Raw genomic sequence first — 57,671 nt, 5'->3', positions numbered from 1 at the left:
GCGCGTCCCGATCGGGGACAAGTCCCCAAGGACATGGGGCCGTTGACCGGTGGGGCGGCACCCGCGCGGGCTCGGGCCCGGCCGCTTTGCGCCGCTCCCTCGACTTGGCCCGCCCCGTGCACCAGTTGATCGGTCGGGGCCCGATCCGAAACCGTCACCTGGCGGCAGGGCGCAACCCTCGACCACAGGAACATCTCGCTCCGCGTGTATCAAACGCGTCTGTATTCACACGCGGCCGCTGCCGGGCGGAGAGACCGGTGCGAGCTATGAAGGCGGCCAGATGGTCGACCGCACACTCGACGTACCGATCCGCACGGGGGCCCCTCGCGCCCCGGTTGGCTCTGCCTAGACGCCGACCCGCTCGTGGGCCGGTGCCCGGCGCGCGCGGTGGCGGCCCGCCGCGTGCCGGTGGGCCTGGGCCTCGGGGCGGCCGGAGGGCCAGGCGGCGACCGGGTTGCCCAACCAGTGCGTGCCGCCCGGGAGTTCTTCGCCGCGCATCACCAGGGAGTGGGCGCCGACCGCGGCGGCTGGACCGAGCAGGGAGCCGGGCAGCGCGATCGAGTGCGGTCCGAGGGTGGCGCCTTCCTGCAAATGGACGGTGTCCAGCCGCATCACGCGGTCGTGGAAGAGATGGGTCTGCAGCACCGTGCCCCGGTTCACGCTCACGCCGTCCTCCAGCGTGATCAGGTCGGTCTCCGGCAGCCAGTGCGTTTCGCACCACACACCTCGGCCGATCTTCGCGCCCAGGCTGCGCAGCCAGATGTTCAGGAACGGAGTGCCGATCAGTGTGCTGCCGAGCCAGGGCATGGCGACTTCCTCGACGAAGACGTCGTACAGCTCGTTGCGCCACACGAAGCTGGACCACAGCGGGTGCTCGGCCGCCTTGAAGCGGCCGACCAGCAGCCACTTGGCCAGCGTCGTCATCGCACAGGCGACCACGCCGAGGCCGAGCAGGATCAGCCCGCCGCCGGCCACCCCGGCCGCCAGCCCGAAACGGTCCACCAGGTCCTGCAGCGCACCGAAGGCGATGTCGCCGAGCAGCGCGGTGCAGACGATCGGCAGGAAGCGGCACAGCTCGACCACCGCGCGGGCCAGCATCAGCCGGCGCAGCGGGTCGTAGGTGCGGCTCGGGTCGCCGCCCTCGGCGGTGCGCGGGAGCGCGATGGCGGGGCGGCCGAGCCAGGACGAGCCGGGCTCGGACCGTTCGGGGGCGTCCGCGAGCACACCGACCAGGGCGTTGTCGGGCAGTTTCCGGCCCGGGCCGACGATGCCGGAGTTACCGACGAAGGACCGGCGACCGACTCGTGAGGCGCCGATCCGCAGCCAGCCGCCCCGCACCTCGTACGGTGCGATCAGGGTGTCGTCGGCGAGGAAGGCACCGTCGTCCACCCGCATCAGCTTGGGGATGGTCAGCACGGTGGACGCTTCCACCCTGCGGCCGACCTTCGCGCCCAGCAGGCGCAGCCAGACCGGGGTGAACAGGCTGGCGTAGTACGGGAAGAGGGCGCCGCGTGCGCTGTTCATCAGGCTGGAGACGATCCAGGTGCACCAGGCGACCCTGCCGTGCGCCGGGTGGTAGCCGGGCCTGATGGGAATGCTGAACAGCCGGATGATCAGGATCAGCAGGAGGGAGTAGGTGGCCAGCGAGACCAGTACCAGCAGCGGCGTGACCACGATCATCTGGAGGACCGCCGGGACAAGCGTCCTGTCGGTGTCGATCAGCGGGTAGAGCAGCAGGAGCGATGGCGCGGCGGCGATCAGCGGCAGCAGGCCGAAGCCGAGCAGCGCGAGGCCGTACATGACGTCCCAGCGGCGGGAGCGTCGGTGATCCGGCGCGGGCCAGCCGTTCGCGAGGCGGCCCGACGGGCGGGCGGGGGAGCCGTGCCAGTACTCGCCGTCGGCGACCGGGCCGAGCACCGCACTGCCCGGGGCGACCTCGGCCCGGGCGCCCACCGTGGCGCCCGGCAGGAGCGTGGAGCGGGTGCCGACCCGGGAGTCCGGGCCGACCTCCAGCGTGCCGAGGTGGAGGATGTCGCCGTCCAGCCAGTAGCCGGTGATGTCGACCTCCGGCTCGATCGAGCAGCCTTCGCCGAGCTTGACCAGGCCGGTCACCGAGGGCATGGAATGCAGGTTGACGTTCTTGCCGACCCGGCAGCCGAGCAGTCGGGCGTAGCGTCCGGCCCAGGGAGTTCCCATCAGGGAGGCGACGTTGAACATCGTGACCACCCGCTCGGCGGTCCAGATCCGCAGGTGGACCGAGCCGCCACGCGGGTGGCTGCCCGCCTTGATGCCTGCGGTCAGCATCCGGGCCGCGCCGGCGCCGATCACCAGGCGGGCGGGCGCGCTGGACATGAGGAACCAGCCGGCCAGGATCACCCACCAGGAGGTGTGCGGCGCCCATTTCAGGGTGCCGAAGGTCAGGTTGTCCAGGGCTGCCAGGCCGATCACCCAGCGCAGGCTGCTGATCGTGTAGAGGACGGCGAGGACCAGGAACTGGATCACGCCCACCCGGCGGGGGGTCGGGCGCACCTTCCTGGCCTGGCGGGCCGGGCCGCTGAGCTCGTCCAGCTTGGCGGCGAGGCCAAGCAGCCCGGGATGGGCGTAGACGTCGGCGACGGAGATGCCGGGGCAGCGGGTGCGCAGCACCGAGACCAGCTTCGCGGCGGCCAGGCTGGTGCCGCCGAGCGCGAAGAAGTCACCGTCGGCGCCGACCGGCATGCCGAGCAGGGCCTCCCACTGCTCGGCCAGCCAGCGGGCCGTGCCCGTCGGGAAGGAGGCCGCGGCGGAGAGGCCGGGGCCGGAGGTGGCCAGCGGCCAGGGCAGCGCGTTGCGGTCGACCTTGCCGGAGGTCTTGGTCGGCAGTCCGTCCACGGTGGCCAGCACCGGGACCAAGGCCTGCGGCAGCCGCTCCAGCAGCAGGGCGCGGGCGGCGGCGGGGTCGTACGGCGCGCCCGGGTGCAGCACCAAATAGCCGACCAGGAGTTCGCCGCCGGCCGGGGTCTTGCGCACGGCCGCTGCGGCGGCGCGCACGCCCGGCAGGGCCTGGAGCGCCGCGTCCACCTCGCCGAGTTCGATCCGGCGGCCGGACAGCTTGACCTGCTCGTCGGCGCGGCCGACGAAGATCAGTCCGTCGGGCTCGGCGCGGACCAGGTCGCCGCTGCGATAGACACGCGGGCTGTACAGGTAGGGGCTGCTGCCGTATTTTTCGGCGTCCTTGGCCGGGTCGAGGTAGCGGGCGGTGCCGACGCCGCCGATCACCAGCTCGCCGGTGCCTCCCCAGGGCACGGGGTGTCCCTGCTCGTCCAGAACGGCGATCTCCCAGCCGTCCAGCGGAGCACCGATCCGGACCGGCTGGCCCGGGAACATCTGGGCGGCGGTGGCGACGACGGTGGTCTCGGTCGGGCCGTAGGTGTTCCAGAACTCGCGGTGCGGCGAGGCGACGCGTTCCACCAGTTCGGGCGGGCAGGCCTCGCCGCCGACGATGACCAGGCGGACCCGCTCCAGACACTCCACCGGCCACAGCGCGAGCAGCGTGGGCACGGTGGAGATCACGGTGATCCCGCGTTCGACCAGCCAGGGGCCGAGGTCGGTGCCGGTCTTGACCAGCGCGCGGGGCGCGGGCACCAGGCAGGCGGCGTGCCGCCAGGCCAGCCACATCTCCTCGCAGGAGGCGTCGAAGGCGACGGACAGGCCGGCCAGCACCCGGTCGCCCGGGCCGAGCGGGGCGCCCCGCAGGAAGATCCGGGCCTCGGCGTCCGCGAAGGCCGCGGCGCTGCGGTGGCTGACCGCCACGCCCTTGGGCCGCCCGGTGGTTCCGGAGGTGAAGATGATCCAGCAGTCGTCGGCCGGGGTCGGCCAGGAAGGCCGTCCGCCGGGGCGCACGGTCGGGCTGGGCGTGATGCTCCGGCCGGCGCCGAGCACCACGCAGACCTGGGCGTCCTCCCAGATCATCGCGGCCCGCTCGTCGGGATCGTCGGCGTCCACCGGCACGTAGGCGGCACCGACCCGCAGCACGGCCAGGATGGCGACGTACAGGTCCGAGGTGCCCGAGGGCACCCGGACTCCGACCCGGTCGCCGTTGCCGACCCCGTACGCCGCGAGCTGTCCGGCGAACTCGTCCACCTCGTGCATCAGCGTCCGGTAGTCGAGCACGGTGCCGCCCGCGTCCAGGGCGGGGGCGTGCGGGTACGCCTCGGCGGAGGCCACCAGGATGTCGAGCAGGGTCCGGGCGGGAGCGGCGGGAGCGGCGGGCCAGATCGCGGCAGAGGTGCCACGGTTCTCGATGACGTCCATCAACCTTTTCTTGCTGGTCTGCGGAGGCGGCCTGGCACGCGTGGTGCCACGGCTGGGAAGGGAGGACGCGCATCGAAGGGTTGACCGCTTCAGCGTCGATCCCTGGGCGAGGCTAACGGACTCCCGTAGCGGGATTACGCCGAGTAAGGGCTCTTCATGGAACTTTCATATGAAGGTTTTCTGTGTGTTGGGCGTTGGTTTAGTGGGCTCCGTGGAGAAAGGGACCACTGCTCCTACGGTCAGAAGCCCGAGAGTCGCTGTGTCGGGCCCGGCGATCCGCCGGGCCCGACCGGCCGCGCTGGCCCCCGCCTGTCGGCCCGGCGAGGCGGCGAGGGCTCTCGGCACGGTGCGCCCCGCCGGGTCCGTCGACGATGGTGCAGCGGGGTGGTCCTCAGCCCAAGTCCGCCAGGAGGGTGCTCAGTTCGCTCTCCTGCTGCGCCGGGGGCATCGGCGGGTTCGCGTGGTCGATGCCGAAGGTCTTGAGCACTTTGTCCATCTGGGCGTCCAGGGAGGTCCAGCCGGTGTCGTCCAGCGGCTGGAGCGAGTCCTGGTCGGCGTCCCACAGGTCACGCAGCGACTGGGCGGCCGCGTGGGCCCCGGCCGCGTTCCCCGAGCGTGCGTCCGTGAGGGAGGTGGATGCGAGGGCTCGCAGAGCGCCGACCTTCGCGGGCGGGAAGTTCTTCACCGCCTGGCCGGGCGCCAGCTGGACGGCGGAGGTGGTGTCGGTCTCCGGCGCGGGGCCGACGTGCGGCTGACTGTGGGCCCAGCTCAGCAGGGCCGCGGTGGCGACGGCCAGTACTCCGAAGCCGGCCAGCGCGATGTGCTCCCTGCGCGGGTTGCCAGTGGCGTGTGCGGCGTGGGTCGCCTCGCGGGTCTCGGTGACGTCTGTGCGGGTCACCGTGAGGTAGACCACTGTCGCCAGGATCAGCCCGAGGAAGATCAGGCTGGTGGTGAACGTGCCCAGCGCGAGCCCGGTGGGATCGCCCGGGTTCTGGGCGACCTTGGGGGAGGCGAGCCAGTCGCCGATGTTGGCGCCCAGAGGGCGGGTCAGGACGTACGCGAGCCAGAAGGAGAGCACCGGGTTCGCGCCGTACCTCCGCAGCAGCGCGATCGCCGCGATGAGGCCGAGCGGCAGGAGCACCGAGACGCCCGGGCTCCATCCGGTCAGCTCCAGAGTCCAGTCGCCGGTCGCGGTGCCGAGCGCGAAGGTGACCAGGACGGTCAGCCAGTAGAACGACTCCCGAGGGAGCGTGGTGACCGCGTGGATGGACAGGGTGCGTTCCCGCAGCCACCACACGCCGAAGACCACCGCGAGCAGCACCGAGAAGACGGTGGAGCTGATCCACAGCGGCACGTTCAGCTGGTCGGTCAGGATGTCGGTGTACAGGGTGCCCGTAACGCTGACAACGACCACGGTCAGCCAGTAGGGGAAGGGGACGTACCGCTTCAGCCGCAGTTGGACGGCCAGAACCACCACGAAAACCGCGGTGAAGATCCAGGCCGTGTTCACCAGGCCGACGCCCAGCTGGGTGTTGATCCAATCGGCGAAGCTCTCGCCGACGGTCGTGCAGAGGACCTTGATCACCCAGAACCAGAGGGTGACCTCCGGAACCTTGTTGAGCATGAGCCGTCCGCTGTGCGTGCGTGCTTCGGTTGTCGTCGTCATGCGGGGAGGTTGACGCGGGGAACCTGCACGCAACCTGACTACGTGGCCGTCTGCGCGACGGGGAGTGTCATCTCGATGTGGCCGCGGCCGTCCGCGATCGCGCGGACCCCGACCCCGGCGGAGACCGCGAGGCGCCGGACCACCGACAGCCCCAGGCCGCACCCGTCGCCGCCGGTCACGCCCGCCTCGAAGACCCGGTCGATCTCGGAGGGATCGAAACCGGGACCGTCGTCCAAGACATCGACCACCATGGCCGCGCCCTGCGGCCGCGCGGTGATCCACACCCGCGACCGCGCATGGCGCAGGCCGTTCTCCAGCAGGGGCGCCAGCAGTGACACGGCGACCTCGGCCGCCACGGCGACTTCCGCCTCCGCGGGAAGGGCGACCTCGACCGCGCGGCCGGCGATCGCCTTCCGCACGGCGGACCGCAGGTCGCAGCGCGTGCCGGAATCGGTGCGTGCGCGCGCGGCGCGCAGCAGCGTCGTGATCGCCGCATTGAGGCGGTCGACCTCGGTCAGTACCGCCTTCGGCGCCACCGGCTCGCCGGACAGCTGCGCCAGCTGTGCCTCGCCCCGCAGAACCGTGAGCGGTGTCCGCAGCTCGTGGGCGATCTCGTCGGTGAGCCGGCGCTCGTCCGCCAGCGCGTGGTCGACGCGCTCCAGGAGGCTGTCCAGGGTCTGCCCCAGTTCCCCGAACTCGTCGCGTGGGACGCCGAGGTCGAAGCGGCGCCCGGGTTCGTGATGGCTCCAGTCGTCGGCCAGGGAGGCCATCTCGTGCACCACCCGCAGCGCGCGGCGCACCACGAGGTGCGCGACACCGCCGGCGAGGAGGATGGCGAGGCCGCCCAGGATCAGCGACAAGGTCAGGCTGCGCTGCTCGGACGTCTCGTACGGCGTGAGGTCCACCCGGACGATCACCATGACGTGGTGGCCGTCGACAGGAATCTCCTGCGCGTACAGGAGATAGTGCGCGACGGTTGAGGTCTGCGAGCGCCCGGAGCCCGCCAGCGCCTCGACGCGCTCCACCATGCTGCCCGGTACGTTCCCGTCGATCAGGCGACCGTCGGCGTAGACCCAGGCGACCTCGTCCAGGGCCTCGCTGCTGTTCTCCGTCAGCACGACCCGCCCGTCCACCTCGCTGACGTTCGCCGCGACCGCCTCGGCGCGGGTACGCGCCAGATCGTGCGCATCGGCGTCCGTCACCCGGCTCAACAACACGTGGGAGACCACGACCAGGATCGCGACCACGGCGGTGGCGATGAGCACAGTGAGCGCGACGACCCTCCTGCGGAAGCGGGTCACTGCCATCGATAGCCCACGCCACGGACGGTCGCCAGGCGCTCGGCCACCCCCAGCGGACCGAGCTTGGTCCGCAGCCGGCGCACGAAGGAGTCCAGGGTGTTGTCGCTCACCTGGGCTCCATGAGGCCACCCGGCCGCGAGCAGCGCGTGACGGCGCACCACCTCGCCCTGGGAGGCGATCAGGCGGCCCAGCAGCCGGAACTCCGTCGGGGTCAGGTCCTCGCTCACCGAGCCGTGGGTCACCATGTGTTTGGCCGGGTCGAGGACGACCTCGCGTGGTGCGGGTGCCGCGGTGGCCCGGCGCAGCAGCGCACGGACACGGACCAGCAGTTCCGGGATGTCGAAGGGTTTGGTCATGTAGTCGTCGGCGCCGGCCTCGAACCCGCCCACCTTGTGATGCAGGCCGTCCAGGGCGGTCAGTATCAGCACCGGCACGTCGACGCCGCGCGCCCGCAGGGCCAGGCACACATCGCGTCCGTCGGCGTCCGGCAGCCCCAGATCCAGCACCACCAGCTGAGGTGCTGGTGCGAGCTGCCGCAGCAGACTCTCCGCCGTGGCGGCGACGCGGACACGGTGGCCGTCGTGCTCCAGGGCGCGCTTGAGAAGACCACGGACCGCCGCGTCGTCTTCGCACACCAGGATGCAGGCCACGCGCCGACCCTAATACGTCCAGTTCTCTCTTCGGCCAGCCCACCTCGACCACCGGCTTGTCCGGGGGAACCCCCAGCAGGCGAAGGGCGCCGAGGATGTCGACGGCGCAGCCGGACCCCCATGGGCCGCCGGTCCCCGTCAAGAGTTCGCCAAGTAGTTGCGTGATCGCGCAAGGAGGGGGCTATGCTTCTGGAGGTTTGAAGAAGGCACCTCGTTCGGTGAGGCGTCTGGACGGACACAGGCCACTGACCCGACGACGTCGAGAGACGCCCAGGTTCAGGACAGGTCTCCCCGGCTCAAGGGGTGACCCCAAGTGGCTTCCCCAACCGGGGGATCACGCCGTTCAGTGCCAAAGCTCTGACGAGTTGGGGTGAACCGGGATGGGCCCGGTCCGCTCCTTGCCGTGTCGTCCAGCGCCCGCGGGCGCTCCGGCCGGAGGGAGGCGAGGAAACATGAACTGTAGTTGCAGTAGTCCGGGCCACAGTCGGCCCCGCATCCGATCGACCTCGCCCGTCCTCGGCACGCGATAACGACACGCTTGCGCACACTCCTTCCCCTCCCACCCGAACGGTCATCGGCCGTTCCGGGCGGCCGGGCTGCCCGGGTGTGCCGCAGGGGAGTGCCGCGTGCCCCCATCTCCGCCCCTTGCCGGGGGAATTGGGAGGCTCATCATGACCACCGCACCCGCCAGGCCCATCATCCCCGCCCCCCGCACCGCTGTGCTGGACGACGCCCACGTCGGCGACATCCGTGGTGCGCTCGGCACCATCCGACAGGACGACCACGGCGAGCGCCGGGGCCTGTCCGCGAAGCTCAAGACGCTGCTGGCGATAGTCGGGCCGGGCCTGATCGTGATGGTCGGCGACAACGACGCGGGCGCGTTCGCCACGTACGGCCAGGCCGGACAGAACTACGGCACCAGCCTGCTGTGGACCCTGCTCCTGCTGATCCCCGTGCTCTATGTGAACCAGGAGATGGTGCTGCGCCTGGGCGCGGTCACCGGCGTCGGGCACGCCCGCCTGATCCTGGAGCGGTTCGGCAAGTTCTGGGGCGCGTTCAGCGTCATCGACCTGTTCCTGCTCAACGCGCTGACCCTGGTCACCGAGTTCATCGGGATCACGCTGGCCGCCGGGTATCTGGGGCTGCCCAAGGTGGCGTCGGTGGTGCTGGCCGCGGGGGTCATCATCGCCTCCGCGTTCACCGGATCCTTCCGGCGTTTCGAGCGCATCGCCATCTTCCTGTGCGCGGGTTCCCTGCTGCTGGTTCCGCTGTACTTCATGATTCACCCGGCCTCCTCGCAGATGGCGCACGACTTCGTGGTGCCCACGATGCCGGGCGGCTCGGGCGAGCTGGCGACGGTGATGCTGCTGATCATCGGAATCGTCGGTACCACGGTCGCGCCCTGGCAGCTGTTCTTCCAGCAGTCGTACGTCATCGACAAGCGGATCACGCCGCGCTTCATGAAGTACGAGAAGGCCGACCTGTGGATCGGCATCGCCATCGTCGTCATAGGTGCCGCCGCGATCATGGGCATGGCCGCCGCAGCGTTCGCCGGGACGCACGGCTTCGGCAACTTCGACGACACCGCCGGTGTGGCGGCCGGCATCAAGGCCCACGCGGGCAGGGTCGCCGGGGTGCTGTTCGCCGTGGCCCTGCTGGACGCCTCGATCATCGGCGCCTTCGCGGTCTCCCTCTCCACCGCCTACGCGATCGGCGACGTGTTCGGCATGAACCACTCGCTGCACCGCGGGCTCAAGGGCGCCAAGGGCTTCTACGCCGTCTACGCCGCTCTGGTGGCCGTGGCCGCCACCATCGTGCTGATCCCCGGCTCGCCGCTCGGTCTGCTCACCCAGGGCGTGCAGACCCTCGCCGGGGTCCTGCTGCCTTCCGCGTCCGTCTTCCTGCTGCTGCTCTGCAACGACAAGGCCGTTCTGGGGCCCTGGGTCAACGGTCCCAAGACCAATGCCTTCACCGCCGTGGTCGTCGGCGTCCTGGTCATGCTTTCCGTCATCCTGACCGCCTCCGTCCTGTTTCCCGACATCACCGCCGTAGCGATCCTCGACATCATGGCCGCCTGCGGTGTCGCCGGAGTCCTGGCGGCCGGGTACGCCTTCACCCGTCGCCAAGTGGGGACCAAGGAAGACCCCATCGACCGCACCGGCCGCCAGGCCTGGCGGATGCCGCCGCTGGACACCCTTACCAAGCCGGTCATGTCCACCACCCGCAAGATCGGCATGGGAGCCCTGCGCACCTACCTCCTGATCGCGATGATCCTCGTCGTCATCAAGATCGTCCAGGTCGCCCTCGGCCAGTGAGCCCCGCGGGCAGTAGTGGCCCGCCCGTCGTCAACTCCCCCTTGAACACGGGAGGACTCCATGCCCTTTCTTCAGTACCTCGCGAAACTGACCTCGCCCTCAGTCCGTCGTGCCGCACCGGCCGGATGCGCCTGCCCGTCGCTGCCACTGACCCTGTTCGACGGCATTCCGCGCACCTACCTCCTGGACGATCCGGTCGCCTGCCCCGGCCCCCATGCCCGGCATGCCGCCTACCACCCCCGCGTCCATCTCGCCTACCTGCTCGCCCAGCAGGGCCGCGATAGCTGCTGGCTGGCTCAGTTCACCGATCTGCCGCCGGCGGCCGCGCACCGCATCAGCCGAGCCGCCACCGGCTCCCCGGCCAACCACCCCGCCTCTCCCGGACCCGTCCTGCACCCTGCACGGAGGTGAGCCACCCATGTCCGCCCTGCCCACCCTGCGCTTCCTCGTCCGCAAGGCCACGCCCACCGGGCACGGTCGCCTCCGCGAACGGATCGGCGGCGTTGTGCTCCGGCTCGCCGACGGCCCGCCGGGCAGCACCGTCCACGACGCGACGTCCGGTCCTGCGGCGGTCTCAATAACCGTCCCACACGTACCCGTCCGCGGCCGCACGGCGCCGCACGCCCACTGGCATACCGTTACCGGCCCCGAGGGGCGGCGCCGCCTCGAAGCGACCTGGCACTGACCAGCCCCCAGTAGCCGACGGCCCCGGGGGCGCCTGTGGCTCCCTTCGCCCGCGGTGACCGCGGCCAGCCTGCTCGCGGCACCGCACCGAGGGGGCCCGCCCGTTTCCCGGCCCCGCACCGTGGCCCTGCGCTGAGCAACAGGAGGACCCATGCCCCTGCACTACCGATTCGCTGACCGCATGCGCCGTGAACCGCAGACTGCGCCCGCGCAGACACGATGGCGTCGACAGGTCCCGCCTGCCGTCCAAGCTCCCTCCCGGCCCGAAGCGGCAGAAGGGCCGACGGCACCTGTGCATCGCACGGGCGGCCTCGTCGTGGACTGCGGAACCCGCCGGAGCTCGGTCCACGGCCGCCAGCTCGAGCTCACCTGTATGGAGTTCGAGCTGATCGCCCATCTCGCCGCACACCCGGACCGCGTCTACACCCGCCGCCAGCTCATGGAACTCGTCTGGCAGCAGAGCCCTTCGGGCGACATGCGCACCGTCGATACCCACATCGCCCGCCTGCGCCACAAGCTCGGCCCCGAGCACCGCACGATGATCCGCACCGTACGGCAAGTCGGCTACGCCCTTGCCCCGTCACCCGTCGCAGCGGTACCCGCGACCGAGGGCTGACCCATTCCCTCGCCCACACCCGACGGAATCCGAGCCGATTAGAGCCGCTTGTGCCGACGACACCGTCGCAGCCCCGCGACGACGTCGCCTCCGCCGCGAAGCGCGGACGAGCGCGGTCTGCCTTCGAGGGCCACCGGAAATACTTGCCTAGTTGCGCAAGCGGTGATTAGATCCGGGCAGTTGTCGAACAGGGGCCCGCCGCATGAAGCTCTCACGTCACCGACCCGCCGCAGTCGCTACGGCTGCATCGACCGTCGGTCTCTTCGCAGCGCTCGAAGCGTTGGGCCTCGCGTACGCGCCGCCTGCAGCACGGGCGTTGGTGGTCAGTGCCATGGCCGGGACAGCCGCCGCCCTGACTCTGTTCCTGGCCCGCCGCCACGTCCGGGGAATCAGGGCGTCGGTCGGCTCTGGGCGTGGGCCCGTGGTCGCGTGTGCTGACGCGCGGCATCAGGACCACTTCCCGATGGACGACCTGCGCTCACTCCTGCTCCGGAGCAACCCGCCGAGCCTGAACAGCTGTTACAGGGCATGGGCACTCGCCCTCCAGGGTCACGACGCCCCGGGCATCATGGGCCTGCTGGGTCTCCCCGCTGACGCGGCGTGCCTCCTCGTGGAAAGGGCCGCCACGTGCCGCTCTCCCGGACCGGTGCCACGCACCCACCGGACTCCTCGCTCCAGAATCCGGCAGTTGGAGCGGCGGCGTGAGGTCCGTAAAGCCGCTCAGCGCCTCACCGAGCGGCCACCTCATGTGTCCGCCGACGCCGTTCTCAGCGACCTCGACGCCTGCATCGCCAGCCTTCACCAAGCCGCAGTGGACGCCTGGCGCACCGGTATTCCCCTCCAGGACATCGCACAAGACGCCCAGCTCTCCGTGAACACCGTCCAGCAGTGGATCGCCTCTCACCAGGCTCGCCAGGGCATTCGCGGGGCTCCAGGCAGTGGCGCCGGCACTCTGCCCCCCGACGCCACGCGGTAACGACGGCTGCTCCCGCCCAGATCGCCAGCCCCAGCGTCGCGGTATCGACTCCTCGTAGAGCAGGCCGACCGGGGACGCGGCACGGAGCCCATGCTCTGGGCAGGCGGGGGCCCATGGGCGACCCCGGCGCGCTGAGGCGTTTCACCAAGAGAGGCTGCCGGTCCTGCCGTTCGAGCGACCCGGGCCCATCCGTTGTAGTTCCTGGGAACTGGGGCAGGCGCCTGCCGCCGTGGCCCCTGACTGCCCGGTCCTGACGCTGTCCGCTCCACCCTCCACCCTCCACCCTCCTTAAGGCTGTAGATCTTGACGACACGAACACGGCTGTATCGCAATGGCGTATTGGCGCTGGAAGACTTCCCGGCCGAAGACATATCCGAATACATCACTGAACCGGGAGTGGCGGTCTGGCTCGACCTGAGCGTGCCCAGCCCTGCTGACTTCGCCATGATCAGTGAAGAGTTCGGGCTTCATGAACTGGCGGTCGAGGATGCTCGACACGACCACCAGCGGCCCAAACTCGACCGCTACCGCACGCATGCCTTCCTCAGTACCTACGCCGTGTGCACCGACCCGGACACCGGAGGCCTCTACACGAGCGAGCTGTCGGTCTTCGTGACCGAGAACGCGCTCATCACCGTCCGTCCCGACGAGAACTTCGACATGGCGGAGGTCGTCGAGCGCTGGGACAGTAACGCGGACTTGGCCAAATACGGCGTGGGTTACCTCCTGCACGGACTCCTCGACCACATCGTCGACGGATACTTCGAAGCTGTGCAAGACCTTGACGACCGCATCGAAGCCGTGGAGGACCTGCTCTTCGAGGAAGGCCGCCAACAGATCGACACCGTCCAGCGCAGTTCCTACCAGCTACGCAAAAGCCTCTCCAAGTTGCGGCGCCTGGTCCTGCCCATGCGCGAGGTGGTCAACAGCCTTCTGCGCCGTGACCTGCACATCGTGGCCGAGCCGCTGCTGCCGTACTACCAGGATGTCTACGACCACGTGCTGCGGGCGGGGGAGTGGACCGAATCGCTGCGGGACATGATCGCTTCCATCATGGAGACCAACCTGACGGTTCAGGGCAACCGCATGAACCTCATCATGAAGAAGGTCACCAGCTGGGCTTCCGTCATCGCCGTGCCAACCGCCATCACCGGGTTCTACGGGCAGAACGTCCCCTATCCCGGTTTCAACACCCAGGCCGGGTTCATCGCTTCGACCGCTGCCATCGTCATCCTGTCCGTGGTCCTGTACACCGCCTTCAAACGCAAGGACTGGATCTGACGCACTCCGAGGAAGCATGCCTTGGACATGCCGCGCCCGCCCGCCTCTCGAAGACGGGCGGCGAGGCATCGTGGCCCCGTTCGTGACCGCGCTGAGCCACGCAGGATCCCGCGCCCGGTTCGATGAACTCGGCGCTTACGGCCACCTTCGCGGTCAGGGGCGGGATCAGTCGGTCAAAGCCGCGAGCTCGGCGTTGGCGCGCTCGCTGACCAGGGCGAGGACGCGGCCGGCGGCGGCCAGGTCCGCCGCGCGTCCTCTGGGTGAAGGTGCGCGCCGTTCGCTGCGAGCAGCTGCTTGGCCAGCAGCTCGTCGAGGGCGGCGTGGCGTAGTGGGCAAGGCCCAGGGCGCGAGCGATGGCGGCGGGGGCAGTGGTGGGTGCGGTGGTGGTCATGGTGTGCGCGCCGGCTTCGATACATCGCATCTGTTCCAGCGGGCGACCAAGTCGACGTCGCCAATGCCGGAAGAGGCCGTGCGCATCCGGTTTCGTCGGCAGCAATCCTCGATTGCGGGCACGCTGCGGGCCCGACTTGCTGCCGACAGCCTCGTCGGCAGGGACGCCCCCCAGGGCGCGAGCCGCGTGAGGGGTGTCAGTCCCGTCGGCTGGAGTAGGGAAGAAGGGCCATCTCGCGGGCGTTTTTGATGGCTGTCGCGATCTGCCGCTGCTGCTGAGCGGTGACGTGCGTGACGCGTCGGCTGCGGATCTTTCCCCGGTCGGAGATGAACCTGCGCAGCAGATCGGTGTCCTTGTAGTCGATGTAGGTGATGCCGGCCGCGATGAGCGGGTTGTGGCGGACCTTCGTCGGCCTGCTGGTTTTGGCGTGCCGGGTCATGTGGGCTCCTCAGGTGGCTGGTTGGTCGGTTTCTCCGTGCGCGGGCTGGCCTTTGCGGAGTCGAGCGGACAGGCCGGGCGTCTGTTCAGGCCGCCCGGCCTGGTGGGTGGCGGAGGTTCGTCGATGAGGGCGGCTCGCTGTCCCCCGTGGTCGCCGGGACGGGATCAAGGGGTGCCGTCGTGCCGGTGTTGAGGAAGCCGGCCAGGACGTCGCAGTGCTCAGCGGTCGGGGCGAAGAAGGCCGCGCTCGTATGCCTTGACCAGCCGCTGAGGCACCAGACAGGGCGTGCCGTCCACGGTGATGGGGACGAGGCGGGGCGTGGTGGCCTTCCACTGCGCACGGCGGTGACGCGTGTTGCTGCGGGACGTTTTGCGCTTGGGCACGGCCATGTGGACCTCCTGGGAAGGGTGATCGGACGAGACGAAGCTACCTGAAAATGGATTCCATTTCCAAGTGTCGACGAGGTTGAGGGCTCTCGCACCGGGCGGCTCGAACAGTTCCCCCCCCACAGGCAGAGGACGTGGAGGCCGCATTGAGCCGGGCTCCCTGCGGTCGGGCGGGGCTTCCGCACCCGCCACCGGGCCGCCTCCCAGGCGGCCGGCCGCCCCAGTGGCAATGGCAGATGAAGCTCTTCCCCGGTTATCCCCATGTCCGCCATCAACGCACGTACGGACTCCGATGCTGTGGTAGTTGCCTGGCCGGACAGTTGGGCCAGGCGGGACACGAGGAGATGGGGAGGCGCACGATGTTGAGACAACCAGCGCGATGGGTCGTTGCCGGGATGGCCGCGCTCACGTTACTTGCGGCCGCGCAGGCGGCGGTTCCGGCCTTCGCGGATCCGGCCCCTCAGCTGGACCTGAAGATACTCCTGATCGGTTCCGGCCAAGGAGACCCGACCACGGAGGCGTGGCAGAACGCCCTGGACACCGAAGGGGTCGCGTACAGCCTCGCGACGGCCACCGGCGACGTGGGCAGCGAGACGGTGTCGTTGCCCACGCTGTCCAGTGGTGCGCACGGCTACTACAACGGTGTGGTGTTCGCGGACTCACCGGCCTGGTTCAGTTCAGGACAGCTGACGGCGCTGGACAGTTACGAATCGAGCTTCGGCGTGCGGCAGGTTGACGGATACGTGTATCCCTCGGCCTCGGTGGGACTGACCGCTGCCGGATCGGGCGCGATGAGCGGTACCGCCCAGCTGACGACTTCCGGCCTGGCTGCGCTGCCGGAACTGAAGGGCCCCGTGCCCTTCGAGGCCGGTGCCTACGGATATCCCGCCACCCCTGTGAGCGGCGCCCCCGTCACGCCCTGGATACAGAACGCGGCCGGTCAAACGCTGGCCGCCGTCTACCAGCACCCGGCCACCGACGCGCAGGCCGGCGTCGCCGAGCTGGCGTTGACCTTCAACTACAACCGCACCCAGCTGCCGTGGCTGCTGCTGGCACCCGGCTTGATCAACTGGGTCACGCAGAATACCCATCTGGGCCTGTACCGGAACTACTTCGGGCAGGACGTCGACGACGTGTTCATCGCCGACAACGAGTGGAGCAACAAGTACCAGTGCACCCCGGCGGCGACCAACCCGAACGACGTGCTGTGCCCGTCGGGTGTGGGCGGCAACCCGGCCGACGGCCCACCCGACACCCAGATGAGCGCCGCGGACGTGGACTACGTGGCCAACTGGGAGAAGCAGACAGGTATCAAGCTGGAGTTCGCCTTCAACGCCATCGGCGCGTGCACCGCGCCCACCGCGGGTGCGGCGTCGAGCGCGAACTGCTCGGGCAGCAGCACGGTGAACGGCACGACCTACACCGACCCGGGCCACCAGGCCGACCCCGGCTACCCCAACGACGCGGCCTTCGTGAACGAACTGCTCAAGCAGCAGGCGTCGTTCAACTGGATCACTCACACCTGGTCGCACATGTTCCTGGGCTGCACGGTCGCAGCTCCGCAGCCCGCGAACGCACCGGCCGCTCAGGCGGGCGGGGCGCTCGCCGCAGGCAGCTACAGCTACGAGGTCACCGCCGCGACCGCCTACGGTGAGTCGGAGCCCTCCATCCCGCAGCAGATCACCGTCGCGGCGAACGGGTCGGTCGCGCTGTCCTGGCCCGACGCCCCCAACGGCGGAGGCCCGAGCCTGGCGAAGCTCGAGTCGCAGTACTCCGGCGGCAGCGGCTTCTGGGGCTACAACATCTACCGCGCCCCGGCCGGCTCCAGCACCTTCGGGCTGGTCGGCCAGGTCAAGGAGGACCCGACCGGCGCCGCCACCACCTATACCTTCACCGACACCGGCGCCACCGCCCCGGGCAGCGGCCCCGGCAGCACCGCCACCTACCCGACCGCCACCGACCCCGGCATCGGATGCGCGAACGCCGCCGGCTGGGTACCGGCGACCAGCGCCGGCCCCGACTCCAGCATTGAGCAGGAGATCGGCCTGGACGACGCCTTCGCCGCCAACAACGGCCTGACGAACTTCAGCACCCACTCTCTCGTCACCGGCGAGCACTCCGGCCTGGAGAACCCCAACACTCCGCGGGCCTTCGCCGACACCGGCATCACGGTCTTCGGCGCCGACGCCTCGCGCCAGCCCCAGTCGTACACCATCTCCGGCACCAGCTCCGCGGGCGCGAGCAATGTCGCCGCCTCCGCGCCGCGGTACCCGAGCAACATCTACTACAACGCCGCCAACTGGCCGGACGAACTCAACGAGTACAACACCGCCTACGTCGCCAACGGTTCTTCGATCGGCGACAGCCAGTACCCCGCCGAGACGGGGAAGTGCTCCAACACCCCGTCCACGACCTGCACCACCACTCCGGCCACCGAGGCCACCGTGCTCTCCACCGAGTCCAGGATCATGCTCGGTCATGTGCTGGCGGACGACCCGCGGATGAACTACGCCCACCAGTCCAACCTGATCGGCCCGGCCACCCAGACCGTGGGCGGCACCACCTCCGACTACGGGTATACGCTGCTGAGCCTGCTGAGCAACATGCAGGCGCAGTACGCGAGTTGGTACACGGCGCCGCTGGTCCAGATGACCGACGCCAGCCAGTCGCAGGTACTGGCCGAGTCCGCGGCCTGGGCTGCCGCGAGGAACGCCGGAACGGTCACGGCCTCCGTGCAGAACGGCTCCGTCGTGATCAGCAACTCCGGTGGTTCCGCGGCATCGGTGCCGGTCACCGTCCCGGACGGCAGCACGGTCAACGGCGCGGCCTTCGGCGAGTCCTACGGCGGCACCCGGTCCGCCTGGACCCCGGTGGGAGCCGCAGGCGCGATCACCGTCACCGAGCCCAGGAGCGGCACCGCACCGGTGATCACAGGGCCGGTCACCGCGACCGCCACGGTCGGCGCCGCGTACAGCACCGCCATCACCACCACCGGCACCCCGACCCCGGCACTCACGGAGTCCGGAACCCTGCCACCTGGGCTCACCTTCAAGGACAACGCCGACGGCACCGCCACCCTCGCCGGAACCCCAGCGGCCGGGAGCGGCGGCAGCTACCCGCTGACCATCAACGCCGCCAACGGTGCGGGCAAGGCCACCCATGCCTTGACGCTCACAGTCAGCCAGGCCCCGTCCTTCACGAGCAAGGCCGGCGCGGCGGCCGGAATACTGACCCCGTTCAGCTTCACGGTCACCACTACGGGCAGCCCAGCCGCGAACCTCACGGAGAGCGGCACCCTGCCACCAGGCTTCAAGTTCACCCCCGCGAGCAATGGAACGGCGACGATCACCGGCACCGCCCTCCTGCCAGGGGTCTATCACCTGGCCCTCACCGCCAAGAACACCGCGGGCACCGCCACCCAAGCCTTCACTCTCACCCTGACCCTGTGACGGGCTCTCGGGCCATCGCGACCGTCTGCCTCGTCCGCGCGCCCGGGACGGGTTGGGCCTGCTGGTCGATCCCCGTGTTGTTCCGGCAACCCCTCGGCACCAGGTAGCCGGACGCTCAACAGAACACCTCACTGTCCGGGCGGCGCCGAGGACCGGCAAAGCAACAGCCGGCCCTCGGCGCCGCGTCAGGAGCGCGTGAACTCCGGCGGCATGCCCGCCAACTCAGTAGCGGCTGTGGCGACGATGGGCCCGCTGGTGGGGGACCCGAAGTGCCGCCCGGCGGAAGGTGGGGCGGGAGCGGGGCATCGGGTTGCGCCTGGCGGGCCGTGCCGGGGCGAACGCGAGCAGGAGCAGGGGCACGAGAGCCGTGACGAGGATGAGCACCATAACGAGGGTCATGATTCTGCCTTCCGTCGAGTGCTGACGGCCTGTCACTACAGCTGGTAACCAGATAGCGGTCGCTTAAACACGGTCCGTGTTTGAGCCTCTGGGCCTCCCCTTGATCCGTCACACCCGACGCCAAGCTCGGCAGCTACAGCGACCTGGGGCTCACTGCGGAGGTCGGCGCATGGATGAGATGATGCGGGGCAGGTACCGAAAGATCGTCATGTACGGGGCTGAGGAGGGGAGTGGCTGTGACTGCTGGAGCGATCGGCACGGAGGCTGCTGAGACCGAGGGCAGAGTCGGAGAGCAGGCTCTCCCCGAGATCGCAGTGCCCACTGAGGTGGCTCCCCGTGATGCGCGGGCCCTGTCGCGGCAGTTCTTCGAGCGTCTGGCCGTCTTGGAGGAGGGCACGGCCGAGTATCAGTACACGCGGAACACGCTGATCGAGATGAACATGTCGCTCGTGCGTTTCGCCGCCCGGCGCTTTCGGCACTTGGCCGATGAGATGGAGGACGTGGTTCAGGTCGGGATGATCGGCCTGATCAAGGCGATCGACCGGTTCGAGCTGTCCCGGGAAACCGAGTTCGCCACTCTTGCCATGCCTTACATCGTCGGCGAGATGAAGCGGTTCTTCCGCGACACGACGTGGGCCGTTCACGTGCCGCGGCGTCTTCAGGAGCGCCGCAGTGAACTGTCTCGGGCCCGTGAAGAACTTGAGAGCCGCCTGGACCGTTCCCCCACCGTCAAGGAACTGGCCGCGCACATGGACCTCACGGAAGGCGAGGTCCTCGAGGCGCAGATGGCCGCCAACGGCTACAACTCCGCTTCCCTGGACGCCGCTCTCACTGGTGACGCCGAGGACGGCGAAGCCGCCCTGGCCGACTTCATCGGCACCGAAGACCCTGCCATGGAGCTCGTGGAGGACTGCCACGCCCTCGCCCCGCTGCTGGCGGAACTCTCCGACAGGGAACGGCTGTTGCTGCACCTGCGATTCGGTGAGGAACTCACCCAGAGCCAGATCGGCGAGCGTCTGGGCGTCTCTCAGATGCAGGTCTCCCGTCTGCTGACCCGCACCGTGGCCAGACTTCGCGCCGGCATGTGCACAGAGCCCGGCACGGTTGCCTCCGGCTGACCTGCTCTCCTGGGGCTGACCTGCTCTGAGGTGCCCGCGCTCGCCGACGTGCCGGGCTCCCTCAGAGCGTCCGTGCGACAGGAGCGCGGCCCCTGGTACGCGGCGGTCCTGTCGGGCGCACCACGGCGCCTCGGGCTGTGTTCGTACTGGCTGCACCGGACAGTGAGGGAGTCCGGGGTGAATGGAGCGGGCAGAGGCCGGGCCTTTCCGGCAGGGCGTGAACGCCCGTGCGGACGAACGCTGCCGGCGGCCACAGTTGCCCTGCGCGAACCGGGCGCCGAAGAGGATGAGGAGCGGCTGGCAGACAGGCGCTAATTATTTCCTGAAAGCAAGTGTTGCCTATGAGCAACTATCAGGAATACTCTGGGGCGTCGCACTGTACCTGTCGACCTCTGCGGTGGCCATGCAAGAGCCCTTGCCCCATCGACCCTGGCCGGCGTTCGCTGCCACCTCAAAGGGGCCCTCCGTGGATACCCGTAGCTTTGCTCAGCCTGCGCTCCGCGTCACACGCTCAACCTCCCGCTTCCTGATCCTTGCCCTGTCCGGGGAGGTGGACCTGGAGACGCTCGGCCCGCTGAGGCAGGCCTTGGCCGCCGCTGAACGCGACCCGGCCGAGCTGTTGGTAGTCCTGGATCTGTCGGCGGTCCAGTTCGCCGACGCGGCGCTCGTCAACACGCTCTTGCGCGCTCGCTGCGGTCTCGGGACGCGACTGCGCCTTGCTGCACCGTCCTGGGTGGTCCTGCGCCTGCTGAGGATCCTCGACCTGGAGCGTTGCTTCCCCATGTTCGCCGCCCCCGCTCTCGCCTCCACGGGGCTCGACGGGCCTTGGGCGGACGCGCCGGTCAGTCCTGGTGAGCTCGACCGCTGACGGAGCGGCGGGCGACCGACCTGACCGATGAGCGGCCCATGGCCGGCGAGTGGCGCCTCGCCCTGGCCGGGGTCGCTCACGAAACGAGCCCTACGTCCTTCAGGCAGGACGCGCGATCCGCAGATGCGTCTCCTCCGCTGCCCCGTCCCGGCCGGACTGGCCCGACCCGCCAACGCCACTGTCCACGACCGCGGCAGCCGCCCGCCGAAAAGCGGCCAGTCCCTTGATGAGGTGGTCCACCTCTTCCGGGGACATCGTCGTCAGGACAGGCCGAAGCTCATCAAGCTCCCGAAGCCTGGACTCCTCCAGCAGAGCCCGGCCCTGGCGGCTCAAATACAACTCCAGCTCCCGCCGACTGGTGGGGCTGAGGCGGCGCTCCACCAGACCAGCGGCCTCCAACCGATCACACAGACGGCTCGTCGCCGGCGGGCTTGAGCGCAGCGCCTCTCCCAGAGCCCGCAAGTTGCCGCCCTCCAAGCGGCCGATCGCCAGCAGCGCCCGCATCTGCGATGCGGACACCGGGCTCGCCGGTGCCGCGCCGCGAGCTCGTTCCTGCAAAACGCCGAGCAGCCCCGTCACCTCGGCGGCGACATCTGCAGCTTCCGGCGATCGACTGGCAGGGCTTGGGCGCATTGCCCTACTGTGCCATCCGCGGAGTCACGCTGTCAGTACTGGGTGCGCGGTCAACCAATGCTCTTCTCCCACGCAACGGGCGCACCCCTCGTCAACTCCAGGCCCAATGCCAGCCGAGGGCGCTACGTGGACACGGCTTGCCCTGGCGGATGTCAGCTCTCGAATTACCTTTGCGCCCTTTGTGTAGATTGAGATGACCTTGCCAGGAATGGGAGGTCTGGCGCCGGAGCCGGGCCGGACCGACCCCGGGGCTCCGTGCTCCGCCTCGGGAGGCCTACCGAAGCCCAAGGGCGGGCGGTCTTCGGCTTGGTTCGTCCGTCTTCGGTCGTCGCTCTCCCTTCTCGGGAGATGGGAACCAGCGTGCCCGCGCACCCCCTACTCACCACCCCGGACGCGAGTCCACCGTGGAGACGTCATCGCAGAGCGGTTGTCCGCACGGCGGTCGCGGTGTTTCCCCTTTCCGTCGGGCAGCGTGGGATGCGAGCCTGGATGGTTTTCCCGTCGCCGGGGCCCGGGGTGATGGTTACGTCGCTGGTGAGATGACGGATCAGGTGCCAGCCAAAGCCCCCGCTGCCCCTGTGCAGGTCCGGGGGGGGGCGCGCACCGGGCAGGGAAGAGCTGGGGTCGCTGACAATGACGTGGACCGCTTCCGCGGTCGCGCCGAGTTCCATGGTGTACTGGCCGCCCCCGTGGCGGAGGGCATTGGTGGCCAGCTCGGACACCAACAGGGCGACGTTCTCCGCCATTTCGGCTTCCAGGGCTGGTTCCAGACCGCGTGCGAAGGCGCGGGCGACGTCGCGCGTGCGAGGTACGCCGGCCGGGCTGTGGCCCTCGATGATGAGGGGCGCGGGTGCTTCTACGGCGGCCGATGCAGTGCAGTTCATATGGGATCACCCCAACTATGTCGGTCGTACCGCGGAGAAGTGCTTGTGCCCGACACTTGGGCCCTGGCACTTGGGGTTGGACGATTCCCTCGGCCGGGCACAGTGGGAGTCGACGCACTCCGTCGGGCCGTCGAGGACGTCGGCACGAGAGCCAAGGGGAGCCTCGTTCCGCCCGCGGCCCCGCTGCGTGGCTCGCGTTCCAGCATCCGTTGCTGGGCGGCGGCCCCCGGAGCCTCACGGTCTATTCACAGAAAATAGTGCGAGGTTGGGATACTTTCCGCAGCGAGGGCACATGACTGGTAGCCGTTCGGGCGCGGTGAACGTGAGCGAACACCTCCTGGATGGGGTCGTGTATCTGCATTAACGGGAGTGACGGCCACGTGGACCGCGCGGGATCTTCGGACGATCCCCTGGATTGTTGTGCCCGGCAGGTGGCTGAAGCCGCAGAGGCCTTGGTGACCACGTGGACCGCGGCAGTGCAGAACGTCGTGCCCCGTCTGTCCGTCATGCAGCTCGAAGCCCTGAGGATCGTCTCCCAGGCTCCGGGCCTCAACCTCACGAGCTTTGCTGATCTGGTCGGTGCCACAGCCCCCACGGCCAGCAGGCTTTGTGACCGGCTGGAGGCGGCGGGGCTCCTTCGCCGCGAGCGCGCCCCGGCCAACCGGCGCGAAGTGGGGCTGTCGCTGACTCTTCAGGGCCAAGAGCTGTGGGCGTCCATCTCTGAGCAGCGCTCCCTGGCCATGCGTCGGGTTCTCCAGGGGGTGCCTGCCGCGCAGCGTGAAGCACTGCTGGCGGGACTGGGGGCATTCGCCGCTGCCGTGAAGGACGGCCGGGGGAAGGGCGGTTCCGCCCGGGAGCCCTGAAGCGCCCCCGGCGGGTCGGGGAGATGTGCGTGGGCCCTGGCCAGGCTGACGGCGCGGTGGCCCGCCATGGGGCGGGCCAGGGTCCCCGAACATGGCCGTCCGCAGGCAGGAAGGGTCTCGCAGGCGGAGAGCCGAACCGCTCAGGGGCTGGCTGCCGAGGACCCTCGCCAGTCCAGACATACGACTGCGGCGTCGGTGGGCAGATCTTCCCCGCCGTGGTACTGCATCAGGCCGTCGACGACGGCGCGTGCCGTCTCGTGGGTCGAGGCGCTGCGGGCAGCAGCGATGGTTTCCCGCAGGGCCCGTTCTCCGAAGGAGGCGCGGCCGGGGTTGCGCGTGGCGTGGACGCCGCTGCTGACGATGACCAGGCGGTCGCCGGGGCGAAGGCTGAACTGTTCCGCGTGGTATTCGGTCTCCTCGAACACGCCGAGGGGCAGCTGTGTTTCGAGGGAGACCTTCTCGACCGCGCCGTGGCGCAGCCGGAACAGCTGGGGTGAACCGGCGTCGACCGCCTGGGCTTGACCGGTTGCCAGGTCGATGCGCAGCAGGAGCGTGGGGGCGTAGCGGTGGCCGGCGTGTTCGCCATAGACGGCCTGGTCGGCAAGCCGGGCCTGGTCTTCGAGACAGATGCCTGCGCGGCGGGCGTTGCGCAGGGCGTTGACGGTGAGGTTGGTCAGCAGGGCTGCCGCGATGCCGTGGCCTTGGCCGTCGGTGACGGTGAGGGTGAGCGACTCGTCGTCGACCGTCCAGTCGAAGTTGTCGCCGCCTACCGCGTAGGCCGGTTCGAGGTGGGCGCCCAGGATGAACTCGTCGCGGCGGAAGCCTCGGCCGGGCAGAAGCTGCCACTGCATTTCCGCAGCGAGGGTGAGGCGTCTGCGCCTTCGTGTTCGCAGGTAGAGGTCGGTAGCGCGGTCCGCGACGAGCAATTCGTGTCCCAGAGCGGTCGCGAAGGCGGCCAGGTCCAGGACGCCGGCCGCGCCCTTGACGGCGGTCTCGGGCAGGTGGACGGACAAGATGCCCAGCCGGTCTCCTCGCACGGTGATCGGCAGGTGCACCGCTACCATGCCTGGCTCGTCGGTGACTTCGACGAGGGGCGCCTCGGCGGTGAAGGCGCGTCCGGCGGCGCTGCCGTCGCGGATGGCTACGGCCTCTGCGGTGTGGGGCGGGATGGTCACCGGTTGCAGGACGCTCAGGCTGTAGTCGGCGAGATGGAGGGTGACCTGGCGGGCCTGCATCCGATCGGCCAGCAGGGTGCGGGCGGTGGACAGCAGCGCCGTGGGAGAGGCTGATCGCAGGGTGCTCTGCGCGATACCCAGCCAGCCTGCCGTGTGCCTGTTCATGATCTTCTTCTCTCGCAGGGGGGAATTGGGCCGGGCCCCGTGCTGCATCGGTCGCTGTCCCATCGTCCTCTTTCCGCCGCGGTGGCGGCTGCGCTAGCCGACGTTCGGGGCGGCACGGAGGGCGAGTGCGAGGGTGTCGTCGGGATGCAGGACGATGGTGTGCATGTCGTCGGCGATCGCCGCGGGGATGTCGGCCACCGGTTTCGCGGCGTGCCGCCGTGCCGCTTGAATGAGCCGGGCCTCGCCCTCCAGGGGGTTTCTGCGGCTCTCGGTGAGCCCGTCGGTGTAGAGGATGAGGAGGTCGCCCGGCCCGAGTTGCGTGTTCAGGACCGCGTCACTGCCGGGCACCGGGTAGCCGAGCCCCCGGCCGGAGGTTTCGAGGTAGTCCGCGGTGCCGTCTGCCCGCAGCATGAGCGCGGGCGGGTGGCTGCCGTTGGCCAGCTGCAGCGCGCCGGTGGCGGGGTCGAGACGGGCCAACAGGACGGTCGCCATCAATCCCGGGTTCAGCGGCATGAGCAGTTCGTGTGCGCGCGCGAGGATGGCTCGGAGGGGATGCCCCTCCAGGGCGAGGGTGCGGACGCAGTGGGTGACGTCCAGGGCGGCTCGCGTGCTGCGCACACCGTGGCCCAGGGCATCGACGACGGTGATGTGGAGGGTGCCGTCGGGCAGGAGGAACCAGTCGTAGAGATCGCCGCCGGTGGGGGCGTGCGGGTCGGCGGGCGCGTAGTGGACGCCGAGTTCCAGGCCTTTGACCTCCAAGGGAGGCGGTCGCAGCGCGGCTTCGAGTTCCTGGAGCATCGCGCCGTGCGCCTGGCGCAGCTGCTCGTCGCGCTCTTCGAGCTGTACGTACAGGGCGAGGACGCCGCCGTTGGTCTCGGCCAGCTCGTGTTTGATCCGGCGGTGCTCGGCCACCAGGGTGTCGGCGTGGGCGAGGGTGGCGCGCAGCTCCTGGTCCACGGCGTCCGCCTCGCTCGGCAGCTCGCGGGCCGGACGCGGGCTGACGTGGTGGAGGGCAGGGGTGTCGTGGGGCAGGGGGATGTGCCAGGCGACCGAGGTGGCGGACGTCATGGGAGCTGCGGGCAGGGGCAGCTGGGTGCCGTCGAGGGAGCCCCAGGCCTTGTGCGCGCTCAGGGTGACCTCCATGACGGAAGCGCCATCGGCCGGGTCTGTCGCGACGTCGACGGCGAGGGTGACCGGGCGATCTGCGGTGAACTGGCGTGCCGCCAGGTCCGTCACGGACAGGACCAAACGGGCGCGGAGTTCTGGGGGCAGTTCGTACTGGTGGGCCACGTGGCGCACTGCCCTGCGCAGGGAGGGCAGTGCGTCGAAGGTGCCGTTCATGGATGCCTCTTGGGGGGCCTGAACGCGAGGGCCGTCGCGTCGTCACGGGTGCAGCGGTAATGGTGGGTCATCGAGGCGATGAGCAGCGGCGGGGGGAGGCGCAGCATGAACAGCGAGGCGTCGAGCGTCCATCGGGCATCGACGCCGTCGGTGTGCAGGACGGCGGTGCTTCCCGCTGGAAGGGGGATGGGATGTGTCCGGGGGGTGGGCATGCGCCACCCCACGACGCCGGGCTGACCGGTCAGACGGTGGTGGATGCCGTCGGGGGACAACGCCACGGCTCGCACGTTGCCGACCCCGCAGTATTCGGCCCGTTCCGCATCGTAGAGGCGCAGCATCGCCACGGCCGCACCCCGCGTGTGGCGCAGCGCGCGGTGCAGGGCGGCGAGGATGTCGGGCAACGGCCGCTCGGCGGCGCTGTGAAAGGACCGCAGCGCGATCTGGGCGGCTTCAGCCGCCTCGGCGCCGTGCCCCAGCCCGTCGATGACGATGGCGGTGTGTGCGTCGCCGGTGGGGACGATGGTCCCGGCGTCCCCGCAGTGATGCTCGCGGTCGGCGGACAGGCATACCAGAGCAGCGTTCTGGTACGCCTGGTCCGGCTGGTCGGGCAGGGTGATGCGGGCGCATGCCAGGGTGCCGGTGCCGACTTCGGTGCGGACGGTGAAGTTCGTGGCGATGCGGCTGACGGCTCCCAGACCGGCACCGAGGGTGCCGACGGTGGTGTAGCCGTCTCTCAGGCAGCGCTCCAGTTCCGGCATTCCGGGCCCGCGGTCGGCCGCCAGGATCTCCAGGCCGCCTCCCAGGGGGAGCGGCTGAAGATACAGGGCGCCGTTGGTCGCGTGCTTGTTGATGTTGCTTGCCAGCTCCGAGGCCACCACAGCCGCCTGGTCGGGCAGCGCGCCCGGCAGGCCGCAGCGCTTGCCGAGCGATCGGGCGGCCTCAGCGGCGAGATGGACAGCGCTGTAGTGGTCGATGCGTACATGCGCTGTTGTCAGGGCGTTCAGCGGCACGGCCCGGTCCACCGAGTGGCGATCACGGTCGTGCCTTCTCCGACCGTGGTGTGTACCTCGAAGTCGTCCATGAGCCGGCGCGCTCCGCCGAGTCCGTGCCCCAGGCCGGCGCCGGTGGTGAACCCGTCGGCCAGTGCGGCCTCCACATCAGGGATGCCGGGTCCGCGGTCGCTTATGGTCAGCCGCAGTCCCGTCCTGGTGCCGCGGCGCGGGTAGTCGATGGTGAGGGTTCCGCCCCCGCCGTGAACGTAGGCGTTGCGTGCCAGTTCGCTGGCGGCGGTCACCACCCGAGTCTGGTCGATGATGCCGAAGCCGGCCTTCACCGTGGCCGCTCGCACAGCGTGGCGAGCCGTCAGGAGATCCTCGTCCGTGCGCAGGGTCAGTTGCTCGGTCAGCGGCTCATCGCCTGCGGGGGGCGCGGCCGTGTGGCGGTTAGCGAGTTGGGTCATGTCGCCCCCCTCCCGGGGGCCGCGAGCCCTGATGCCATCCGAGTACCGCCATGCCTTGTTCCGCATTGAGGGCGGTCTCGACACCTTCGAGCTCCAGGCCCAGTTCGACCAGAGTGATGGCCACCGCAGGCCGCATGCCCGCGACGATGACCCGTGCTCCCAGCAGCCGCGACATGGCTGTCATCTCCATCAGCATGCGCGCGACGAAGGAGTCGACCATCTCCAGACGTGAGATATCGATCAGAACCCCGCGGGCCTGATCGGACGCGATGCGCTCGGTCAGCTCGTCGGTGAACGCCAGGGCGGTCTTGTCGTCCAGCTCATTGAGGAGCCCGGTGATCAGGACGTCGCCCAGACGAAGAATCGGAACCCCGCCGCTTGGCTGCTCCCTCACCGCAGCGCCTGCGGCTCAACGACCACGTCTTCGGTCAATTTGATGGCCTCGGACAGGGCATCGGCCAGACTGGCGCGCGTGAGGATCTTCGACAGGTCGATGCCCAACTGGGCGATGGTCTGTGCGATCGGCGGACGGATACCGCTGATGACGCAGTCAGCCCCCATGAGGCGCACGGCGTTGACGGTCTGCATCAAGTGCTGGGCCACCGCCGTGTCGACCGTGGGCACACCCGTGATGTCGATGATGGCGACCTGTGCCTCATGTTCCTGGATCGCCTGCAACAAGTTCTCCATCACCACCTGCGTACGGGCGGTGTCGAGCGTGCCGATCAAGGGAACCGCGAGGACGTGACGCCACAGCCGCACCACGGGTGTCGACAGTTCGAGCAGCTGGCGGCTCTGTCGCCGGATGATCTCTTCGCGGCCCTCGACATACGTTTCGAACGACAGGGCTCCCGCCGCGTCCAGCAGCCGGCTGACCAGCAGGGCGGCTGAGAACAGCTCAGCTCCGTCCTCCGTGGTCGCCTGAACCGCCTCCAGCACCGCCTCTTTCAGGACGAGGACCGCCAGCGACGTCGCCGTAGGCGTGGCGCCGCCCCGAGCCCGACGCAGTGAGAGGTCGATAACAGCCTGACGCAGCTCTTGGTGAGCGTTCACCACCTGACTGGCGGGCAGTTCGCTCTCCAGACCGCCGCCCAGGGCGGATACCAAAGCATCGGCTTCTTCCCGCAGCTCGCGCTCACTGACCCCTTCTCTCAGCTCGGCCTGCGCCAGCTGCAGCGCGACCCATCGGTCGGCCACCGCATCAGCACTCTCCTGCAACACCTTCGCCAGGCGCTGCCGGACCACGGCCTCGCTGCTGCTCACTCAGATCCCCTTCGTCGGTACTGTCAGTGCGTGCGGTAGAGGCAGGGCGGTCATCGCATCTTCCGGGCCTCCACCAGCGACACCCTAAACGTGAAACTGTTGTCGTATGGCAAATATACGCACGCGTGCGGCCGCCATGGAACCCCTGCCCCCGTCCCGGTGCCACACCCCGTCCGCGACCCCCATGCGTCCCGGACAAGGCCGCCCTGCCAGGCCGGTCGGGGAGGGCCTGTCTGGCTGGACGGGCCCGGCCTGTTGCGCACTTGGTGGGAGCTTGCGTGACTCGCCGAGATCGCGCCACGCGGTGTCGCCGCTACCGGAGCCCTTGCGGGTGCCCCATGGCGACGGTCATAGGCCAAAGCGAGCAGAACTTCCTTGAAACATCCCAGATTCCGCCACATCTCACGCTGACCTACCCGGAGGTGGACCGCTCCTGCGGCCGCGGGCTCAGGGGCTCCGCTGCACGGGCTCGTCGTGGCCGACCTCTGCGCGGCGTAGGTGGAGGCCTGGTGCATGGCGGCCGCGCACGCCCGGCAGGTTCGGTAACCGCCGTGGGCGACACGGTGGGCGAACGTTCGAACCCTCTTCTCGCCAGCCGACGTTCCCACCCGGCGGGCACCAGTGCAGCGATCGCGGGCGGGATCAAGGTGGCTGTGAGTCACCTCAACTGAGAGCTCCTGATAAGCGATCCCGCATCGGGGTACGAGCCCCACTGATGGCGCCTCTCAGCCCGTGACCCGGGCCGAGGTGTCGGGAGAGCGCTGGCCCCGAGTGCGGGAAAAGGAGTCAAGGAAGTGGTGTCACGAAGAAACACGTCTCTATGGGCGACGGTGCCAGAAGGTTCCCATCTGGACCCGGCCCATGGCTCGATGTGTGCATCAAGCCGTGATGGAGTACTGAGGGCTGTGAACCCATGGGTGCTTCGGCCGATAGTCGGCGTCAAGCTGTGCCCAAGGCGTCGCCGTGCGGGGAGTCGTCGTCCCCCGCTTCCCGAAGCATGGCTGAGCGGAAGCAGGCCGGTCCCTGCGCAAAGGTTCCCCGCTCCCGTGGCGTCATGCTCGATACGACCTCAGTCAACGCGGCTTCGCGGCGCGCCCTCAGATCACTGAGTTAAGCAACGCCCTTGTCCGACAGCCGCAGCTCCACCTCGCGTCGGCTCGCAGTGCTCGGGGTCCGCTGAATGAAGCCGAGAGCGTGAAGCCGGTCGCACATGCGGCTCACCGCCGAAGGGGCGGAGCCCAGTTCGTCTCCGAGGGTCCGCAGGTTGATTCCGTCGTCACCCGCGAGGATGTACAAGACTCTCAGCTGCGAAGCCGAGACCGGCGCGATGGCTGCCAAGTCCCGCCCGTGACTCCACAGCACTTCCAGCACCTCTATGGCCTCGCGAGCTGCGACCGCGGCGGCCCCCCCGGCCATCAGCCGCAGAGTCGTCGCTGCCGCCGGTTCCCGCGGATACAGCTCTGAGCCGCAGCGGCGGTTGCCGGGACATAATGCCCTCCCGTTCCTTCTTCGTTGCTTCTTCCTGAATAGGTGGTAATTGACCGGTGGACAGATTCACGGCCGCGGAGCGCGCACTGCGCAAAGCCGCCCCGCACGCTCTGCTTGAAGCTGTGCAGGACGCTCTCGCGGCGCACTACGCGGCCATCTCCGTTGACCTGCTCATGGCCGACTATGCGATGACCATACTGCAACCTGTCAGCGAGCTCCCTTACACTGTCGAACCCATTCCTGTCCACCACAGTTCGCCGGGCCGCGCCTTCGGCGCCCAGCAGCCCTACGTCGAGAAGGACAACCGGACGGGCCGACTGCTCAGTCATCTGCCCATCAGCGTCCGCGGAGACCGCATCGGTGTTCTCAGCGTCACCCTGGCGCAGGAGAACTACAACGCGGAGACAGAGCAGGAGCTCTGGGACATCGCGGGCGTCCTCGGGCACGAGATCGTCGTCAGCGAGCGTGACACCGACATCTACCTTCAGGCCCGACGGGCCAACCGCCTGACGCTGGCCGCCGAAATGCAGTGGCAGCTGCTGCCGGGCCGGTCCTGCTCCCGCCCGGAGTACGACATCGGAGCCCAGCTCGAGCCCGCCTACGCGATCCACGGCGACAACTTCGACTGGTCGACCTCCGCGGACAGTCTCACCCTGGTGGTCACCAACGGCATGGGCGAGGGGATCGAAGCGGCTCTCCTGACCAACCTCGCCGTCAACGCACTGAGAAACGCCCGCCGGGCGGGACTGTCGCTGGCCGATCAGGCATGCCTGGCCGACCAGGCCGTCTACGGCCACTACCAAGGGCACGCCCACCTCTCCACCCTGCTCCTGCGCTTCGATCTGGACACCGGCGCCACGGAGATCGTCGATGCGGGTTCCCCGAAGATGTGGCGCCTCAGGCAAGGCCGCGTCGAACAGATCAACCTCGAGGCGCAACTCCCGCTCGGAATGTTCGAGGACACGCCCTACAGGGCCGAGCCATTTCGTGTTGAGCCCGGGGACCGTCTCGTCTTCGTCAGTGACGGCGTCTACGACGTTGCTTCCCCTGCCGGCGAGCGGTACAGCGAGAAAGCTCTGACGCGCGCCCTGACCAGCACCCGTCTGCTGCCCGCCTCACAGGTCCCGCGTGCGGTGCTGCAGGAACTCGCCGGGCACCGCGGCCCCATCGACGCCGACGACGACGCCATGGTCGTCTGCCTCGACTGGCGCGGTCGCCAGGAAACGAGCTGTATGCCCGGCTGATCACTGCGGGCCCGGTCACGACACCCCGCAGTTCCAGCCCGCCCTCGAACGCAGCCGCATGCCTCGCACCGGCTCCGGACGCCCGCACGCCACGCCGCAAGGGTCCGTGCCGACCACGACAAAATCGCCGTCCGATACGAGGCGACCGTGCTGGTCGCAGCCCTCAACGAGTGGCTGTGACCAGCACTTTCTGGACCGGCTCTAGGTGTGGAACGTGGTGGTCGCCTCCAGGTCCGCCCGGCCGGTCGCGACCTTGTTCACCGGCGCACTCTCGTCGGCGTAGCCGAAGGAGATACCCACAAGCAGCTTCCCCTCGCCCACTCCGAGTTGATCGCGGACGGTGTCGGCGTAGAAGCTGAGCAGGCCCTGCGGGCAACTGGCCACGCCGTAGCCGGTCATGGCCAGCAGCAGCGTCTGCAGGTAGGCGCCGACGTCGGCGGCCAGCCGCGGCCCGCCGTCGCCGGTGACGAACAGAAACGCGGCATGGGGCGCCCCGTAGAAGCCCAGACTTTCCACATCGTAGGCCGCGCGAGCCGGGTGGTCGTCGGGGTCGATGCCCAGCGCTCCGTACAGACCGGCGCCGAAGGCGGATCGCCGTTCCTGGTGGATGGGGGCGTACATGTCCTTTGAGTACGGGTAGTCGGCCGTGACGCGTCGCTCGGAGTGGGCCGTGCGCAGGGCGTCGGCCAGACGGTCTCGCCGTGCGCCACCGACCACCTCGACCCGCCACGGCTGCGCGTTGGAATTGGACGGCGCGGTGCAGGCCAGGGAGAAGACTTCGCGCAGCGTGTCCTCGGGTACCGGGTCGGGACGGAATGCGCGGGTCGCGCGGCGCCCGCGGATCAGCTGCTCGGCGTACTCCGACGTTCGCGTCCGGCCCGGCTGTGTCCTGCCGGTGGGCGCCTCGCTCGTGCGGGTGAAGACCGGTCCACTCATGGAACTCCCCTCAGGATGACCAAGGTAAACGCAATCGTTTACCTGAAGCGCCACTGTAGCCAGCCACCCCCGCTGAAGTAAACGAGAACGTATACTTACGTCATGACCACGATGACGGCGGCGTCTCGACGGCCGGGGCGCGGAGGGCGGGAGCGGATCCTGGCCGCCGCGGCCGGACTCTTCGCGGCCCAGGGGATCAACGCGACCGGCATGGAGCAGATCGCGGAGCGGGCGCCGGTGTCCAAGCGGACCCTCTACGCGCACTTCAGGACCAAAGACGAGCTGGTCCTCGCCCATCTCAAGGACCTCTCCTCGACGGGACGTACCCTGGAGGGCGTGCTGGCACGTGAGGACATCCCCGCCAAGGAGCGAATCCTCGCCCTGTTCGACCCGCCCCCGACCGGCACGGATCCCGTGCGCGGATGCCCGTTCATCGACGCCGCCGCGGAGTTCCCCGACCCCCAGAGCGCGGTCCACTCCTACGCCCGCGAACAGAAACTGCTGATGGTGCGGCTGGTGGCCGACCTGGTTGCGGAACTGGGCTGCCGCGAGCCCGCCGTCCTCGCCGAGCAACTCGTCACCCTCGCGGACGGCGCCGCCAGCCGCGCCATGGTGCTGGGCGAGTCGGACTACGGGCGGCACGCACGGGCAGCGGCAGAGACCCTCCTGGACAACGCGCTGCCGACCACGAGCTGACAGGCCCCACCGGGTTGCTCGGTATGCCGAGTGCATGGCGCGAAGATCCCGCCGCTCGACCGAGAGGGAGGCGGGCCTTTCACGACGGGCCCTGAAGCCGCTCGGGGCGTGCCGCGCGGTCTGCTTGCCTTGTCTTTGTCGTAGCCATGGCGAGGGCCTGGCACACTTGTCTCGTTCACCGCACTGCCGCGCCCTGAACATGACAGGGACGGGCCGCGGGTGGGGTGGGTCAGATGAAGTGGAAGAACGCGCCCGGGGGCGTGTGGGCACATGCCGGTGAGGGGGCGGATATGACCGCGGTGGACGCCGGTGTCGCGGGGGCCGACGGTGTTGTGCCAGAGGGCCCCCTCCGGCCGATGCAGGCGAGTGCGGCGCTCGACGGTGAAGGCGGGTGCATCGCCGAGGCCCGTCACTTCGCCGCTGACTTCCTGGCGCGCGTACGGGACCAGCAGGGCGTGCAGGTCTCGCAGCGCGCGGTGGACCTTACGTGCCTGGTGGTCAGTGAGCTGGTCACCAACGCCCTCAAATACGCTCCCGGGCCGGCGCTGATGGATGTGCGGATCACGGGCGGGGAGGTGGAGATCGTGGTCTGGGATTCCGATCCGGTGCTGCCGGCTGCCCGGGCCGCGGACGCGGGCCGAGTGGGGCAGCACGGTCTGGAGATCGTGATGTCCGTCGTCAACGGCTTCGAAGCGCGCAAGGAGCCCGTTGGTAAGCGCATCACAGCCCGCGTCGCTCTCCACGATCCCACTGGCTCCCCTGCTCGGTAGCCGGTGCGGAGTCCGGGCCCGGGGATTTGGATTCAGGACGCTCCCCTCCGGCGATCTTGCGATTGCCGCTGAGCAGGATGGTCGATGACGGGTTGCTGGGGGCCGGCCCGATGGCCGGTTCATCCACCAGGGTGCCGCCGCCCGTGTCACTTGACCCAGTGCCGGGCGGGAAGAGCCCTGCCGGGACGGACCTCCGAGCCGAACCCTTGCCCGTGCACTTGTCTGTGATCCTGTTCAGTCGAGCGGGCTGGGGAAGTACCAGAGGTGGCCTTCGAGGACGCGGGCACCGTATTCGCGTACGCCGAAGGGGCTGGCCCGTCGGCGCGTGGAGAAGTCGCCCCCCGCGCCACGGCGTAGGCGGAGTGGGCATCGGCATCGTCGTCGGATCCGAAGCAGGTGCCCGCGGCGGCGGCCTCGTGGGACGTGACGGGGCGGGAGATGTCCTCAGCCGGCGTTCACGTGATCGCGTTGGGGCGGTCAGCGCAGGGAGCGGATCGCCGGGCTCGCGGCCACCAGGACGGCGCACGCCAGCACAGCGCTGCCGCAGAGCAGGAACAGCGTCGTCGTGCCGTAGGGGAGCAGAACGCCGGCAAGCACGTAGGAGAACGGGTCGAACGCGACCGTGGCCAGTACGACGAGGCTGAGCACCCGCCCCAGCAGGCGTCGCGGCACTCGTTCCTGCAGAGTGGCCACGATGACCACGCCGAGGAACCCGGACCCCACGCCGATGAGGGAGACAACCGCCGTTGCCGCGACGAGGTCGGTGACGACGGCGAGTCCGGCCATGCCTGCGCCGATCGCCGCGACTCCGCCGGCCACGGTCCAGCCGCGCCGGGCGGGGGGCCGCCATCCGGCCACGAGCGAGCCGGCCAGTGAGCCGGCTCCGAAGCCGGAGAGCACGACCCCCAAGGAGCCTGCGCCGCCGAGGCGTTGATCAGCAAGGACCGCGCCGCCCACGAGTACGGGGCCCACGACCGTGACGTTGATCAGCGCGACGGCCGCCAGCATCCCTCGCACCATCGGGTTTCGCCAGGCGTACCTCAAGCCCGCACCCAGAGCACGCGCCGTGCTGAGCCGCTCGCTGTCGACGCCGTCCGGCCCGGTGCCCTCCCCGTCCCTGCCCTCGGCGTCCTCCGCGGCGCCGTGTGTGTTGCGTGCCACGCGAATGAGGGTGCTGAGGGCGACGGCGGCCAGCGTGGCCATCGCCGCGATCCCGCCCAGCGTCGCCTCGAAGCCGATGGTGGCGACGGCACCGGCAGCCACCGCCGGGCCCGCCAGATCGCCTGCCGACTCCGCGCCCTGCACCAGCGCGTTGACCCGGGCGAGCTTGCCGGTCGGCACGACGGCGGGCAGCAGCGCCAGGGCGCCGGGCAAGTAGGCGGCGTCGGCGACGCCCAGTAGACCGCCGAGCAGCGCGACGGTTGTCACGGACGGAGTGGTGAAGGCGACCAGGGCGCAAAGGAGAAGAAGGATGACGACCCTCAGCCAGGCGGCGAAAGCCGTGACACGGCCAGGGCCGAGGCGGTCAACCAGCAAGCCCGCCGGCAGCAGCAGCACCGCGCGCGGCAGCGCCACGGCCAGGAGGACGAGCCCTGTGGCCAACCCGGGCTCCGACAGCTCAAGTACGAAGAGCGTGAGCCAGATCAGGAACAGCGCGTCGACCACGGCCGCCAGCCCTTGGCCCGCGACCAGCCGGTGCAGCTGCGGATCACCGAGCGGCCCGCGGGGGACCACAGGGGCGGTCGGTTCCGTCGTCATGGCAGGCTCCCCTGGCCGACGCCTGAAGGGTTCGCCGGGCGCAAGAGCTCTCGGTCTTCGCGCGCCCGGACCCTGGTCGACTGCATCAACACGTCCACTCGCAGATTCCGGTGGCATGACCGGCGGAAGTACGGCTGCCACCCCGGCATTCGAGCCGCGCGTCGCTAGGCGATGTGCGTGCCCCCGTCGACGGTCAGCGTGGTCCCGGTGATGTAGGACGCCGCGTCGGAGACCAGGAAGACAAGCGCCGCCGCCAGTTCCTCGGGCCGCCCGACACGTCCCGAAAGGACCCGGGGCAGCATCGCCTCGACATAGCCTTCGGCGTATCCGTCCGTCATCGGTGAGGCGAAGAGCCCCGGCGCGAGGGCGTTCACCCGGATGCCCTTGCTGGGGGTCCACTGCTGTGCGAGATCGCGGGTGAGCCCGAGGAGTCCGGCCTTCGACGCCGTGTAGGCGGCCTGCGGCAGGCCGCCGGTGACCAGGGCGAGGATGCTGGAGACGTTGACGATGGCACTGCCCGGCAGCATCACCGCGCCCGCGGCCTGCGCCATCCAGTAGGACCCGTTGAGATTGATGTCGATGACTTCGCGGAATTGCTCCGGCTTCTCCTCCGACGCGGGTCGTTCTGCGCTGATCCCGGCGTTGTTGACGAGGATGTCCACCCGCCCGAACGCCCGCATGGCTGCGTCGATCAGCGCGTGACAGTCCTCGGGCTCGGCGATGTCGGTGCGCACGGCGACAGCCCGGCGGCCGAGTTTCTCGATGGCTGTGCGCACCGCTTCCAGTCTCTCGGTGCGCCGCGCCCCGAGCACGACATCGGCGCCGGCCTCGGCGATCGCCGTGGCGAAGGCGGCACCGAGCCCGGAGGAAGCGCCGGTGACGACGGCGACGCGCGCGTCGAGCCGGAAGCGGTCGAGGACGCTCATGACCGCCTGTCCTTGGGGGAAAGCGTTCTGCGCATGGCGCATCTCCCGGAGTGAGTCCTGTTCGGTGCGGGCAAGGGGGCTGTGAACGGGCGAGTCCCGTTGATCACGTGAGGGCCGCGCGTGTGGTGCTGCGCGGACGGCGAGGAAAAGGGTGGTCGGCCGACGGCGAGGACTTCTCGCTGGTCACTTCGTCGGGGCCGGGCCCTGGTGACCTCTTCGGCAATCTGCACAGGTGCGTCGTGGAGGTCAGAGGTGTTCATCCGGGTCCTCCCTGGCGGGTGGGAGCGGGCGGGGCCGGTCCGGTTGGTCGTGCCCGGCGGTCGTCGGCCGGTGCGGCGCCTTCGGTGGGGACGTCAGACGCCGAGGCGTCGGCGGTAGGTGAGGAGGGTGCGCAGGAAGCCTTCCATCTGCTCCTCGGTGTGGCCCGCGTGCGGGAACAGGCGCAGGACTGCCTGGTTGCGAGCGACGGCCGGGTAGGAGAAGACCGGGACGAGGTAGCCGTCCTCGACGAACCACTCCCGCATCTGCAGGGCGGCGGCGTCGTTCCCGATCGGCACCGAGAGCATGTACGACTCCGTGGGTGTCGTCGGTGTGCCTGCCTCATGCATCTGGCGGCGCAGCCGGGCGGCGTGTGCCAAGTAGTCGTCCACGATTGCCGGTTGGCGGGCCAGGGCATCGATGGTGCGTGTGGCGGCGTAAGCGGTGGGGGGCTGGATGGCGGCCGTGAACATCGAGGTGCCCGAGAGCAGTTCGAAGGCGTCGATGGCTGCCGAGGGCCCCGCGATCGCGCCGCCTTCCAGACCGACGGCCTTCGACAGGGACACCATCACGAAGTCGGCTCGCTCCCGGATCGCTGCTGCCTCTCGGGCGTAGGGCCGGTGGTCGGGCCCGTACACCATGAAGCCGTTGGCGTCGTCGATCATGCTGATGGCGCCGTGACGGTCGCACAGATCGAGGATCTCCACGATCGGCCCCATGGTGCCGTCGGCCGAGTAGATGCTCTCGGCGATCACCACCGTCTTGCGGGCTGTGACCCGGTTCAGGACGCGTGCCAGGTCGGAGACGTCGTTGTGCCGGAACGCGTGGACGCTGCGGCCATAGGCGAGCCCTTCGAGGCCCTTCCAGATGCTCCAGTGCATGTCACGATCGACCACGAAGACGGTGTCGTGGTTGCGTACTTCGATCCCGGCGTCGAAGTGCGCGGAGCTGCTCATGGCATGGACGAATCCGATGTTCGCCAGCAGCCCCGTGGCGAAGGTGATGGCCTGCTCCTTGCCGGTGTGGCGGGCGAGCGTCTCCTCAAGGACCTGGTGTGGACGGCAGATCCCCTGGGTCATCCGGGACCCGCTGGTGCTCAGGCCGTGGGCGAGCGCCCCTTCCGCGAAATGGCGTCGCACGGGGATGTGGCGCTCCAGGTCGAGGAAGCTGATGCTGGCGAAGTTGACCAGCTCGCGGCCGTTGCGGACGATGGTCGGCCCGACCGGACCGTCCACCACCGGTGGCCGGTAGGACGTGTCGTGGGTGTTGGCTTCGACGAATGCGGCGAAGGCCCACGGGGCCAGACGGTCCGCAGAAGGCGCGGCGGTGTGCGAGACGGTCATGATGGGATCTCTCCTCCACGGGGGATGCGGGGCGCCAGAGGCTCCAGGGCTGCGGCGAGGTGGCCGAGGGAGGCCGTCCCGGCCAGCTCGTCCGACGCGATCCCGGTGAAGCCGAATTCTTCGAGCAGCGCCAGCAGCCGGGGGACGGCGACCAGGGTGACGCCGTGGTCGGCGAGGCAGCGGGTCATGTCGACAGGAGCCATGCTGCTGGGGGAGGCGGCCGGCCTGCCGCCGGCGCCGAGGGCGGAGGCCACGGCGGCTGCCAGCGCCCGTTCGGCGTCGGTGGCCGGCGGGCGCGGCGGGGGCGCCGGACAGCGCGACGCGAGGCCTGCCGGCGACAGGACGTAGCGGTCCGGGGCCACGATGCCGTGCACTTCGCCGAGATGGTCCAGGACGTGGCGGTGCAGGTCGTCGGGGGTGACATGAAGGGTGGTTCGGGCGTGCACGACCAACTCGGGGTCGGGCCCCTTCCCACCGGGCTCCACCGTCACGTCGAGCACCCCGGGATGGCCGCGCACCACCCTTTCGACCAGGGGCAGGCACACCCACCCCTGCGGGGCGCGCCACCAGCCGGCGGCGGGTGGCGCCGACGGCTGGTGGGGGACCGGGCACTCGGCACCGTCGGCGAGCGTGCGCAGCAGCTCGCACAGGCGGACGGGCAGGGCCGTGGCCTGCCCGGCGTCGAGCAGATGGTCCCCGACGGTGACATCGAGGACGACGGCCCCCGTGTCGAGACCGAGGTCGACGTAGAGCGTCTCGCAGGGCTCGTCGGGGGAGCTGGTGATCCACGTGGTGGGCCCGTCCGGCGGGGTGTCGGCCTCGGCGCCCCCGCGCTGTGGGACCAGGTAGTCGCGCGGCCACGCGTAGCAGTTGTACTCGATGGTGGGTACGGACACGACGCCGCGGCGGCGGTCCATGCGCGCCTGGGCGGCCACCAGTTCCGCGGGGCGGTACTGGCCGTGCCGGTAGGCAGCGGCGGAGGCGGCGGCGACCGAGGCGACGACCTCGCCGAACGCCGCGCCCGGACGGAGGTCGATCTGCACCGGAACCGTCAGGGCCCGGACGGCGATGCTGCTGCGCAGCGAGGCCCGGGTGCGGTTGGAGACCACCACGGAGGCGAGGAACCGGTGTTCGCCGGTGCGGGCGGCGACGTCGTGGGCCAGCGCCGCGAGGACCACGACCTCCGGGCTGGCCCCATAACGTCGGGCGACGCGTTGGAGGTCGTCGTACGCTCCCACGGAGCGGTGCTGGAGGCGGTGGCGCCCCTCGCCTTTGTCGGTCCCCCCGAACGGGTCCAGCACGCCGGTCGGGTTGCTCGCGAGACGTGCGAGCCACTCGCGTTCCGCAGCATGGGCGCGTCCCAGCGGCTGGGCGGCGACCGCGTCGAGCGGATGCATCAAGGCTTCCGCCGGAGCCTCGTTGCCGCGCAGGTGATCGTGCAGTTGGCCGAGCAGGACCGCAAGCCCCCATCCGTCGATCACCGTGTGGTGGGCGGCCAGCAGGACCGCACGCGGCTTTCCCGCCTTGAGCAGCACCCTGGCGAGCCACGGCGGCTGCCGCTCGGGGTCGATCGGGCGGGTGGCCAGCTCTGCCGTGGCGGCCTCCAGGGTGTCGGCGTCGACGTCGGTGACGTCCGCGTAGTCGACCGGCAGCGGGGCCCAGTCCGCGCGGTGGACGTACTGGAGCGGGCGGAGCGGGTCGATGGTGGTCCGCAGCGCTTCGTGGCGGGCGGCCAACGACGCGAGCGCTACGAGGACGTCGTCGACGCTTGCCGGGGGCGGGACGTGGCAGTGGTCGGCGAGCGGGGTCGGGTTCACACGCCGGGGTCCGGGAATGGTGCGCTCGAACCAGTGCCACTGCTGGACCCAGCTCAGCGGTCCGCTGCGCAGCACGGTGGCGCGGTCCGGGGCCGGTATCGGTTCGGGAAGGCGGTCCATGGCAGCTCTCTCAGACCGCTCGGACCACGAGAGCGGCATTGTGGCCGCCGAAACCGAACGAGTTGCTCAGCGCGATCCGCATGCTTGCGTGGTGCTGCGCTTGGTGCGGCACGAAGTTGATGTCCGGGGCGATCGGCTCGTGACAGTTGATGGTCGGCGGAACGTCTCCGGTGCGCAGGGCCTGGATCGACGCCACGAGCTCGACCGCCCCGGCGGCACCGATCATGTGCCCGGTCATCGACTTGGTGGAGCTGACCGGGATGTGGGTGACCCGGTCGCCCAGCACCTCCCGCAGGACGGTCGCCTCGGTCGCGTCGTTCAGCACGGTGCCCGTGCCGTGCGCGTTGACGTAGTCCACGTCCGCGCCAGTGATCCCCGCGTCGCGCAGTGCCTTCTCGACGGCAAGGCACGCGCCCCGTCCCTCCGGGTGCGGGGCGGTCCAGTGATGGGCGTCAGAACTCGCCCCGTATCCCGCGAGTTCGGCCAAGGCCGTTGCCCCTCGCGCCTTGGCCACTTCCGCGGCCTCCAGCACCACCACGGCGGCGCCCTCGCTCATCACGAACCCGTCGCGCTGCGCATCGAACGGACGGCACGCAGCGGCGGGGTCCTCGTTGCGGCGGGACAGCGCTTGGGCGTTGCCGCTGCCCGCGAGGTCGATGGTGGTCACGCAGGCATCGGCGCCGCCGACGAGGACGATGTCGGCCTCCCCGTGGCAGATCATGCGCATACCCGCACCCACCGCGTCCGCGCCACTGGCGCACGCCGTGCTCTGGGCGCGGCTGGGCCCCTGGGCGCCCAGCCGCATGCTGATCTCACAGGCCGCGCTGTCCATGGCGGTGGTGACCTGGGCGAAGGGACTGATGGCCCGTGGCCCTTTGTCGCGCAGCGTGTTCGCGGCGCGGTAGATCGACCCCACCGGACCGTACCCACTGCCGATGATCACGGCGACTCGCGGTGCCAGGCGCTCGTCGATGACGAGCCCGGCGTGCTCGCAGGCCTCCAGCGCAGCGGCCAGGGCGTACTGCGCGTACGGGTCGGCGCGACGGCTGACCGTCGGCGGCATGTAGCGGCCGGGTGTGAAGCCGCGCACCTGGCCGCCGATCCGGACCTTGAGACCGGTCACATCGATGGCGGCCACGGTGTCGACGCCGCTGCGCCCGGCCAGCATCGCCGCCCATGTCTCCTCGACGCTGTGGCCCAGCGGCGTCACCGCCCCGTACCCGGTGACCACCACTTGGCGCCGAGCCCCGTTGCGTTGGGCGTCGCCGCGCGTCATTGGGGTACCACCTCGGCGTCACGCAGGGGCGGGAGGATGTCGTCGGGGGCGACCGGAACCATCAGCACGGCTGTGCCTCCCTGCGCGCAGAACCGTCGCGCGGCGAGAATCTCGTCGGTCAGCGCGGGCTTGTCGCGCAGCACGCGGTAGTGGATGTCCGACCCGTCGTCCACCATGGGCGGCGGCGCTCCCGGGCGGGTGAAGGGGTAGCGGTCTGCGTCGAGTCCGAGGCGGGCGGCTTGGGCGGCCAGCCAGCCGTATCCGCCGTTGCACAGCACCACGTACAGGACTCCGCCGTGCGTCGCGGCGGTGGCGGCGATGTCCGCGCGGGCCGCGAGGAAGGCTCCATCTCCGATGAACGCGGTGACCTCATGGTCCGGGGCGGCCCGTTTGACCCCGATGGCCGCGGCCGCGCCGAAGCCCAAAGGGGTCTGCTCCGACGGCACGATGGAGCCGCCGCCGCTGTGGAAGGGAAAGCAGTAGGACCACATGTCCTGCAGCCCGTTCTCCTGGACCAGGATGTGGGACGTGCCGGCGGTGGCGTCGAGCGCGGCGAGCAGCTCGGGGATGCGGATCTCCGGGAGCGTCGCGGCGCGGGTCAATTCCGCCGCCACGTCGAGGGACATGGTGTTGCGGGCGACGGCGATCGCGTTCGTCCACAGCTCAGTCGTGGCGGCGTGCTCGGCCTCGGCGCCGTCAGCCAGTGCCCGCGACCAGCCGCGCACGGCCTGCCGGGCATCTCCCAGGACGCGCGCACCCGGGAACTCGGCCGACAGGCCGCACGGGTCGACGTTGACCTGCACCACCGTGACCGGGGGTATCGGGGTTCCGCCTTCGGTGACTGTCTCCTCCAGCCGCCCGGCCAGCGACACCACCAGGTCGCAGGACGACCACAGCTCGCGCGCCGGGGCCGTGGCGTAGAGGCCGGCTATGCCGCAGAACAGCCGGTGGCGCTCGTCGACGGCACCGCGGCCGGACGCGGTGGTGAACAGTGCCGCGCCGAGGCGTTCGGCGAAGTGCTCGATCACTCCGTCGTCGTTGCGGTGCCGCATGCCGCCACCCACGAGCACCACCGGACGCTGGCTCGCACGGATCGCCTGCAGCGCGGGTCCCGGGGGCACCGGGGCGGGCTCAAGGAGCAGTGGTTCGGGCAGGGTTGGCTGCGGTCCGGTGACGAGGATCTCCGCCGTGCGGACGTCATCGGGCACCTCGAGGTAGACGGGCCCGGAGGGCGGCCCCACCGCTCGGGTCAGCGCGGTCACCGTCGCGGGGACGACCCGGTCCGGGTGCCCCACCCGGTGCGCCCACTTCACCAGGGGCGCTGCCACGGTGACCTGGTCGAGCTCCTGGAAACCACCGCTGCCCCGGCGCCGTTCGGCCACACCGGCCGCGAGCACCAGGACCGGTACGCCGGACTCCCGCGCCTCAAGGAGCCCGGTGGCCGCGTGTGTGACGGCGGGCCCCTTGCCCAGGGCGCAGACGGCAAGCCGGCCCGACTGCAGTGCATAGCCGGTCGCCATGTACATCGCATTGCGCTGGTCCCGGCACGGTACGACGTCCAGTCCGGCGCCGTCGAGAGCGCGGAGCAGCTCCAGGTCGTCGCCGGGCAGTCCGAAACACGTGTCCACCCCGTTGGCCACCAGCACATCGACGACGGCGGACCATGCGTCGGGGTACCGCTTGCCCACCCGGGTCACAGCCCATCCACCGTGATGGGGGCGGCCATCGGTAGATTCTCTGCCACGGCCTGCGACAGCAGCAGGGGTTCGGCGTGCTGTTCGCCGCCGTAGGAGAGGTAGTTCGCCCTCATCCCGTAGCCGCCGAACGGCCGGTTGCCGTCGTCGGCGTCGAGCAGGGTGTGGTTGACACAGGTGTGGTGCCGCTCGGACAGGACGCTCACCGTCTCCGGATCGTTGCCGTAGACCATCGCGCCCAGCGCGCGTTCGCTGAAGAAGGGGCTGGCCAACCGCTCGCGCAACCGCCTCGCACTGGGATAGGCCACGACGTTGAACACCGGGGCGAACATCTCGTCCAGGGGGATCTTTTCGTCGAAGTCCCAGGCAAGCACGGTGGGATCGATCCGGCGGGCGGGCAGGTCGATGCGCCCGCCGTGCCGGATGTGCCCCACGTGGCGGACCAGGTAGTCCGAGCAGTCCACCAGCGCCGAGTCGTAGAAGATGGGGCCGTAGTCGGCGCCGGGATCGCGGTTCTGCCCGAACCGCAGCGAGGCCAGTTCTGCCGATAAGAGATCAATGAACTCGTCGGTGCGGCCCTGGGGTGCGTACACGACGTCCGGACCGAAACAGTCTTGGCCCGAGTTGTAGAGCCGGATGGTGGTGACATCTCGTACGGCACGGGCGAGATCGGCGTCAGGTGCGATCACAAAGGGATTGATGCCGCGGCCGAAGAACAGAAAGAGCTGGTCTTCCTCCAGCCCTTCGCGGATGATTTCGGCGTTGGAGTAATTTCCGGTGAAGACGATGAGGTCCGCCCCGCGTACCGGCCCCGTCACGAACTTACGCTGACTGACCTCGGTCATCTCGATGGGCAAGCCGTGGACCGGCGCCAGCAGGTCGTGCAGGCGCCGCGTCTGGCTCTTTATTTCCGAGGACGGCCGGAAGACGATGCGATCGCAGTAGAGGGACGCCACGAGCGTGTAGAGCGCGTAGGAATAGAGCGGGATGTTGGACGGCATGAAGACCGCGGCCAGAGGAACGCGGCCGGGTCGCATCCGGCGGATCTCCTCCTCGGCTCCGTCGAGAGTGGCGAGGAATGCGTGGATCTCCGCACTGGCGGTCTGGTGGGGCGATATCTCGGTCAGAATGTCCAGCACCGCGTCTTCGTGGTCGGCCACGTAACGCCGCACCGTGCGCAGCGCGTCCACGCGCTCCGCGAAGTGGGTGCGGTAGTCGGGGGCACTGACGGCCGGCCTGGGCTTGGTGAGGTCCGGGGGCATGGTGGGGGGCGTGGACAGCGAGGTCATGGCGATCTTCTCCAGAACGGCGAGGTCGGGTTTTCCCGTGCTCGTCAGGGGCAGCGCGGGAAGCACGACGATGCGGTCGGGCTGCTCATAGCGGGCGAGTACGGGGCGCAGCAGGTGCTTCCAGTGCGCGGCCTCGTGTCCGTCCGGGTCCGCGATCACGTACACCAGACGGCAGCCCGCACGCTGGTCGGGGATGGCGACGACCGCCGTTCGCGCGCCGGCCGACTCGGCCCGTTCGGCGAGGTGGTCCGGGTAGAGCGTGTGGCCGTCGCGGTGCACGGCGTGTTTGCGCCCGACCGGGAACACGCGGCCCGCGGCGTCGACCAGGCCGATGTCGCCGGTGCGGTGAACGGGACCGGGCACCGGAACGATCTCACCGTCCGCACCCAGGTGACCGGTCATCAGGCCGTCGCTGCGTACGACGAGTTCGCCGAGCCGGCCCGGGGGGAGCGGCCTGCCGTGATCGTCGTGGACCTCGACGGTCACGCCGGGCAGGGGCGTGCCGCAGCCGACCGGATCGGCAGGGGAGGCCAGTGCGATGTTACCTACCTCGGTCGCCCCGTACCCGTCGAGCAGTTGTTGGCCCATGCGGGCGTGGAACCGGGCTGCCAGGCTGCGCCCCAGCGGCGCTCCGCCCACACACCAGGCCCGCACCCCTTCCAGCGAGTTCGCGAGCGCGGGGCGACGGTCGAGCAGGTTGAGCAGGCTGTAATAGGTCGACGGGGCGCCATCCACGATGGAGAGGCCATGGGCCGCGCCCACCTCAAGGGCATGGTCCAGGCGCGTGTTCGGCCCGTAGACCACGAGCGTGCCCCCGCCCAGCCACCAGCACAGGACCAGCGACAGACCGTACTGGTGGGAGTACGGCAGAACGGGCAGGAACACGTCGTCGGGCCGGTATCGCATCCGTTCCGCGCTGCGGGCGAGGTTGTCCAGGATCGAGCGGCCGGATCGGACAATGCCCTTGGGGCTGCCGGTCGTACCCGACGACCACGAGATGACGGCATCCGGACGCCGGGTCCAGGACGCAACATCGAGAACGGTCCCTGGGTCCGCGGCAGCCCGCGTCGCTGCAGTACCACCCGCGTCGTCGCAGATGTCGAGCACCACGCGCGCCTGGACGCGCATCCGTGCTCGCTGTGCCGGTGCCGCCCGATGATCGGCCAGGACCACCGAAGCGTCGAGGTGAATGAGCGCGAGCAGATCGACGACCCATTCCGGGGAATTAGCTCTGCTCATCATGGTTCGTGCGCCGGATGTGATGCCGCGGCGCGCGAGAAGTTCGACGGTTCCGAAGACGCGCTCCGTTATTTCCTCTGTCTCCCAGACGTGTCCTTCCGGTGAGACCAGGCGCCTGGAAGTCAGCAATCCTTGCACCTTAACGCCGGGGGATGTTCGACGTTTTGGATATGCATGTTTGTCAACTCGCAATCCCGCGACCATGCTTGCCTGTGGTGGACAAGATGTATATCGCGTGACTATGCCACGCCCCTAGACCGGTGTCGAGTGCGTCAACAAGGCTCCGTGATGCGTAGGGGGTTGCTGGGCGTGAAGTGACGGAAGGGAAATGTTGCGAGTGGTAATTTCCGGTCGATTAATTCAGGCTGTGATTGCCGTCCGCGCGCATGTGGATATTTCCCCGGCCCCGTGCGGATCGCGCGCTCCACGCAGTGCGGACGTGCACGTTCTCTCGCTCCGTCAAGCCATCGGTGTGTCCGCTGTGCTGACGCAGAGCCGTGGCAGGAACCACTCGCCGGACCGTCCTCCCGACCCGGTCCCGGCCAGGATGCGGAGATGGTGCGTCCCGCCTCCTCTGTCAGAGCCCCGCCCATGACCTTGATCGCGGTCCTGCTCATCGCGTGCGCGGTCCTCCGCCCAGGACGCGCCCTGCTCAAGGCGTGATCGAGGGTGTACTGCGTTGGATCAACACGGCGAGCCGTCTCCAGAGGGGTCGGGTGAACCATGGCTCGCCCCCTACCCCCTCTGCCCTGGAAGGGATTGTCTGCCCGTGACGCTCAGGGAAATCTATGTTTACCAGAGTAGACATTGAGGGCTGAGCGTGGCTATGGTTTCTCTCGTAGCGAGGTCGAGAAGAGCCCGGCAGAGACGAACTGCCGGGCAGCAGTACGCAGTTGCAGTACGCAGAACGGTGCGGTGGTGGAGTTCTGGAGCCATGGAGTTCGCAGGACGGCGACGGGACTGGCGACTGGACCGGGTGGCCCGCAGTGATCAGGGGCCGCCGAGAGCAGTAGGGCAGTTGAGCAAGTGCAGTACCAGTAAGCGCAGTTCGCAAAAGCAGCAAGTTCAGAGGGAAAGAACGGAGGAGCCAGGCGCCATCAGGATCGCCCGGGCGGAAGTCCTGAGCCCGGGTACCGCAGGACATCGATAGTGAGGTGGTCCCCGGTCACGCAACCGCGATCCCCGCATGCGCCGTTCACCCCCCGACGGTGGTGCGGAAACAGCAGGCCGGCGCAGTATCAGGGCCGGCAGATGGTGTAGCAGTTCCTTCGGGGCCCGGGCGCGATCGCCCGGGCCCCTCCAGCGTGCTCCACAGAGAGGTGCGATGACAGCAGACGACTCCTACGACCGTCTCGATGACGATGACTATCCCGCCTACACCATGGGCCGGGCGGCCGACATACTCGGCACCACCCAAAGCTTCCTCCGAGCCATCGGAGACGCCCGCCTGATCACTCCGCTGCGATCGGCCGGCGGTCACCGCCGCTACTCCCGCTACCAACTGCGGGTCGCCGCTCGGGCGCGCGAACTCGTCGACCAGGGCACGCCCATCGACGCCGCGTGCCGCATCATCATCCTCGAAGACCAACTCCAAGAAGCCCAGCGCATGAACGCCGAATACCGCCGTGCCGTGGAACCGGGCAGTCCGCCCGATCCTGCCTGATGCACGCACAGCCACCTCCCTCCGCCGATCCGGGGGAGCACGCCCGCACCATCGCCTGGACCCCGCCCACTCCCGAGGCGTCCGGGCGACGGCGGGCCGCGTCGGCCGGGGGGTGGGCAAGGCCGACGGTGCCTGAAGCACGCACCGCCGAAGCCTCTACGGAGACAAGCCCGGCCAATGATCTGCCCCCAGCGCGGAGCGTGGAGGCCATGAGGGACACGCAGCACATGCCGACGGCATCGTCGGACAGCCCCGGGCCGCACCACCCGGCAGTCACCGTCCCAGCCGCGGCCCGGCTGGTCGAACTCATCGTCAAGGCCGTTCGCAACGGCGATGAGCAGACGATCCGCACCCTTCTTCACGAACTGACCGAGGTAGCCGACATCGAAGCCCTTCTGCTGCTCCGTCGCAGGCTCAACGAGGACATGTACTGGCGGGCACATCCGGCGCTGCGTGCGAACCCGGGCGCGGCCTGAACGGGCACGGGTCCGGTCCGGGAGCCACTGCCTTCGCCGCCGTGTTCTGCGGCTACGGCGAGGCCTCGAGCGCAGGCCCGTGAGAGTGTAATTGGGCTCAACTGGCTGTGGTCACAGCGGCAGGGGGCTCACTATGGGCACAGTGCCGTCGTCAGTTCCCCCCGGGCGGCACGCTCATGGCCCCGGCTGGCGCTTCCCCCGAGCGTCGGCCGGGGCGCTGTGGTGGCCATGCCGCGAGCCCTTCGGTCACGCCACCCGGGGTGAGCTGGGCGCCGCTCGTGGGCACTACCGGCGCGAGGCGCCCTGGCCCCTTCCGTGGGCTGTGGAGCGGGCGTCGTGTCAGGGGTGGAGGGCCTCTTCGAGGGTTTCGCGGGTGTCAATGAGGGAGTCGACGCCCACGATATGGAGGATGCGCGCCACGATTTCGGAGGGGGATGCCAGGCGCAGCCAGCCGCCCCTTTCGGTCAAGGCGTTGTGCGCGGCGATGAGGATGTTGATGCCGCTGGAGTCCATGAAGGTGACCTGGCGCAGATCGACCACCATGCGCACGGTCGGCGCGCCTGCGGGATCGAGCGCTCCGCCGAGGACACCGCCGGTGTCGTGGTCGATCTCTCCGGTCAGCGTCACCACTCGGACGCCATTGGTGTCCGAGACCACGGCCGACAGTCGGCCGGCGCTTTCGATACCCGTCGTCCCTGACTCATCCATACGGCAGATCCTGGCACACCCGGAGCCAGGACCGCAGCGCCGCTGCCCAGGTGGAGCCAACTCGCCGCGTATGCAAGCGATCACACCGATGGAGCGGGTGTGGTCTGCGAATGCGCGGGTACGCGCCAGGTGTTGCGAAGGGGGAGCAATGGCGAGCGTGCAGGAGCGAGGTCTGGTGGAGGACGGTGGGGAAGCGCCGGGCGCCTGGCCGCTTCATGTCGGCGCGGCACTGGACGGGGACGGCGCGTGCATTGCCCAAGCCCGCCATCTGGCTGCGGAGTTCCTCGTCCGTGCACGAGACGAGTACGGCGTCGTCGTCTCGCAGCGTGCACAGGACTTGGCGTGTCTGGTCGTCAGCGAGCTGGTCACCAACGCGCTGAAATACGCACCAGGCCCGGTTCTGCTCGACCTGAACATCGAGGACGAGACAGTGGAGATCGCGGTGTGGGACTCCGACCCCGTTCTGCCGATCGCCCGCGCCGCGGACGCCGACCGGGTGGGGCAGCACGGCCTGGAAATCGTCCTGACGGTCGCCTCGAGTTTCGAAGCGAGGAAGGAAACCGTCGGTAAACGCATCACCGTCGGCATTGCCCTGGGCGACGTGCCCCGGCCCTTGCGGCACGCGCCCTCGTAACATGCCTCCCAGCGGAACACGCCGCGGTTAGGGCCCCCTCCCGGGCCCACCGAAAGGGCAGCTGCTCGCCGACGAACTTGTCCGCGTCCCTACGTCGGGTAGGGCAGCGAGGTGCAGAACGGAATGTCCTCGTCCTGGCAGGCTTCGTACACCGCCTCCACGTCTGTGCCCGGGGTCATCGGTTTCCCCCGCCACGCCGGTACTGCTGCCGCGCTCGCGCCGACCTGCCTCCGGCAGAACAGGCACCGGCGGCCCCTCGGAGGGAGTAGGGGCCGATCGTCTGGGCAGACGGGCTTCATGCACGGACAACATGCGCGTCCCGCGAGTACTCCGTTCGGCCAGCCCTTCACCTCCACCACGCCGCTGGCAGGGCAAGCCAGCGCCAAGCATGCGCGCCCGGGTCGGCTGGCGGGTCGAACGCGACGAAGGATCCTCGCATACCGGGCCATCGACTTCCTGTCCACGCACATCCCAGAGGCGTCCGGCCCAGGCGAGGAATGTCTGCTCCTCGTCCACATCCGACACGTCGTCGGCCAGGTCCACTACCGGTTGTGTTCCCATTGCGCCCAAGGGGTCATCACCAACGTCGTCATCAATGAGCCCTTCCGCAGCAGCGACCTGGGCACCCGGGCACTCTCACACCTGCGCACCCGTCACCCTGGCATCACCTGGACCAACACCTCCCGCACACGGACCCCACGCGATCTCCTGCGCCGTATGCGCATCCCCACCTCCACCCGCGACGAGCCCTGCGCCCATACGCGCCAGCCCCTGGCCGCGTGAACCCCGAGGACTGGGCCCCTTCGATACCACCGACCGCGGAGCGCCTGGCGGTGCAGCTCTGCAGCGTAAAAAGGGGCTCACTCGCTGGGAAACGTCGGCACTGCGGCTTTGACAGCCCGTTCAGCCGGATCCAGAACCTCTGGGTCACCGGAGCGGCAGTCGGCGGGTGCGTCACCCCCGGACGCGGACAAGCTGCTTCCCGAGGTTATGGCCACGGAAGAGCCCGGCGAGGGCGGCGGGCGCCTGGGTGAGGTCTTCTGCCACGGACTCTTCCACGACGATGTCACCCTTCGCGGACCAGTCGGCGAGTGCGCGGAAAGCCTCGGGGAAGCGGTCGGCGTGGTCGAGGAAGACGAAGCCATCCATCCGGGCGCGGCGCAGGCCCAGTTGGAGGTAGTTGCGTGGGCCGGTTGCGGGCGCCTCGCCCCGGTAGCCGGAGGCGACGGCGCCGCAGACCACGATGCGGGCGTGCAGGGCCAAATGGTCCAGGACCGCCTCCAGGAGATCACCGCCTACGTTGTCGAAGTAGACGTCGATGCCTTCAGGGGCGAGGCGGCCCAGTTCGGCGGGGACGTCGTCGCGGGTGTGATCGATGCACGCGTCCAGGCCGGCGGTCTCGACCGCCCAGCGGCACTTGCGTTCGCCACCCGCGATGCCGATCACGCGTGCCCGGCGTGCCTTCGCGATCTGGGCGGCGACCGCGCCGGTGGCGCCCGCGGCTGCCGAGACGACGACGGTCTCGCCGGGTCGGGGGCGGCCCACATCGGTCATGCCGAAGTAGGCGGTCAGTCCGGTGGTGCCGAACAGGCCGAGCATGCGGCGTGGTTCGACGCCGGGTGGCACGGGGTGCATGCCGTACAAGCCGTGCGATGTGCCGACGGCGTAGTCCTGCCAGCCAAGTTCACCGTAGACGTGTGTGCCCACGGGGAGCGCGGGGGCGTTCGAGGCGACCACCTCGCCGACGCCGCCTCCCCGCATCACTTCTCCGAGCCCCACTGGCGCGCGGTAGTTGGGGCTGTCGTTCAGCCAGCCCCGCTGAGTGGGGTCGATGCTCAGCCAGTCGACGCGGACGAGGGCCTCGCCTGGCCCTGGTTGGGGCGCCTTCGTGGTGCGGAGCTCGAAGCAGTCAGGACCGGACGGGTTGAGGTCGCCTTGGGGGCGGCGGGCCAGTATCCACTGACGGTTCATGCGAGGCATGGGTCAGAGCACTTCCGTGAGTCGGCGGAGCAGGGTGGCGAAGGCCTTGCGGTCCGCGGGGCCGAGCGCTCGGTCGAAGAGCGCGTAGGCCTTGTCGGTTGCGACGGCCGTGGCCTGCTCAGCCTGTGTGGCCCCCGCCTCGGTCAGGGTGACCAGGGCACGTCGGGCGTCGCGCGGGTCGGGGCAGCGATCGACGTACCCCTGCTTCTCCAGCGGGGCGAGCAGCCGGGCCACACCGGACGGTGTGATGCCGAGCAACTCCACGAGGTCGAGCCGGCGCAGCCGCTGCTCGGGGGCCTGTGCGAGGTGATGCAGGACGGCGAACTCCCGGAAGGAGAGCCCCTGTACATCGAGCCGCCGCCGCAGGCCCGCGGCGGCGCGGGTCAGCCCCAGGGCGAGGGCCAGGTCTTCCGCCTTCTGCGACCAGTCCATGAGATCCTTACACGGTGAGATCACGTTGATTATTCGATGACTACTCAACGATATGTGCGCCGCCCTGCCCGCGGCAAACCGCATCCACCGAGCCCGCGACCGCCTGGCCTCAAGGTCTCGAATCGCAGCCCCACTTGCGCGCGCAACGACCGGGGGACAGGTACGTAAGGCACGCCCTCGGGGCGGGTTGGGGAATGTGTGAGTGGCAACGCGAGTTACGGCGCTACCGGTAGTGCGTTTCCCCCTGGCTTGAACCGATCGCCGAGCAGCACGGTCCAGGAATGGGGGGCTCGGGGAGGATTGTGTGGTGCTGCAGCGTCACTGCGTCGAGCGACCGGTGACCAGGCCGCCGCCCGCATCGGCTGCCCTGTCGCGCGCGTTGCCCGGCTGTCAGACCTGTCTGGGACGCTCGGGGCATGGAGATGACTGTGCAGCTGACGATCGACTGTTCCGATCCGCAGAGGATGGTGGCCTTCTGGGCCGAGGCACTGGGCTATGTGCCTGAGCCCGCACCGGACGGGTATGCCACGTGGCGCGCCTACTGGGAAGCGCTGGGGGTGCCCGAGGAGGAGTTGCCGGCCGGGGCGGGCGACGTCGCGGAGTCGATCGTTGATCCCGCGGGACGTGGACCGCGCGTGTGGTTCCAGCAGGTTCCGGAGCCGAAGACCGCGAAGAACCGGTGGCACTTCGACCTCAAGGTCGGCGGTGGGCGTGACGTGCCGACGAATGTCCGGGCGCGGAGGGTCAGGGCCGTGGTGGAACGGCTGGTCGAGGCTGGTGCCACCGTGCTGAAAATCAAGGACGAGCCGGACATGGGGCTCTATGCCGCGGCCCTGCAGGATCCCGAGGGCAACGAGTTCGACGTCGTCTGAGGGCCCTTGCGCGAATGGGGGTGATCGCAGCCACTCGGTCAACAGCCGCCCCATTCGCACCCGCCTGCGCCAGGCCCGCCGACACGGCCGGGACGTGTCCGTGGACGTCCTCCACCGGGACCTGGCCGTCCACCGGGTCCGGTCGTGCCGGGTGGCGTGTTCACGGAGGGCCGCCTGGCACAAGCCGCGGGCCGCGCCCGCGGACTCCGTCCCCGGCATCGTCGGCAGGCGATCGCAGAGCGTCGCAACTCCATGATCGCCAGGACCTGTGCCCGTATTGCGGCTGGTTGCCACCATCCGCCTGTCCGCGCGCCCTCTTGTAGGTACTGCCGCGCGCAGAGACTCGTCCTGCCTGCTGAACCCGTCCAGCGGCCAAGTGACCTGCAGCTCTTCCGCGTTCATGGAACCAGCCTGGAAGTTCAGCCAAGACGTGTGCCCAGCCCCAGCCCTGACGCAGTCGCTCCCCGGCCTGATGCTTTGATCTATCGGCACCCGTCGTCAGTGACCCCTGCCCTGCAACTATCGGGCAGCACTAGGGTGTTCGGTGTGACAGAAGTGAACGGGGAATTGATCGATGGCCGGTACCGGCTGACCGAGCTGATAGGCCAGGGCGGCATGGGCTGCGTCTGGCGGGGTCGGGACGAGAGGCTCGGGCGGGACGTCGCCGTCAAGGAAGTGATGTTCCCCCAGGGCATCACCGCCGAGCAGCGAGAGGTCCTGCTCCAGCGTGTGACACGGGAGGCGCGTGCCGCGGCGCGGCTCAATCATCCGGGGATCATCACGGTGCATGACGTGGTCGAACACCGGGGCGCGCCTGTGATCGTCATGGAACACGTGACGGGCATCTCCCTGGCTGCGTCGATCGCGCAGAGCGGGGGACTGCCGGTCCGCAAGGTCGCCGAGATCGGCGTGAAGATGCTGCAGGCGCTGAACCGCGCCCACGCCTCCGGCATCGTCCATCGCGACCTCAAACCGGACAACGTCCTGCTGATGGACGACCGGGTCATCATTACCGATTTCGGCATCGCGCACATGGCGGACTCGACCATGGCGCTCACCCACACCGGCACGATCATCGGCACACCTGCCTACATGGCGCCCGAGCAGTTGGCGGGCAAGACTCCCTCAGCCGCCACCGACCTGTGGGCCTTGGGGGCCACGCTCTACAGCGCCGTCGAGGGTCAACCCCCCTTCAATGCCGAGACCTTCACCGCGCTGGTACTCGCCGTGGTCACCGAGGACCCGCGCCCTGCCCTGCGCGCAGGGGGCCTGGGGCCGGTTCTTACGGCCCTGCTGACGAAGGATCCGGCGCAACGTGCCACGGCCGCGCAAGCGCAGGCCGCGCTGGAGCAGGTGGAACGGGCAGGAGAGGCCGTTCCCGGGCCGATTCCCACTCAGGTCGACTCCGCGCCGTCGCCGGCCTTCGCTCCCACGCCCGACGCCTTCACGATCACCGCCCCTGCCCGTCCCAGCAGTCCACCTTTCAGCGGTTTTCCGCAGCCGGCTGACCCGTACGCACAGAGCACCGCTCCTGACGGGCCCGGCACCCGAACACTTCCGAGCCCTGCCATGGCGCGAACCTGGCGGTTCGTCGGCTGCTTCGCACTCCTGTGGATTACGGGCCTCGCGCTGCCGTGGAACAACCTGGCCGACACGGTGCGGTTCGGGTTTCTGTCCATGGACATCGCCTTCACGCTCGTGGCCGCCCTCATCCACGCCTGGCCGCGACCGGGCTGGCACCCCGGGGCCTGCTGGGCGGGGGTGGTCGTCCTCGACACGGCCTTGCTCTTCGTCGCCAAGCAGCTCGCCGCCCAGTTGCTCGGAACGCAACCGGAACACATCACGATCGGGTTCAACCTCGAGCCGTTGCCCCTCATCCTCAACGTCCTGATCCTTGCCACCGGTGCCTGGCTCCTGTGGTGGAAGGTCCCCGGTAGCCGCCCCGCCTGAGATCGCCCGCCACGGTGTGGCAGGGCGGCTTCCCCGCGAGGTCGCCCCCATCAAGATCAACGCTCGTGCACAGCGCGGGGGCGGCCCCCGGGTTTCGGGCTCGTACACGCAGGGGGCCCGGTCAGCGGCCGTGGATTTGCTGCACGTGATGCTTGACGTGGACGTCGTCGGCGGACAGGGGTCCACGGCCCGGAGCCGGTCAGGTCGCATCGGGGTCGAACGCATGCCGCGAGGACTGGCTCGCTTGTGCGCTTTCGCTCGCAGCGGCAGGCGTGCGGCTGTCGGACGCGTCGCGCACGGCGTCCGCGACTGCTTCCAGCTCCGGGCGAGGGTCAAGCGCATTGCGGATCTCCGCCACTCCGGCGAGACCGTCGCCGTCGAGCAGGTGTTTGCGTACCAAGGTCTTCGGATGGAGGTCCTCGAACTCGAGGTCCTGGAACTCCGGGCCGAGTTCGGAACGCAGGTCCTGCTTGGCGCTGTCGGCGAACGCCCTCGCCTTACGCACGACGCCTGTTACGTTGCGGATGAAATCGGGCAGTTTGTCCGGCCCGAAGACGAAGATCGCGACGATGATGATGGCGAACAGTTTCATCGGACTCAGTTCGGTGAACATCCGCTCGCTCCTTCATCGGCACAGCGCTCGCCTGCTGCGAGCGCGACGGTCCACGCGGCTAACACTTTAAAGCTTGCGCAACTGTGGAACCATTGCATCCCGCGATTCGTCATCTGGGTCACAGGCAGGCAACGGCTGCCTGTTCGGCCCGGAGGGACCCGGAGGGTGCTGGCATGACCGCAGAGTTCAGCGCGGCGTTCGTTGAGTCGAAGGCCGGTATCGGCCGTGCCTGCGAGCTTTTCGCGCGTGCCGGATCTCTGTTGCCTCCCACCCCGTCGGGCGAGTGCCCGTGGTCGTGCAACCGCAGGGGAAGTGCGGGCGGCTGACCGATAGGCGCATCGGCCTCTCGCCTCCGCTCGCGGGCCGAGTGGTCGGCCTGGGGCAGGTGACCTGTGCGGCCGATCGGTCCGCAGTCGGCGAGGCATCCCTATCGGGTGACCCTTGTCACGGCCCGGAAGGTTGCATACTTGCGCGAGTAGGCAATTAATGGTGCGCCACGGGCCGCACCGGATTCGTGGGAGGGGAGCCTCTCGGACGCATGGATGACGAGGAGCGCATGCAGCAGGAACATTCGGCCGCCCCGCCGGGCGGCAATCCACCCCGGTGGGATCCCCCGAGTGCCCGGCCGGCGAGAACTGATCAGGCAACGGAGGCCTCCCGGACGATGGGAGCGTCGGCGGGACACGGGCGCCGACCGGCAGGCAGGTCCGCGGGTTCCGTCGTGGGGCTGGCCCTGGTGGCCCCGCCGCTGGTGGGCTCATGCTGCGATATCGCGTTGGGCTCCGGCCCCGGGTGGGGGTTGCTCGTAGGCGGGGTGGTCGGCGCGGTCGCATCCATCGTGCTGGGAGCCAGGCGCAAGGTCCTGTGGTGGGTGGCGCCGCTGCCTGCCCTGATCGTTGCCGCGCTGGCCGCGGCTGTCTATCTACTGACCAGGCCTTCCAGTTCCGGCGGCGGCAAGGCGGCGTCCACGGATCTGATCCGGTGGGCGGTAGCCGCCTTCCCCGCCATGGCCACCGCCCAGTGCGCGGTACTTGCCGTGCTGGCAGCACGCGGCCTGAAGTCCCTGTTCGACAGGAGCCGCAACCATGCCTGACACCCCCTCCTCCCGCCAGCAGAAGCGTCGCCGCTCAGCGTCGTCCGGCTCGCCGGCCGCCGGCCGTACGCGCCGGTCGGGGTGGATCGTGGCGCTGCGCACCCTGGTGTGGGTGACCTCAGCAGTCGTGCTCGTCGCCTGTGGCGTGACGTGGTTCGCCTACCGGTCGCTGACCAACGGACTCACGACCTCGGACGCGCTGGATGCCGTGAAGAAGAACGCGCCCAAGCATCTGGACAGTTCGGTGAACCTGCTGCTGATCGGCCTCGACTCGCGCAAGGACATGAACGGCAAGGACCTGCCCAAGGAGTTCGTCCAGGACCAGTTGCACGCCGGGTCGAGCGAGATCGGCTACTACAACACCAACACGCTGATCCTGATGCACATCCCCGCGGACGGAGGCAAAGTCAGCGCCTTCTCCATTCCTCGCGACGATTACGTGGAGACGCTCAACGGCGACGGCTCCTCCCAGGGCGAGCACAAGATAAAGGAGGCGTACGCCAACGCCTACACGGGAGCCAGCGAACGCCTGTCCAAGCAGGGCATCAAAGGTCCGGACCTCGAAGGCAAGAGCCGCGAAGCCGGACGCGAGGCGACACTGGCCACCGTGCAGCAGTTCACCGGCGTACCGATCGACCACTTCGCCGAGGTCAACCTGCTCGGCTTCTACGACATCGCCAAAGTCCTTGAGCCCATCACCGTCTGCCTCAAGCACCCGGTCAAGGACCGCTATTCCGGCGCGGACTTCCCAGCCGGGGTGCAGAAGGTGAACGCAAAGCAGGCGCTCGCCTTCGTCCGCCAGCGCCATGGCCTGGACGGGGGAGACCTCGACCGCACCCGTCGCCAGCAGGCGTTCATCTCGAGCGTCACCCATCAGCTCAAGAACGAGGGCCTCTTCGGCGACCTCGGAAAGCTGCAGGGGCTGTTCGACGTCATCAAGAAGGACCTGGTCATCGACAGCTCCTGGCAGGTGCTGGACTTCGCCCAGCAAGCGCCCAACCTCACCGGTGGCAACGTCGAGTTCCACACTCTGCCCATCACGGGGTTCGCCACCCGCAAGGGCGAATCCGTGAACCTTGTCGACCCTGAGAAGATCAAGGCAATCGTTCAGCAGACGTTCGGCGCCAGTCCTTCTGCGTCCCCCGACGACGGCGATGCCAAATCCGGTGCCAAGGCGGCCCCCGCCACTGTGGACGTCCGTAACGGCAATGGCACCGGCGGTCTTGCCGACACCGAGCTCAAAGCCCTGGCCGCGCTCGGCTACACCGCCGGCCAGACGGGGAACGCACCCGCCCAGGCACACACGACCGTGGCCTACGGCGCAGGTGCCCAACAGGCCGCCCAGCAGATCGCGTCCCGCCTCAAGTCGGGTTCCGCCACCGCCAGTTCCGCCGTGCCGGCCGGACACGTCCGCGTCACCCTGGGACGCGATTACACGCCGCCGGACAACAAGGCTCCCTCGCCCGCTCCCAGTAACTCCGCCTCCGCTTCCCCTGCGGACAGCGAGGACAGCGGGCCGGCCGTCAAAGCCGGCGGAGTGCCCTGCGTCAACTGAGTCGACGCGGAGTGCACGACAGGGGGAGCGGAGTCGTCCGCTGGTTCAGGGCCCGCCGTCCACGGCGGGCTCCTGTTCATGTCCTGTACGTCCGCTTCACCCTAGTACTGCAACGGTCTTTTCTGTGACGGATGGGCAGGTCGGTCGTTGGTGTGGTTATGGGTGGGGACGACCTTAGTGATGTCACGTTGTGGGCCGGGGAACTGGGCGCAGTGCATGGGCGGTT

The 57,671-nt window shown here is 69.5% G+C and carries 47 protein-coding genes and 1 riboswitch; of the genes, 19 read left to right on the top strand and 28 right to left on the bottom strand.

Annotated elements, in window-relative coordinates; translation table 11 throughout:
• Positions 1-345: 345 nt before the first annotated feature.
• The 4 genes from DT019_RS15170 to DT019_RS15155 all read right to left on the bottom strand — a co-directional run bounded on the left by DT019_RS15170 (position 346) and on the right by DT019_RS15155 (position 7,910).
• Positions 346-4,293 carry a Pls/PosA family non-ribosomal peptide synthetase gene (locus DT019_RS15170; RefSeq protein WP_114037323.1) on the bottom strand — a complete coding sequence of 1,316 codons (3,948 nt, stop codon included), beginning with the start codon at positions 4,291-4,293 and terminating at the stop codon, positions 346-348.
• A 391-nt stretch (positions 4,294-4,684) separates the two neighbouring features.
• Positions 4,685-5,959, bottom strand: coding sequence for a hypothetical protein (locus DT019_RS15165; RefSeq protein ID WP_114037322.1), 1,275 nt, complete (start codon positions 5,957-5,959; stop codon positions 4,685-4,687).
• Positions 5,960-5,997: 38 nt separating this feature from the next.
• Positions 5,998-7,266, bottom strand: coding sequence for a sensor histidine kinase (locus DT019_RS15160; RefSeq protein ID WP_114037321.1), 1,269 nt, complete (start codon positions 7,264-7,266; stop codon positions 5,998-6,000).
• Positions 7,257-7,910, bottom strand: coding sequence for a response regulator transcription factor (locus DT019_RS15155; protein WP_114037320.1), 654 nt, complete (start codon positions 7,908-7,910; stop codon positions 7,257-7,259). The genes DT019_RS15160 and DT019_RS15155 overlap by 10 nt, the downstream gene beginning before the upstream one ends.
• Positions 7,911-8,113: 203 nt before the next feature.
• A riboswitch (M-box (ykoK) riboswitch) is annotated at positions 8,114-8,287 on the top strand.
• A gap of 294 nt (positions 8,288-8,581) precedes the next feature.
• On the opposite strand from DT019_RS15155, the gene DT019_RS15150 reads away from it, so the two are divergent.
• The 5 genes from DT019_RS15150 to DT019_RS15125 all read left to right on the top strand — a co-directional run bounded on the left by DT019_RS15150 (position 8,582) and on the right by DT019_RS15125 (position 13,782).
• On the top strand, positions 8,582-10,225 hold the full coding sequence (locus DT019_RS15150; protein WP_114037319.1) for an NRAMP family divalent metal transporter: 1,644 nt from the start codon (positions 8,582-8,584) through the stop codon (positions 10,223-10,225).
• 60 nt (positions 10,226-10,285) lie between these two features.
• Entirely contained in the window at positions 10,286-10,636 is a 351-nt protein-coding gene (locus DT019_RS15145; protein WP_114037318.1) for a hypothetical protein, read from the top strand.
• A gap of 7 nt (positions 10,637-10,643) precedes the next feature.
• Positions 10,644-10,910, top strand: a complete 267-nt coding sequence (locus tag DT019_RS15140; RefSeq protein ID WP_114037317.1) for a hypothetical protein — start codon at positions 10,644-10,646, stop codon at positions 10,908-10,910.
• A 150-nt stretch (positions 10,911-11,060) separates the two neighbouring features.
• Positions 11,061-11,525, top strand: a complete 465-nt coding sequence (locus tag DT019_RS41060) for a winged helix-turn-helix domain-containing protein (protein WP_189389570.1) — start codon at positions 11,061-11,063, stop codon at positions 11,523-11,525.
• A 1,279-nt stretch (positions 11,526-12,804) separates the two neighbouring features.
• On the top strand, positions 12,805-13,782 hold the full coding sequence (locus DT019_RS15125) for a magnesium transporter CorA family protein (RefSeq protein WP_223279530.1): 978 nt from the start codon (positions 12,805-12,807) through the stop codon (positions 13,780-13,782).
• Between the two features lie 587 nt (positions 13,783-14,369).
• On the opposite strand, the gene rpsR is transcribed toward DT019_RS15125, so the two are convergent.
• The gene (gene rpsR, locus DT019_RS15115; RefSeq protein WP_114037315.1) at positions 14,370-14,612 is read right to left on the bottom strand and encodes a 30S ribosomal protein S18; all 243 of its coding nucleotides are present in this window, start codon (positions 14,610-14,612) and stop codon (positions 14,370-14,372) included.
• 218 nt (positions 14,613-14,830) lie between these two features.
• Complete coding sequence (gene rpmF, locus DT019_RS15110) at positions 14,831-15,001, bottom strand: 50S ribosomal protein L32 (RefSeq protein WP_114037314.1); 171 nt, start codon at positions 14,999-15,001, stop codon at positions 14,831-14,833.
• Positions 15,002-15,393: 392 nt separating this feature from the next.
• Here rpmF and DT019_RS15105 point away from each other — a divergent pair, with 392 nt between their 5' ends.
• The gene (locus DT019_RS15105) at positions 15,394-18,447 is read left to right on the top strand and encodes a hypothetical protein (protein WP_114037313.1); all 3,054 of its coding nucleotides are present in this window, start codon (positions 15,394-15,396) and stop codon (positions 18,445-18,447) included.
• A gap of 222 nt (positions 18,448-18,669) precedes the next feature.
• Here the strand turns inward: DT019_RS15105 and DT019_RS39555 are convergent, their stop codons facing one another.
• Positions 18,670-18,846, bottom strand: coding sequence for a hypothetical protein (locus tag DT019_RS39555; protein WP_189389568.1), 177 nt, complete (start codon positions 18,844-18,846; stop codon positions 18,670-18,672).
• A 236-nt stretch (positions 18,847-19,082) separates the two neighbouring features.
• On the opposite strand from DT019_RS39555, the gene DT019_RS15100 reads away from it, so the two are divergent.
• Together DT019_RS15100 and DT019_RS39550 are read left to right on the top strand one after the other, a co-directional pair.
• On the top strand, positions 19,083-19,964 hold the full coding sequence (locus DT019_RS15100) for a SigB/SigF/SigG family RNA polymerase sigma factor (RefSeq protein WP_388977613.1): 882 nt from the start codon (positions 19,083-19,085) through the stop codon (positions 19,962-19,964).
• A 466-nt stretch (positions 19,965-20,430) separates the two neighbouring features.
• Entirely contained in the window at positions 20,431-20,832 is a 402-nt protein-coding gene (locus tag DT019_RS39550; RefSeq protein ID WP_189389566.1) for an STAS domain-containing protein, read from the top strand.
• A 99-nt stretch (positions 20,833-20,931) separates the two neighbouring features.
• Here DT019_RS39550 and DT019_RS15090 read toward each other — a convergent pair whose 3' ends face one another.
• Together DT019_RS15090 and DT019_RS15085 are read right to left on the bottom strand one after the other, a co-directional pair.
• On the bottom strand, positions 20,932-21,465 hold the full coding sequence (locus tag DT019_RS15090) for a MarR family winged helix-turn-helix transcriptional regulator (protein WP_114037310.1): 534 nt from the start codon (positions 21,463-21,465) through the stop codon (positions 20,932-20,934).
• Positions 21,466-21,878: 413 nt separating this feature from the next.
• Positions 21,879-22,349, bottom strand: coding sequence for an ATP-binding protein (locus tag DT019_RS15085; RefSeq protein ID WP_114037309.1), 471 nt, complete (start codon positions 22,347-22,349; stop codon positions 21,879-21,881).
• Between the two features lie 455 nt (positions 22,350-22,804).
• Between DT019_RS15085 and DT019_RS15080 the strand changes: the two genes are divergently transcribed.
• Positions 22,805-23,212: a MarR family transcriptional regulator gene (locus DT019_RS15080; protein ID WP_223279528.1), complete on the top strand. Its 408-nt coding sequence runs from the start codon at positions 22,805-22,807 to the stop codon at positions 23,210-23,212.
• Between the two features lie 140 nt (positions 23,213-23,352).
• On the opposite strand, the gene DT019_RS15075 is transcribed toward DT019_RS15080, so the two are convergent.
• From DT019_RS15075 to DT019_RS15045, 7 genes are all read right to left on the bottom strand, one after another.
• On the bottom strand, positions 23,353-24,552 hold the full coding sequence (locus DT019_RS15075; RefSeq protein WP_114037582.1) for a PP2C family protein-serine/threonine phosphatase: 1,200 nt from the start codon (positions 24,550-24,552) through the stop codon (positions 23,353-23,355).
• Between the two features lie 93 nt (positions 24,553-24,645).
• Positions 24,646-25,893 carry a PP2C family protein-serine/threonine phosphatase gene (locus DT019_RS15070; RefSeq protein ID WP_114037307.1) on the bottom strand — a complete coding sequence of 416 codons (1,248 nt, stop codon included), beginning with the start codon at positions 25,891-25,893 and terminating at the stop codon, positions 24,646-24,648.
• Positions 25,890-26,903 carry a SpoIIE family protein phosphatase gene (locus tag DT019_RS15065; RefSeq protein ID WP_223279526.1) on the bottom strand — a complete coding sequence of 338 codons (1,014 nt, stop codon included), beginning with the start codon at positions 26,901-26,903 and terminating at the stop codon, positions 25,890-25,892. Before DT019_RS15065 ends, DT019_RS15070 begins: the two co-directional genes overlap by 4 nt.
• On the bottom strand, positions 26,894-27,352 hold the full coding sequence (locus tag DT019_RS15060) for an anti-sigma regulatory factor (RefSeq protein ID WP_114037306.1): 459 nt from the start codon (positions 27,350-27,352) through the stop codon (positions 26,894-26,896). Before DT019_RS15060 ends, DT019_RS15065 begins: the two co-directional genes overlap by 10 nt.
• Positions 27,336-27,746 carry an STAS domain-containing protein gene (locus DT019_RS15055; RefSeq protein WP_114037305.1) on the bottom strand — a complete coding sequence of 137 codons (411 nt, stop codon included), beginning with the start codon at positions 27,744-27,746 and terminating at the stop codon, positions 27,336-27,338. Before DT019_RS15055 ends, DT019_RS15060 begins: the two co-directional genes overlap by 17 nt.
• Positions 27,743-28,615: an STAS domain-containing protein gene (locus tag DT019_RS15050; protein ID WP_114037304.1), complete on the bottom strand. Its 873-nt coding sequence runs from the start codon at positions 28,613-28,615 to the stop codon at positions 27,743-27,745. Before DT019_RS15050 ends, DT019_RS15055 begins: the two co-directional genes overlap by 4 nt.
• Before the next feature lie 1,110 nt (positions 28,616-29,725).
• Entirely contained in the window at positions 29,726-30,031 is a 306-nt protein-coding gene (locus DT019_RS15045; RefSeq protein ID WP_114037303.1) for a MarR family transcriptional regulator, read from the bottom strand.
• A 128-nt stretch (positions 30,032-30,159) separates the two neighbouring features.
• Between DT019_RS15045 and DT019_RS15040 the strand changes: the two genes are divergently transcribed.
• On the top strand, positions 30,160-31,347 hold the full coding sequence (locus tag DT019_RS15040) for a PP2C family protein-serine/threonine phosphatase (protein WP_114037302.1): 1,188 nt from the start codon (positions 30,160-30,162) through the stop codon (positions 31,345-31,347).
• Between the two features lie 201 nt (positions 31,348-31,548).
• On the opposite strand, the gene DT019_RS15035 is transcribed toward DT019_RS15040, so the two are convergent.
• On the bottom strand, positions 31,549-32,283 hold the full coding sequence (locus DT019_RS15035) for a nitroreductase (RefSeq protein WP_114037301.1): 735 nt from the start codon (positions 32,281-32,283) through the stop codon (positions 31,549-31,551).
• A gap of 102 nt (positions 32,284-32,385) precedes the next feature.
• On the opposite strand from DT019_RS15035, the gene DT019_RS15030 reads away from it, so the two are divergent.
• Together DT019_RS15030 and DT019_RS15025 are read left to right on the top strand one after the other, a co-directional pair.
• Positions 32,386-32,979, top strand: coding sequence for a TetR/AcrR family transcriptional regulator (locus DT019_RS15030; protein ID WP_114037300.1), 594 nt, complete (start codon positions 32,386-32,388; stop codon positions 32,977-32,979).
• Between the two features lie 356 nt (positions 32,980-33,335).
• A complete protein-coding gene (locus DT019_RS15025; RefSeq protein WP_114037580.1) occupies positions 33,336-33,749 on the top strand; it encodes an ATP-binding protein in 414 nt (137 codons plus the stop codon).
• A 477-nt stretch (positions 33,750-34,226) separates the two neighbouring features.
• Here DT019_RS15025 and DT019_RS15020 read toward each other — a convergent pair whose 3' ends face one another.
• The 7 genes from DT019_RS15020 to DT019_RS14990 form a co-directional block, all read right to left on the bottom strand.
• Positions 34,227-35,507, bottom strand: coding sequence for an MFS transporter (locus DT019_RS15020; protein WP_114037299.1), 1,281 nt, complete (start codon positions 35,505-35,507; stop codon positions 34,227-34,229).
• Positions 35,508-35,671: 164 nt separating this feature from the next.
• A complete protein-coding gene (locus tag DT019_RS15015; protein WP_114037298.1) occupies positions 35,672-36,433 on the bottom strand; it encodes an SDR family NAD(P)-dependent oxidoreductase in 762 nt (253 codons plus the stop codon).
• A 353-nt stretch (positions 36,434-36,786) separates the two neighbouring features.
• Positions 36,787-38,034 carry an aminotransferase class I/II-fold pyridoxal phosphate-dependent enzyme gene (locus DT019_RS15010; protein ID WP_114037297.1) on the bottom strand — a complete coding sequence of 416 codons (1,248 nt, stop codon included), beginning with the start codon at positions 38,032-38,034 and terminating at the stop codon, positions 36,787-36,789.
• Positions 38,031-39,971, bottom strand: a complete 1,941-nt coding sequence (locus DT019_RS15005; RefSeq protein ID WP_114037296.1) for a condensation domain-containing protein — start codon at positions 39,969-39,971, stop codon at positions 38,031-38,033. Before DT019_RS15005 ends, DT019_RS15010 begins: the two co-directional genes overlap by 4 nt.
• A gap of 10 nt (positions 39,972-39,981) precedes the next feature.
• Positions 39,982-41,247 (bottom strand): beta-ketoacyl-ACP synthase II, encoded by a 1,266-nt coding sequence (gene fabF, locus DT019_RS15000; RefSeq protein ID WP_114037295.1) that lies wholly within the window; start codon positions 41,245-41,247, stop codon positions 39,982-39,984.
• The gene (locus DT019_RS14995) at positions 41,244-42,944 is read right to left on the bottom strand and encodes a thiamine pyrophosphate-binding protein (RefSeq protein ID WP_223279524.1); all 1,701 of its coding nucleotides are present in this window, start codon (positions 42,942-42,944) and stop codon (positions 41,244-41,246) included. Before DT019_RS14995 ends, fabF begins: the two co-directional genes overlap by 4 nt.
• Positions 42,941-45,673, bottom strand: a complete 2,733-nt coding sequence (locus DT019_RS14990) for an aldehyde dehydrogenase family protein (protein WP_223279523.1) — start codon at positions 45,671-45,673, stop codon at positions 42,941-42,943. The genes DT019_RS14995 and DT019_RS14990 overlap by 4 nt, the downstream gene beginning before the upstream one ends.
• Positions 45,674-46,793: 1,120 nt before the next feature.
• Here DT019_RS14990 and DT019_RS14985 point away from each other — a divergent pair.
• The gene (locus DT019_RS14985; protein ID WP_114037293.1) at positions 46,794-47,132 is read left to right on the top strand and encodes a MerR family transcriptional regulator; all 339 of its coding nucleotides are present in this window, start codon (positions 46,794-46,796) and stop codon (positions 47,130-47,132) included.
• A gap of 209 nt (positions 47,133-47,341) precedes the next feature.
• Positions 47,342-47,608, top strand: a complete 267-nt coding sequence (locus DT019_RS14980; RefSeq protein WP_147267312.1) for a hypothetical protein — start codon at positions 47,342-47,344, stop codon at positions 47,606-47,608.
• A gap of 339 nt (positions 47,609-47,947) precedes the next feature.
• Here the strand turns inward: DT019_RS14980 and DT019_RS14975 are convergent, their stop codons facing one another.
• On the bottom strand, positions 47,948-48,316 hold the full coding sequence (locus DT019_RS14975; RefSeq protein ID WP_114037291.1) for an STAS domain-containing protein: 369 nt from the start codon (positions 48,314-48,316) through the stop codon (positions 47,948-47,950).
• Between the two features lie 148 nt (positions 48,317-48,464).
• Here DT019_RS14975 and DT019_RS14970 point away from each other — a divergent pair, with 148 nt between their 5' ends.
• Positions 48,465-48,950, top strand: coding sequence for an ATP-binding protein (locus DT019_RS14970; protein WP_223279521.1), 486 nt, complete (start codon positions 48,465-48,467; stop codon positions 48,948-48,950).
• 954 nt (positions 48,951-49,904) lie between these two features.
• On the opposite strand, the gene DT019_RS14960 is transcribed toward DT019_RS14970, so the two are convergent.
• Both DT019_RS14960 and DT019_RS14955 read right to left on the bottom strand, forming a co-directional pair.
• Positions 49,905-50,921 (bottom strand): NADP-dependent oxidoreductase, encoded by a 1,017-nt coding sequence (locus DT019_RS14960; RefSeq protein WP_223279519.1) that lies wholly within the window; start codon positions 50,919-50,921, stop codon positions 49,905-49,907.
• Between the two features lie 12 nt (positions 50,922-50,933).
• On the bottom strand, positions 50,934-51,362 hold the full coding sequence (locus DT019_RS14955) for a MarR family winged helix-turn-helix transcriptional regulator (RefSeq protein WP_189389564.1): 429 nt from the start codon (positions 51,360-51,362) through the stop codon (positions 50,934-50,936).
• 416 nt (positions 51,363-51,778) lie between these two features.
• Between DT019_RS14955 and DT019_RS14950 the strand changes: the two genes are divergently transcribed.
• Positions 51,779-52,234, top strand: a complete 456-nt coding sequence (locus DT019_RS14950; protein ID WP_114037288.1) for a VOC family protein — start codon at positions 51,779-51,781, stop codon at positions 52,232-52,234.
• 546 nt (positions 52,235-52,780) lie between these two features.
• Positions 52,781-54,184 (top strand): serine/threonine-protein kinase, encoded by a 1,404-nt coding sequence (locus DT019_RS14945; protein WP_189389553.1) that lies wholly within the window; start codon positions 52,781-52,783, stop codon positions 54,182-54,184.
• Between the two features lie 199 nt (positions 54,185-54,383).
• Here the strand turns inward: DT019_RS14945 and DT019_RS14940 are convergent, their stop codons facing one another.
• Positions 54,384-54,797, bottom strand: a complete 414-nt coding sequence (locus DT019_RS14940) for a sec-independent translocase (protein ID WP_114037286.1) — start codon at positions 54,795-54,797, stop codon at positions 54,384-54,386.
• 721 nt (positions 54,798-55,518) lie between these two features.
• Here DT019_RS14940 and DT019_RS14935 point away from each other — a divergent pair.
• Both DT019_RS14935 and DT019_RS14930 read left to right on the top strand, forming a co-directional pair.
• Positions 55,519-55,890 carry a DUF6542 domain-containing protein gene (locus DT019_RS14935; protein ID WP_114037285.1) on the top strand — a complete coding sequence of 124 codons (372 nt, stop codon included), beginning with the start codon at positions 55,519-55,521 and terminating at the stop codon, positions 55,888-55,890.
• Between the two features lie 88 nt (positions 55,891-55,978).
• Complete coding sequence (locus DT019_RS14930) at positions 55,979-57,445, top strand: LCP family protein (RefSeq protein ID WP_223279517.1); 1,467 nt, start codon at positions 55,979-55,981, stop codon at positions 57,443-57,445.
• The last annotated feature ends 226 nt before the right edge of the window (positions 57,446-57,671 follow it).

This window comes from Streptomyces sp. SDr-06, assembly GCF_003324565.1.
Lineage (GTDB): Bacteria > Actinomycetota > Actinomycetes > Streptomycetales > Streptomycetaceae > Streptomyces.
This window is presented reverse-complemented; position numbering and strand designations above follow the sequence as displayed.

Bases quoted from the DNA above. Each gene is read 5' to 3' on its own strand.
- DT019_RS15170 (WP_114037323.1), bottom strand. From the start codon at position 4,293: ATGGACGTCATCGAGAACCGTGGCACCTCTGCCGCGATCTGGCCCGCC.
- DT019_RS15165 (WP_114037322.1), bottom strand. From the start codon at position 5,959: ATGACGACGACAACCGAAGCACGCACGCACAGCGGACGGCTCATGCTC.
- DT019_RS15160 (WP_114037321.1), bottom strand. From the start codon at position 7,266: ATGGCAGTGACCCGCTTCCGCAGGAGGGTCGTCGCGCTCACTGTGCTC.
- DT019_RS15150 (WP_114037319.1), top strand. From the start codon at position 8,582: ATGACCACCGCACCCGCCAGGCCCATCATCCCCGCCCCCCGCACCGCT.
- DT019_RS15145 (WP_114037318.1), top strand. From the start codon at position 10,286: ATGCCCTTTCTTCAGTACCTCGCGAAACTGACCTCGCCCTCAGTCCGT.
- DT019_RS15140 (WP_114037317.1), top strand. From the start codon at position 10,644: ATGTCCGCCCTGCCCACCCTGCGCTTCCTCGTCCGCAAGGCCACGCCC.
- DT019_RS41060 (WP_189389570.1), top strand. From the start codon at position 11,061: ATGCCCCTGCACTACCGATTCGCTGACCGCATGCGCCGTGAACCGCAG.
- rpsR (WP_114037315.1), bottom strand. From the start codon at position 14,612: ATGACCCGGCACGCCAAAACCAGCAGGCCGACGAAGGTCCGCCACAAC.
- rpmF (WP_114037314.1), bottom strand. From the start codon at position 15,001: ATGGCCGTGCCCAAGCGCAAAACGTCCCGCAGCAACACGCGTCACCGC.
- DT019_RS15105 (WP_114037313.1), top strand. From the start codon at position 15,394: ATGGCCGCGCTCACGTTACTTGCGGCCGCGCAGGCGGCGGTTCCGGCC.
- DT019_RS39555 (WP_189389568.1), bottom strand. From the start codon at position 18,846: ATGACCCTCGTTATGGTGCTCATCCTCGTCACGGCTCTCGTGCCCCTG.
- DT019_RS15090 (WP_114037310.1), bottom strand. From the start codon at position 21,465: ATGCGCCCAAGCCCTGCCAGTCGATCGCCGGAAGCTGCAGATGTCGCC.
- DT019_RS15085 (WP_114037309.1), bottom strand. From the start codon at position 22,349: ATGAACTGCACTGCATCGGCCGCCGTAGAAGCACCCGCGCCCCTCATC.
- DT019_RS15075 (WP_114037582.1), bottom strand. From the start codon at position 24,552: ATGAACAGGCACACGGCAGGCTGGCTGGGTATCGCGCAGAGCACCCTG.
- DT019_RS15070 (WP_114037307.1), bottom strand. From the start codon at position 25,893: ATGAACGGCACCTTCGACGCACTGCCCTCCCTGCGCAGGGCAGTGCGC.
- DT019_RS15060 (WP_114037306.1), bottom strand. From the start codon at position 27,352: ATGACCCAACTCGCTAACCGCCACACGGCCGCGCCCCCCGCAGGCGAT.
- DT019_RS15045 (WP_114037303.1), bottom strand. From the start codon at position 30,031: ATGGCCGGGGGGGCCGCCGCGGTCGCAGCTCGCGAGGCCATAGAGGTG.
- DT019_RS15035 (WP_114037301.1), bottom strand. From the start codon at position 32,283: ATGAGTGGACCGGTCTTCACCCGCACGAGCGAGGCGCCCACCGGCAGG.
- DT019_RS15030 (WP_114037300.1), top strand. From the start codon at position 32,386: ATGACCACGATGACGGCGGCGTCTCGACGGCCGGGGCGCGGAGGGCGG.
- DT019_RS15025 (WP_114037580.1), top strand. From the start codon at position 33,336: ATGCAGGCGAGTGCGGCGCTCGACGGTGAAGGCGGGTGCATCGCCGAG.
- DT019_RS15020 (WP_114037299.1), bottom strand. From the start codon at position 35,507: ATGACGACGGAACCGACCGCCCCTGTGGTCCCCCGCGGGCCGCTCGGT.
- DT019_RS15015 (WP_114037298.1), bottom strand. From the start codon at position 36,433: ATGAGCGTCCTCGACCGCTTCCGGCTCGACGCGCGCGTCGCCGTCGTC.
- DT019_RS15010 (WP_114037297.1), bottom strand. From the start codon at position 38,034: ATGACCGTCTCGCACACCGCCGCGCCTTCTGCGGACCGTCTGGCCCCG.
- DT019_RS15005 (WP_114037296.1), bottom strand. From the start codon at position 39,971: ATGGACCGCCTTCCCGAACCGATACCGGCCCCGGACCGCGCCACCGTG.
- fabF (WP_114037295.1), bottom strand. From the start codon at position 41,247: ATGACGCGCGGCGACGCCCAACGCAACGGGGCTCGGCGCCAAGTGGTG.
- DT019_RS14990 (WP_223279523.1), bottom strand. From the start codon at position 45,673: ATGGTCGCGGGATTGCGAGTTGACAAACATGCATATCCAAAACGTCGA.
- DT019_RS14985 (WP_114037293.1), top strand. From the start codon at position 46,794: ATGACAGCAGACGACTCCTACGACCGTCTCGATGACGATGACTATCCC.
- DT019_RS14980 (WP_147267312.1), top strand. From the start codon at position 47,342: ATGAGGGACACGCAGCACATGCCGACGGCATCGTCGGACAGCCCCGGG.
- DT019_RS14975 (WP_114037291.1), bottom strand. From the start codon at position 48,316: ATGGATGAGTCAGGGACGACGGGTATCGAAAGCGCCGGCCGACTGTCG.
- DT019_RS14970 (WP_223279521.1), top strand. From the start codon at position 48,465: ATGGCGAGCGTGCAGGAGCGAGGTCTGGTGGAGGACGGTGGGGAAGCG.
- DT019_RS14960 (WP_223279519.1), bottom strand. From the start codon at position 50,921: ATGAACCGTCAGTGGATACTGGCCCGCCGCCCCCAAGGCGACCTCAAC.
- DT019_RS14955 (WP_189389564.1), bottom strand. From the start codon at position 51,362: ATGGACTGGTCGCAGAAGGCGGAAGACCTGGCCCTCGCCCTGGGGCTG.
- DT019_RS14950 (WP_114037288.1), top strand. From the start codon at position 51,779: ATGGAGATGACTGTGCAGCTGACGATCGACTGTTCCGATCCGCAGAGG.
- DT019_RS14940 (WP_114037286.1), bottom strand. From the start codon at position 54,797: ATGTTCACCGAACTGAGTCCGATGAAACTGTTCGCCATCATCATCGTC.